The organism is Flavobacterium sp. (assembly GCF_027484205.1).
Taxonomy (GTDB): Bacteria; Bacteroidota; Bacteroidia; order Flavobacteriales; family Flavobacteriaceae; genus Flavobacterium.
Genome location: NZ_JAIXUB010000023.1, coordinates 57,672 through 115,342, shown reverse-complemented (window position 1 = coordinate 115,342; position 57,671 = coordinate 57,672). Strand labels below are relative to the sequence as shown.

General features: G+C 30.1%; 53 protein-coding genes and 1 pseudogene (1 of these 54 only partly in view). 27 read left to right on the top strand and 27 right to left on the bottom strand.

Annotated elements, in window-relative coordinates:
• Positions 1 to 21: the beginning of an EamA family transporter gene (locus Q0049_RS10730; RefSeq protein WP_298119564.1), read on the bottom strand. It extends 888 nt beyond the left edge of the window; only the first 21 of its 909 coding nucleotides appear in the window; it begins with the start codon at positions 19 to 21; its stop codon lies off the left edge, out of view.
• Positions 22 to 210: 189 nt separating this feature from the next.
• On the opposite strand from Q0049_RS10730, the gene Q0049_RS10725 reads away from it, so the two are divergent.
• A complete protein-coding gene (locus Q0049_RS10725) occupies positions 211 to 1,635 on the top strand; it encodes an L-serine ammonia-lyase (protein WP_298119562.1) in 1,425 nt (474 codons plus the stop codon).
• Between the two features lie 90 nt (positions 1,636 to 1,725).
• Here the strand turns inward: Q0049_RS10725 and Q0049_RS10720 are convergent, their stop codons facing one another.
• The 8 genes from Q0049_RS10720 to Q0049_RS10685 all read right to left on the bottom strand — a co-directional run bounded on the left by Q0049_RS10720 (position 1,726) and on the right by Q0049_RS10685 (position 10,279).
• On the bottom strand, positions 1,726 to 2,163 hold the full coding sequence (locus Q0049_RS10720) for a hypothetical protein (RefSeq protein ID WP_298119560.1): 438 nt from the start codon (positions 2,161 to 2,163) through the stop codon (positions 1,726 to 1,728).
• 129 nt (positions 2,164 to 2,292) lie between these two features.
• Positions 2,293 to 3,351: a DUF389 domain-containing protein gene (locus Q0049_RS10715; protein ID WP_298119558.1), complete on the bottom strand. Its 1,059-nt coding sequence runs from the start codon at positions 3,349 to 3,351 to the stop codon at positions 2,293 to 2,295.
• 33 nt (positions 3,352 to 3,384) lie between these two features.
• Complete coding sequence (locus Q0049_RS10710) at positions 3,385 to 4,446, bottom strand: porin (RefSeq protein ID WP_298119556.1); 1,062 nt, start codon at positions 4,444 to 4,446, stop codon at positions 3,385 to 3,387.
• Between the two features lie 70 nt (positions 4,447 to 4,516).
• A complete protein-coding gene (locus tag Q0049_RS10705; RefSeq protein WP_298119555.1) occupies positions 4,517 to 5,896 on the bottom strand; it encodes an outer membrane beta-barrel protein in 1,380 nt (459 codons plus the stop codon).
• Positions 5,897 to 5,903: 7 nt separating this feature from the next.
• Positions 5,904 to 7,847 carry a KUP/HAK/KT family potassium transporter gene (locus tag Q0049_RS10700; protein WP_298119553.1) on the bottom strand — a complete coding sequence of 648 codons (1,944 nt, stop codon included), beginning with the start codon at positions 7,845 to 7,847 and terminating at the stop codon, positions 5,904 to 5,906.
• A 117-nt stretch (positions 7,848 to 7,964) separates the two neighbouring features.
• Positions 7,965 to 8,651 (bottom strand): response regulator transcription factor, encoded by a 687-nt coding sequence (locus Q0049_RS10695; protein WP_298119551.1) that lies wholly within the window; start codon positions 8,649 to 8,651, stop codon positions 7,965 to 7,967.
• Entirely contained in the window at positions 8,644 to 9,753 is a 1,110-nt protein-coding gene (locus Q0049_RS10690; RefSeq protein ID WP_298119549.1) for an ATP-binding protein, read from the bottom strand. Before Q0049_RS10690 ends, Q0049_RS10695 begins: the two co-directional genes overlap by 8 nt.
• Before the next feature lie 76 nt (positions 9,754 to 9,829).
• Positions 9,830 to 10,279 (bottom strand): nuclear transport factor 2 family protein, encoded by a 450-nt coding sequence (locus Q0049_RS10685; protein WP_298119547.1) that lies wholly within the window; start codon positions 10,277 to 10,279, stop codon positions 9,830 to 9,832.
• 136 nt (positions 10,280 to 10,415) lie between these two features.
• Between Q0049_RS10685 and panB the strand changes: the two genes are divergently transcribed.
• The 7 genes from panB (at position 10,416) to Q0049_RS10650 (ending at position 21,357) form a co-directional block, all read left to right on the top strand.
• Positions 10,416 to 11,234: a 3-methyl-2-oxobutanoate hydroxymethyltransferase gene (gene panB / locus Q0049_RS10680; protein WP_298119546.1), complete on the top strand. Its 819-nt coding sequence runs from the start codon at positions 10,416 to 10,418 to the stop codon at positions 11,232 to 11,234.
• Positions 11,235 to 11,255: 21 nt separating this feature from the next.
• Positions 11,256 to 11,951 carry an RluA family pseudouridine synthase gene (locus Q0049_RS10675; RefSeq protein WP_298119544.1) on the top strand — a complete coding sequence of 232 codons (696 nt, stop codon included), beginning with the start codon at positions 11,256 to 11,258 and terminating at the stop codon, positions 11,949 to 11,951.
• Between the two features lie 79 nt (positions 11,952 to 12,030).
• The gene (locus Q0049_RS10670) at positions 12,031 to 13,446 is read left to right on the top strand and encodes a hypothetical protein (protein ID WP_298119542.1); all 1,416 of its coding nucleotides are present in this window, start codon (positions 12,031 to 12,033) and stop codon (positions 13,444 to 13,446) included.
• Between the two features lie 3 nt (positions 13,447 to 13,449).
• On the top strand, positions 13,450 to 14,778 hold the full coding sequence (locus Q0049_RS10665) for an aldehyde dehydrogenase (protein ID WP_298119541.1): 1,329 nt from the start codon (positions 13,450 to 13,452) through the stop codon (positions 14,776 to 14,778).
• 57 nt (positions 14,779 to 14,835) lie between these two features.
• Positions 14,836 to 18,876 carry a PAS domain S-box protein gene (locus Q0049_RS10660; RefSeq protein ID WP_298119539.1) on the top strand — a complete coding sequence of 1,347 codons (4,041 nt, stop codon included), beginning with the start codon at positions 14,836 to 14,838 and terminating at the stop codon, positions 18,874 to 18,876.
• Between the two features lie 41 nt (positions 18,877 to 18,917).
• The gene (locus tag Q0049_RS10655; RefSeq protein WP_298119538.1) at positions 18,918 to 19,787 is read left to right on the top strand and encodes a neutral zinc metallopeptidase; all 870 of its coding nucleotides are present in this window, start codon (positions 18,918 to 18,920) and stop codon (positions 19,785 to 19,787) included.
• Between the two features lie 244 nt (positions 19,788 to 20,031).
• On the top strand, positions 20,032 to 21,357 hold the full coding sequence (locus Q0049_RS10650; RefSeq protein WP_298119536.1) for a hydroxymethylglutaryl-CoA synthase: 1,326 nt from the start codon (positions 20,032 to 20,034) through the stop codon (positions 21,355 to 21,357).
• Between the two features lie 60 nt (positions 21,358 to 21,417).
• Here Q0049_RS10650 and Q0049_RS10645 read toward each other — a convergent pair whose 3' ends face one another.
• The gene (locus tag Q0049_RS10645; protein WP_298119534.1) at positions 21,418 to 22,953 is read right to left on the bottom strand and encodes a YifB family Mg chelatase-like AAA ATPase; all 1,536 of its coding nucleotides are present in this window, start codon (positions 22,951 to 22,953) and stop codon (positions 21,418 to 21,420) included.
• A 178-nt stretch (positions 22,954 to 23,131) separates the two neighbouring features.
• Between Q0049_RS10645 and Q0049_RS10640 the strand changes: the two genes are divergently transcribed.
• From Q0049_RS10640 to Q0049_RS10630, 3 genes are read left to right on the top strand one after another with little or no spacing between them, the layout of a single operon-like run.
• Positions 23,132 to 23,614: a hypothetical protein gene (locus tag Q0049_RS10640; protein WP_298119532.1), complete on the top strand. Its 483-nt coding sequence runs from the start codon at positions 23,132 to 23,134 to the stop codon at positions 23,612 to 23,614.
• Positions 23,604 to 23,804 (top strand): helix-turn-helix transcriptional regulator, encoded by a 201-nt coding sequence (locus Q0049_RS10635; RefSeq protein WP_298119531.1) that lies wholly within the window; start codon positions 23,604 to 23,606, stop codon positions 23,802 to 23,804. The genes Q0049_RS10640 and Q0049_RS10635 overlap by 11 nt, the downstream gene beginning before the upstream one ends.
• 51 nt (positions 23,805 to 23,855) lie before the next feature.
• Positions 23,856 to 25,043, top strand: coding sequence for a GAF domain-containing sensor histidine kinase (locus tag Q0049_RS10630; RefSeq protein ID WP_298119529.1), 1,188 nt, complete (start codon positions 23,856 to 23,858; stop codon positions 25,041 to 25,043).
• 37 nt (positions 25,044 to 25,080) lie between these two features.
• Here the strand turns inward: Q0049_RS10630 and Q0049_RS10625 are convergent, their stop codons facing one another.
• From Q0049_RS10625 to Q0049_RS10615, 3 genes are read right to left on the bottom strand one after another with little or no spacing between them, the layout of a single operon-like run.
• Positions 25,081 to 27,090, bottom strand: a complete 2,010-nt coding sequence (locus Q0049_RS10625; protein WP_298119527.1) for a cytochrome c biogenesis protein CcdA — start codon at positions 27,088 to 27,090, stop codon at positions 25,081 to 25,083.
• The gene (tilS, locus tag Q0049_RS10620; RefSeq protein WP_298119525.1) at positions 27,090 to 28,409 is read right to left on the bottom strand and encodes a tRNA lysidine(34) synthetase TilS; all 1,320 of its coding nucleotides are present in this window, start codon (positions 28,407 to 28,409) and stop codon (positions 27,090 to 27,092) included. Before tilS ends, Q0049_RS10625 begins: the two co-directional genes overlap by 1 nt.
• A 23-nt stretch (positions 28,410 to 28,432) precedes the next feature.
• Positions 28,433 to 29,725: an anthranilate synthase component I family protein gene (locus Q0049_RS10615; protein WP_298119523.1), complete on the bottom strand. Its 1,293-nt coding sequence runs from the start codon at positions 29,723 to 29,725 to the stop codon at positions 28,433 to 28,435.
• A gap of 338 nt (positions 29,726 to 30,063) precedes the next feature.
• On the opposite strand from Q0049_RS10615, the gene Q0049_RS10610 reads away from it, so the two are divergent.
• Positions 30,064 to 30,444 (top strand): DoxX family protein, encoded by a 381-nt coding sequence (locus tag Q0049_RS10610; RefSeq protein ID WP_298119521.1) that lies wholly within the window; start codon positions 30,064 to 30,066, stop codon positions 30,442 to 30,444.
• 388 nt (positions 30,445 to 30,832) lie between these two features.
• Here the strand turns inward: Q0049_RS10610 and Q0049_RS10605 are convergent.
• The 4 genes and pseudogenes from Q0049_RS10605 to Q0049_RS10590 all read right to left on the bottom strand — a co-directional run.
• Positions 30,833 to 31,447, bottom strand: a pseudogene (locus tag Q0049_RS10605) (superoxide dismutase); the annotation flags it as partial.
• 200 nt (positions 31,448 to 31,647) lie between these two features.
• Entirely contained in the window at positions 31,648 to 33,051 is a 1,404-nt protein-coding gene (gene lpdA, locus Q0049_RS10600) for a dihydrolipoyl dehydrogenase (RefSeq protein ID WP_298119520.1), read from the bottom strand.
• A 222-nt stretch (positions 33,052 to 33,273) separates the two neighbouring features.
• Positions 33,274 to 33,693 (bottom strand): META domain-containing protein, encoded by a 420-nt coding sequence (locus tag Q0049_RS10595; RefSeq protein WP_298119517.1) that lies wholly within the window; start codon positions 33,691 to 33,693, stop codon positions 33,274 to 33,276.
• A gap of 151 nt (positions 33,694 to 33,844) precedes the next feature.
• Positions 33,845 to 34,297: an Lrp/AsnC family transcriptional regulator gene (locus tag Q0049_RS10590; RefSeq protein WP_298119515.1), complete on the bottom strand. Its 453-nt coding sequence runs from the start codon at positions 34,295 to 34,297 to the stop codon at positions 33,845 to 33,847.
• Positions 34,298 to 34,522: 225 nt separating this feature from the next.
• On the opposite strand from Q0049_RS10590, the gene Q0049_RS10585 reads away from it, so the two are divergent.
• The 9 genes from Q0049_RS10585 to Q0049_RS10545 all read left to right on the top strand — a co-directional run bounded on the left by Q0049_RS10585 (position 34,523) and on the right by Q0049_RS10545 (position 42,316).
• Entirely contained in the window at positions 34,523 to 35,725 is a 1,203-nt protein-coding gene (locus Q0049_RS10585) for an aminotransferase class I/II-fold pyridoxal phosphate-dependent enzyme (protein WP_298119513.1), read from the top strand.
• Positions 35,726 to 35,947: 222 nt separating this feature from the next.
• Positions 35,948 to 37,132, top strand: coding sequence for a hypothetical protein (locus Q0049_RS10580; RefSeq protein WP_298119512.1), 1,185 nt, complete (start codon positions 35,948 to 35,950; stop codon positions 37,130 to 37,132).
• Between the two features lie 159 nt (positions 37,133 to 37,291).
• Positions 37,292 to 37,723 (top strand): hypothetical protein, encoded by a 432-nt coding sequence (locus Q0049_RS10575; RefSeq protein WP_298119510.1) that lies wholly within the window; start codon positions 37,292 to 37,294, stop codon positions 37,721 to 37,723.
• A gap of 304 nt (positions 37,724 to 38,027) precedes the next feature.
• The gene (locus Q0049_RS10570; RefSeq protein ID WP_298119508.1) at positions 38,028 to 38,540 is read left to right on the top strand and encodes a DinB family protein; all 513 of its coding nucleotides are present in this window, start codon (positions 38,028 to 38,030) and stop codon (positions 38,538 to 38,540) included.
• 47 nt (positions 38,541 to 38,587) lie between these two features.
• Positions 38,588 to 38,932 (top strand): YciI family protein, encoded by a 345-nt coding sequence (locus Q0049_RS10565; RefSeq protein ID WP_298119506.1) that lies wholly within the window; start codon positions 38,588 to 38,590, stop codon positions 38,930 to 38,932.
• 1 nt (position 38,933) lies between these two features.
• A complete protein-coding gene (locus Q0049_RS10560; protein WP_298119504.1) occupies positions 38,934 to 40,181 on the top strand; it encodes a sigma-70 family RNA polymerase sigma factor in 1,248 nt (415 codons plus the stop codon).
• 155 nt (positions 40,182 to 40,336) lie between these two features.
• Complete coding sequence (locus Q0049_RS10555) at positions 40,337 to 40,876, top strand: hypothetical protein (protein ID WP_298119502.1); 540 nt, start codon at positions 40,337 to 40,339, stop codon at positions 40,874 to 40,876.
• Between the two features lie 357 nt (positions 40,877 to 41,233).
• Positions 41,234 to 41,359 (top strand): hypothetical protein, encoded by a 126-nt coding sequence (locus Q0049_RS10550; protein ID WP_298119500.1) that lies wholly within the window; start codon positions 41,234 to 41,236, stop codon positions 41,357 to 41,359.
• 153 nt (positions 41,360 to 41,512) lie between these two features.
• Entirely contained in the window at positions 41,513 to 42,316 is an 804-nt protein-coding gene (locus Q0049_RS10545) for a hypothetical protein (protein ID WP_298119499.1), read from the top strand.
• 201 nt (positions 42,317 to 42,517) lie between these two features.
• On the opposite strand, the gene Q0049_RS10540 is transcribed toward Q0049_RS10545, so the two are convergent.
• Positions 42,518 to 42,748, bottom strand: coding sequence for a hypothetical protein (locus tag Q0049_RS10540; RefSeq protein ID WP_298119497.1), 231 nt, complete (start codon positions 42,746 to 42,748; stop codon positions 42,518 to 42,520).
• A gap of 198 nt (positions 42,749 to 42,946) precedes the next feature.
• On the opposite strand from Q0049_RS10540, the gene Q0049_RS10535 reads away from it, so the two are divergent.
• The 4 genes from Q0049_RS10535 (at position 42,947) to Q0049_RS10520 (ending at position 44,767) form a co-directional block, all read left to right on the top strand.
• Complete coding sequence (locus Q0049_RS10535; RefSeq protein ID WP_298119496.1) at positions 42,947 to 43,378, top strand: hypothetical protein; 432 nt, start codon at positions 42,947 to 42,949, stop codon at positions 43,376 to 43,378.
• Complete coding sequence (locus tag Q0049_RS10530; RefSeq protein WP_298119494.1) at positions 43,375 to 43,617, top strand: hypothetical protein; 243 nt, start codon at positions 43,375 to 43,377, stop codon at positions 43,615 to 43,617. Before Q0049_RS10535 ends, Q0049_RS10530 begins: the two co-directional genes overlap by 4 nt.
• Before the next feature lie 60 nt (positions 43,618 to 43,677).
• A complete protein-coding gene (locus tag Q0049_RS10525) occupies positions 43,678 to 44,217 on the top strand; it encodes a hypothetical protein (RefSeq protein ID WP_298119493.1) in 540 nt (179 codons plus the stop codon).
• A gap of 127 nt (positions 44,218 to 44,344) precedes the next feature.
• The gene (locus tag Q0049_RS10520) at positions 44,345 to 44,767 is read left to right on the top strand and encodes a DUF1801 domain-containing protein (RefSeq protein ID WP_298119491.1); all 423 of its coding nucleotides are present in this window, start codon (positions 44,345 to 44,347) and stop codon (positions 44,765 to 44,767) included.
• Positions 44,768 to 44,774: 7 nt separating this feature from the next.
• On the opposite strand, the gene Q0049_RS10515 is transcribed toward Q0049_RS10520, so the two are convergent.
• Positions 44,775 to 45,770: a hypothetical protein gene (locus Q0049_RS10515; RefSeq protein ID WP_298119490.1), complete on the bottom strand. Its 996-nt coding sequence runs from the start codon at positions 45,768 to 45,770 to the stop codon at positions 44,775 to 44,777.
• Positions 45,771 to 45,944: 174 nt separating this feature from the next.
• Positions 45,945 to 46,829, bottom strand: coding sequence for a hypothetical protein (locus Q0049_RS10510; protein ID WP_298119489.1), 885 nt, complete (start codon positions 46,827 to 46,829; stop codon positions 45,945 to 45,947).
• A 97-nt stretch (positions 46,830 to 46,926) separates the two neighbouring features.
• On the opposite strand from Q0049_RS10510, the gene Q0049_RS10505 reads away from it, so the two are divergent.
• Positions 46,927 to 47,967 carry a formimidoylglutamase gene (locus Q0049_RS10505; protein WP_298119488.1) on the top strand — a complete coding sequence of 347 codons (1,041 nt, stop codon included), beginning with the start codon at positions 46,927 to 46,929 and terminating at the stop codon, positions 47,965 to 47,967.
• 67 nt (positions 47,968 to 48,034) lie between these two features.
• The gene (locus Q0049_RS10500) at positions 48,035 to 49,282 is read left to right on the top strand and encodes a DEAD/DEAH box helicase (protein WP_298119487.1); all 1,248 of its coding nucleotides are present in this window, start codon (positions 48,035 to 48,037) and stop codon (positions 49,280 to 49,282) included.
• Here Q0049_RS10500 and Q0049_RS10495 read toward each other — a convergent pair.
• The 7 genes from Q0049_RS10495 to Q0049_RS10465 all read right to left on the bottom strand — a co-directional run bounded on the left by Q0049_RS10495 (position 49,279) and on the right by Q0049_RS10465 (position 57,637).
• Positions 49,279 to 51,486: a response regulator gene (locus Q0049_RS10495; RefSeq protein ID WP_298119485.1), complete on the bottom strand. Its 2,208-nt coding sequence runs from the start codon at positions 51,484 to 51,486 to the stop codon at positions 49,279 to 49,281. The genes Q0049_RS10500 and Q0049_RS10495 overlap by 4 nt on opposite strands.
• A gap of 94 nt (positions 51,487 to 51,580) precedes the next feature.
• Positions 51,581 to 53,275 carry an energy-dependent translational throttle protein EttA gene (gene ettA / locus Q0049_RS10490; protein WP_298119483.1) on the bottom strand — a complete coding sequence of 565 codons (1,695 nt, stop codon included), beginning with the start codon at positions 53,273 to 53,275 and terminating at the stop codon, positions 51,581 to 51,583.
• 37 nt (positions 53,276 to 53,312) lie between these two features.
• A complete protein-coding gene (locus Q0049_RS10485; protein ID WP_298119481.1) occupies positions 53,313 to 54,800 on the bottom strand; it encodes an aminotransferase class V-fold PLP-dependent enzyme in 1,488 nt (495 codons plus the stop codon).
• Between the two features lie 52 nt (positions 54,801 to 54,852).
• Complete coding sequence (locus Q0049_RS10480; RefSeq protein ID WP_298119478.1) at positions 54,853 to 55,497, bottom strand: response regulator transcription factor; 645 nt, start codon at positions 55,495 to 55,497, stop codon at positions 54,853 to 54,855.
• Positions 55,498 to 56,154 (bottom strand): sensor histidine kinase, encoded by a 657-nt coding sequence (locus Q0049_RS10475; protein ID WP_298119477.1) that lies wholly within the window; start codon positions 56,152 to 56,154, stop codon positions 55,498 to 55,500. It abuts the gene before it with no gap.
• Between the two features lie 95 nt (positions 56,155 to 56,249).
• Positions 56,250 to 56,900, bottom strand: coding sequence for a hypothetical protein (locus Q0049_RS10470; RefSeq protein WP_298119475.1), 651 nt, complete (start codon positions 56,898 to 56,900; stop codon positions 56,250 to 56,252).
• A gap of 11 nt (positions 56,901 to 56,911) precedes the next feature.
• Entirely contained in the window at positions 56,912 to 57,637 is a 726-nt protein-coding gene (locus tag Q0049_RS10465) for a hypothetical protein (RefSeq protein WP_298119473.1), read from the bottom strand.
• Positions 57,638 to 57,671 lie beyond the last annotated feature (34 nt).

Below are 57,671 nucleotides of genomic sequence, written 5' to 3'. Positions count from 1 at the left end.
AAAATACTTGTTGAATGGCATCCTATTTTTTTTATGCAAAAGAAATAAAAATGTAGTTACAAAATTCCTAATTATTTGTTATTAAATTAGATTTCTTCAATTCAAAACACGTTTAACATATAAAGTATCAAAAACAACTGTTCAAATTATATGATTTTTATCAAATTATCATTTTAAACCTTATATTTGCTTTACTTATAATTACATTTTATGGAAGAATGCATCTCGGTTTTTGATATGTTAAAAATTGGTGTTGGACCATCGAGTTCACATACACTTGGACCTTGGCGTGCTGCCGAACGATTTTTAGCTGAATTAAATCAAGAAAATTTATTAGATAAAACAACTCGTGTAAAAGTGGATTTGTTTGGTTCACTATCTTTAACTGGTATTGGACATGCAACTGACTTGGCTGTAATGCTTGGTTTGAGTGGCCAAGATCCTGAATACATTCCAGTTGAAAATATTGATAAAATCATAACTTCTATTAAAAATACACATCAAATTAACTTAGGAAATCAGCTTTTGATTCCTTTTGATTTTGAAAAAGACATAGTTTTCAATAAAAACTTTTTGCCATTTCATGCTAACGGAATGACATTTACAGCATTCACATCAGGTAAAGAATACACTTCTACCTTCTACTCTATTGGTGGCGGATTTGTGGTAAAAGAAGAACGTGTGAATGCTAAAAAGAAACACCAAATAAAATGTGCTTTTCCTTATCCAATACAAAATGCACAAGAATTATTAGAATATTGCACCACTCAAAATAGAAAAATATCAGAAGTTGTTTACGACAACGAAAAATCCATGCGCTCAGAAGAAGAAATTGATAAAGAATTAATGCGCATTTGGAATACTATGTTAGAATGCATGTACATTGGTTGTCATTCAGAAGGTATACTTCCTGGCGGATTGAATGTTCGCAGAAGAGCTTTTGATATGCATCAAGGTTTGATTGGTTTATCAAATTACAATAATCCACAAGAATGGTTAGAAACTATTAGAAAAACCGAAGTTAAATTCCGTCAAATTTTGAAATGGGTTTCGTGCTTTGCATTGGCAGTCAATGAAGTAAACGCAGCTTTGGGAAGAGTTGTAACCGCTCCAACAAATGGAAGTGCTGGCGTAATTCCTGCAGTTTTAATGTATTATCTGGTTATTGAAAATCACGAAGCTGGAGAAAAAGAAATCAAACAATTTTTGATGGTTGCTGGTGAAATTGGTAGTATTTTCAAAAAAGGTTCAACTATTTCGGCAGCAATGGGCGGTTGTCAAGCAGAAATTGGAGTTTCCAGTGCTATGGCTGCAGCAGCGTTGTGCGAAGTTATGGGTGGAACACCAGACCAAGTTCAAATGGCGGCCGAAATTGCAATGGAACATCATCTAGGTTTGACTTGTGATCCAATTGGTGGTTTGGTTCAAATTCCATGTATAGAAAGAAATACAATGGGTGCAATTAAAGCTATAAACGCAGCAGAATTAGCAATGGAAACAGACGCTAAAAACGCAAAAGTTCCTTTAGATAAAGTCATCAATACTATGTGGCAAACAGCTAAAGATATGAACTCTAAATATAAAGAAACTTCCGAAGGTGGCTTAGCCGTTGCCGTGAATGTTGCTGATTGTTAGACATAAAAAAGGAGATGATTTTTTAAAATATCATCTCCCATTCTAGTTTAATTTGTAAACAAAAATTTTTAAAGTTCACTAAAATACATCTTATTTGGTGTACACTTCAATGTTACCACTAGCATCTTTTAACTTTAATTCACTCAAAGTAAGATTAGCAATATCTTGAGTTGTAGTTACACCATCAACAACTTTTGTCAAATTGTTATGTGATCTAGAGTAAATTCCAATATCTGTAAACAAAGCACATGGATCAATTGTTGAATCATAATTTCCTTCTTCAACAGTATTATCTGATTTTAAATTCATAAAATCTTTATCACAACCTGATTGGTTTTGTGGTGCATCAATCAGAGTTTCAACACCAGAAACAGTAGTTCCAACTTTACTAATACTCCATTTTCCTGTTAAAGGTGCTAATGTTTCTCCATCATTGTCATCATCACTACATGAAACTGTTAAGAAACCAAAAATAGCAACCGACATAAACAACACAACACTTCCACTTTTTACATTAACTTTTCTCATAACATTTTTATATTTATTTGTTAATGACAAAGTTAGTTGCACGATGGACAAAGAATATTACATATTAAAATTTATTAATTGCATAAATACAACTTAAGTATTTTTCTAATAATCTTGAGTTAAATGAGCCTACTTATTTTTTATTTTATTAATCTCATTTCTCAACAGTTCGATTTCGGCGTTTAATTTATCGAACTCTGCTCTATTAGATCTTCCTGCTTCAATGGTTTGATAAATTTTAATTTTTGAATCTTTCAAGTCAGTTTTTTGAAGTTGCTTTTCAATAATTTTTTGAAGCGAATCATCATATTTTTCAACAGTTACATCTACTTCGATTAATTTATTTTTAAAATCAATTTTTGACTGTACAACATGATGCTTTGTATCAATTTCATTGGTTACAAATTGATTTGCTTTGGAAATAAATATATTCGTAATAGCAAAATTATAAGCTAAATACATTGCAGGAATTATTGCAAGAAAAATTAAAACTCCAAACCAAATATTTACATTCTTTACATTTTCTTTTGAATGAGGACTGAATTTTAAATACTTGACAATAATATAACTTCCAACACATATAAAAAGTGCGTTGATAAAGTAAGTATAAAGTCCGCCTACAAAGTATTCCCATTGCAAGGTTGCCAAACCAAAACTTGCCGTACACAATGGTGGAATACATGAAGTAGCAACCGCAACTCCAATTAAAACCTGCGTTCCGTTATGACGTGAAATAGCTATAAATCCTGCCATTCCACCAAGAAAAGCTAATAAAACATCAAAAATAGTTGGATGAGAAAATGACAATAATTCATCGGTTGCAATGGCATAAGGCGTAATTAAATAGTAAATTGTTGCAACGATTAAACTAATTAATACAATACGTAATGCGTTTTGAATACTTACTTTCAATAAATCCAAATCAGAAACTCCGAGAGAAAATCCTATTCCAAAAATTGGTCCCATTAAAGGTGAAATAATCATCGCACCAATAACGGCAGCTTTAGAATTAATATTCAAACCAATACAAGAAATGAATATTGCAAAGGCTAAAAGCCAGAGATTTTTTCCTTTAAAAACAACACCTTCTCTTACTTCTTTGTCAGTTTCTAATTCATCTTCTTGACTTCCTTTTAGGTCAAAAAGTGAACGAAAATAGCGTTTAATAATTTGAATTCTTGTTATCATGTGTTTCAGTAGAATGAAACGCTAAATTTAGCATTAAAACTCAAAACTCAAACTAGTTGTCAAAAAGAAATTTGAATTAACAAAATCAGAATCTTTTGGAAAAACATCATTTTTACTATCAAAGTAACGTGCTTCTGTTCTTAATTTTACTTTTGAATTAGGCAAATAATCAAAGTTTAATGAAAATCCAAGTGTTTTAAATTCATCATTTGAAGCAATAATTACATTTTTAGTATCTTGATAATATTCCGTTCTAAAAGCTGTTTGCCATTTTGGATTTATAGAATATTGTGCAATAAAAACTGGACTCAACCATGATGCAGATGAATTATTAGTTGAACTTAAATCTTGCAAACCATAATCAAAACCGGCAATAGTTCGCCATTTATCATTCCATTTTTTATCAAAACACAAATTACTAAAATAACGCATAGTGAAATCAATTCCATTGAACTCTTTTCCTACGAAAGTACTCCAATTTAAAGTAGAATTTGTTGATGATTTATAAACAACTTGAGTTCCAAATGATGGTGCAACATCTTTCTGAGGTTTATTGATTCGTTGCCAACCATTTGTCAATAATGCTGCAAAATTCCATTTGTCGGATGGTTTGTAATTGTATTTTACGCCTGTCATAAAATAAGGCGAATTTTCAGCTAAAATTGAGCGCGTTAAAGTCAAATTGGAAGCTGTTGTAGCCGATTCAAATCCGATATAACTTGGCAAAATACCAACTTCAATAGCATGTATTTTTGATTGATCCAAATACAATCCCACATAAGCTTCGTTTAAATATTTTATCTTTTCATTAGCATAATTATCATCAACATAAGTTCCTGATTGTAAAGACACTACTGCATACGCATTTTCATATTCAACCTTTGCACGAAGCAACCCAATATTGATATTGAACTCGTTATGACGATTGTAATTGTACATAAAAGGCAATTTTGCATCAGTTATTGACTGATTGAAATCATAAGAATAATAGGTTTCAATAAAACCTGAAAACGTTGTTTTGAGTTCACTCTTCTCTTGAGAAAAAAGACTAATTGTACTAAAAATAAAGACTAAAAGTGTATATTGTATTTTCATAAGTTAAAAAAAAGCAAATCTAATTATTTTTTAGAATAATCAAATTTGCTTTTTAAAATATGAAAAAAAACTACAATCTAAAATTAACTGCTAAAGTTAATCGATGTTCATTTTTTTGCAATTGTGCCATCCAAGGTGAACTTCCTATTGGTCCATTGACATAGCCACTTGGCGAAGTTGTTCCTGAGGATGAAGTAAAATAAGGAATATTAGAATTTCTATAACCATATTCTAATCTAAAAGTTACAAAATCACTAGGCATAATATCAAATGTTGTTGTAAATTGTAATAACTTCAGTTTTTCATCATTGGCAATTGCCGTTTCAAAGCCATTAGGAATAGTTCCTGAAACTGCTGGTGAAAATGCTAAATATGGAGAAGTATTCACACCATTTACAACTGATTGATTTGTTAAATAATCTCCACGTAAAGTCAAAGCTAATTTATTTTGTTTGAACCAAATTCTATTAGCAATAGATGTTCCATACATAAAATTTTCTGATGCTTTTACCACATCATTAGCATCGTTATTACTTTGAAAACCATAGTGAGAATTGATGCTTAATGCTGCTTGAGAAATTCCTTTTGAAGTTAGTTTCTTATAATATCTAGCTACAATACTATTGTCATGATGAAAACGGATACGATTTGATTGATTACCAAACTCATCTGGATTTTGGGTATCTTTTCCATAATAAAAATTAGCAACAAGCTGTAAATTTTCACTTGGTCGATAATAATTAGAATTTCCAACTCCTATTCCATCGCTTGAACTATTATAAGACTGCCAACCGTTTAAAAGCCATAATTCCGTTTTGAATTTCTTAGTTGGATAAAATTGCACGCGTGCTCCTGAAAAATAAAAAGGTGTAAAATCGCAAACCATACTTCTTTGGTAGCTCCAGTTTTCTTGAGTAATATAACTTTCTAATCCAATGTAACTCATGAAAATCCCCATCTCCACATTTAAGCCATGGGCAACATCAAAATGATAACCAGCAGAAGCCTCACGAATATATTTTAAATTATTAATACTTGTATTTCTACCGTGGTTTACCGATCCATCAACATCCTGAATAATCGATGCCATTTGACCATATTGCAACCATAAACGTCCAATGATATTCTTATAATTTGTTTCAACACCTATACTTGCTAAATTTAATGTAAACTCATTATGACGACCAATCGTTGACGATATAGTTTGCGTATTATCTGTAGGATTTGCAAAATTATAATTGTAATAGGTGTCTAAATAAGTTACTCCTGTTAAGATTGTTTGTCCTTCAGAATCTTTAAATGTTAATGGAAATTTTTTTTGACGATTTTGTCCATTAATCCAAGTTAAATCCATTCCATCAAATGGAATTTTTGTTGAAATTGTATCGGTTTGCGCCAATGTCAATGACATATTTAATAGTGCAAATCCAAAAATTATTTTTTTAATCATGATTGTTTTACTTATTTGTTTTACGATTTAATTCTAAATTAGAAACAGGCGAATACACCATTGGATATTCTTCAATTGATACATCGCTTTTGTCCAACCCAAAAGCTTTTTCATCGGATAATGATAATTTTTTCAACCAAAAATAAGATGTCAACATCCAACCTTCTTTGAAGGCAAACTCATTTTCTACAGAAATAAATTTTTCAATTATTACAAATTTAAAATCAGGTTCGTTGTTATATTTTGTTGAGCCATCGGGACGAATGTGCAAATTCAACTCTTTTCTTTCAACCAATTCTTGAACTATTTTTTTGAAATACAATTCTACTTTTGGCTGAATTCTGAAACCAACATTAAGCACTACTTTAATTACTTTATCATCTAACAATTCTTCCACTTCATAATTTAAAGTAAATGGTTCGTTGGTTCTATTGATATGTAAAAACCAATAAACGTCAGCTCTTTTTGGTTTTTTTGCAAAAATAGATTTGATAATTTTTTCTTCAATTTCATAGGTTTTATCAGCTTTAGATAAATAAATTAAATGCGTAGCATATTTTGGAATACTATCGTCCTCACTTAATTCGTTTAACAAAATAGTTTGCTCTTTTAGATTGGTGAATTTTAAAAATCTATTGTTAATTTTTCTAGAGTAATACCAAACATACATCACCATAAAAATGAATAATTCAAAAAACAGAAACATCCATCTTTCTTTTATCTTAACCACATTAGCAATAAAAAATGACACTTCAATTATTGAAAAAATCACAAGAACAATTGCAACCCAAGTCATTTTTACTTTTTTGATAAAAATTAAATAATAGGATAATAAAATTGTAGTCATTAACATTGCGACTGTTATAGAAAATCCATAAGCAGCTTCCATATTGGATGAATTTTTGAAATATAAAATCATCAATACACAACCTATCCAAAGAATGGTGTTTACTGATGGAATATAAATTTGTCCTTTCAAATTAGTTGGATTTTTCAAGGCAACTCTTGGCCAAAAGTTTAAAGAAATCGCTTCATTAATTAAGGTAAATGAACCACTTATCAATGCTTGAGAAGCTATTATAGTTGCCAAAGTTGCAATAATAATTCCTATAAGTAAAAACCATTGTGGCATGATAGCATAAAACGGATTTTGACCATTTAAAAATTCATTTCCTTGACTCATCAACCATGCACCTTGACCTAAATAATTAAATACCAATGCAATTTTTACAAATATCCAAGTGATACGAATATTTGTTTTGCCACAATGTCCTAAATCAGAGTATAAAGCTTCAGCTCCAGTTGTACAAAGAAAAACGGCTCCAAGTAACCAAAAACCTTTTGGATATTGAGTAAGTAATTCGTAACCATAAATAGGGTTTAATGCTTTCAATATTTCTACATGTTGTACAATTTGAGAAACACCTAAAACTAACAACATCGTAAACCAAACTACCATTATTGGTCCAAAAACGCTACCAACTTTTTGTGTTCCAAAGCGTTGAAATAGAAAAATTCCCGATAAAATTGCAATTACAATAGGAATCGTAGGCAAATTGGGTACAATAGCTTCCAAGCCTTCAACGGCTGATGCTACAGAAATTGGCGGTGTAATAATTCCGTCAGCTAATAAACAGGTTGCACCCAAAATTGTTGGAATTACCAATTTTCCTTTACCAAATCTTTTTACCAACGCATAAAGCGAAAAAACACCGCCTTCACCATGATTATCCGCTGAAAGTGTGAGCAAAATATATTTGAAAGTAGTTTGAAAAGTTAATGTCCAAAAGACACACGAAATTCCTCCATAAACTAACAATTCGTTTATTGGTCGATCACCAATTATAGCTTTCATTACATACAATGGCGAGGTTCCAATATCACCATAAATTATTCCTAAAGCCACTAATAATGTAGCTGCTGTTACTTTTTGTTTTACTGATATATTCATTGTTTTTTGTTTAAAAGTTTATGAGTTTAATTTTTTTTAAAATAGGCATAAGAAGTCTCTACTGCGATGTTTACACATGCAATTCATATTTTTTAATTTTAAATTTTTAGATTATAATTAACTGGTATTGAATCGATAACCAACACCAGACTCAGTAACAATATACTTTGGTCGGTTTGGATCTTCTTCTATTTTTTTTCGTAATTGCGCCACAAAAACGCGTAAATATTGAGTTTGCTCAGAATAACTTTGACCCCAAATTTCTTTAAGAATATATTGATGAGTTAAAACTCTACCATCATTTTTGAATAACAAAATTAGAAGTGCATATTCCGTTGCAGTAAGTTTTAAAATTTCATTATTAACTTTTACAATTCTTGAAGTCAAATCGATTGAAATGTTTCCGAATGAAGTAATTGGCTCAACATTTTGAATAGAATTTTTACGCAAAGCAGTTCGCATTCTGGCTAATAACTCTTGTGTTCTAAATGGTTTTGTCAAGTAATCATTTGCGCCATTATCTAAAGCTTTTACAATTTCTTCTTCAGCACTTTTTACCGATAAAATAATGATTGGATTTTGAAACCATTCTCTTAACTTGACCAAAATCATTTGTCCATCATCATCTGGCAAACCTAAATCTAACAGAATCAAATCGGGTTGATGACTTGCTGCCATCGTGATTCCTTCTTTTCCATTAACAGCAAAACTCACTTTATAATCGTTAGCTTCTAATGAAATTTCTAATAATTTTCTTATTTGAACTTCATCATCAATTACCAATATAGAAAATCCGTTATTCATTTTTTAAGGAATTAATTGATAAACATTCTGCATTAAAAATCAATTCAAAAGTTGCTCCTCCATTTTCATTGTTTTTTAAATTTATAGTTCCGTTTTGAGCTTCTACAAATCCTTTCACAATAGACAAACCCAATCCTGTTCCGCCTGTTTTAGAATTTTTGAATCGGTAAAATTTATCAAAAGCTCTATTAATTTCATCTGATGGAAAACCATATCCATCATCTGAAATAGTGATGATACATTTTTTTATCAAATCAATATGAGTATCAAAATCTACATCTACATCATATTTTGCAGTAATTTCAATTTTTGCACCTTTTGGTGTATGTTGTGAACCATTATAAACTAAATTATAAATTATTTGTTCCATCAAACCATAATCAAGTTTGAAAAGCGGTAAATTTTCGTCAATTAAATAGTTGATTTTATGATCTTTGGTTTCTTCAGAAAGTCGATTACACACATTGTAAATAATTTCTTTTATATCGCACCAGTCTAATTTTGGTTGCATGTAACCAGACTCTAAACGCGACATATTCAACAGATTCTCAACTTGATAATTTAATTTCATCGAAGCTATTTCTATTTCATTATGCAATTTTTGTTGCGTTTCAGTAGATAAATTTACATTTTTTTGTTGCAAGGTATCAATAGAACCAAGAATCGCAGCAATTGGAGTTCTCAATTCGTGTGAAAGTGAATCTAGTAAAGTATTATATAATTTTAAAGTATTAGCACGTGTTTCTTTGATATGAATTGCCTTTTGCATAATTCTGAACTTATTGGTCAAAACCGCATTGATTAAAGCAATTATGAAAAACATGATTAGTAAAAAAGCATCTTCAGCACTATCGATATGCAAAGTGTAGTAGGGATTTATAAATAAATAATCCAAAGCCAAAGCACTCAAAATAGCCGCTAATAAAACCGGCTTTATTTCAAGAAAAATAGCAAGAATGGAAACTACAACTAAAAGAAGGTAACCCACAATTCTATAATCTATTTTATCTCTTATCAATAAGCACAACAAAGAAACAATTCCAACAGATAAAAAACTGATTAGATAAGGATTAATCGAACTCTTTTTAAATAACTTGTCCATTGTTATTAATTTTTGACAAAGTTACGGCGATAGTTATAAGTAAAAAATAGTATTCTGAATAGAAAGTATAAAGATTTTATAAAGATTTCCTTCTTGTATCAATTACATAAATAATTTTCCATCTCGAAGCTTCGGAACCATTTTCTTTAAAAAGTGTGAAAGCATTTACGCCTGAGTGACTTAATTTTCCATCGATATAGAATTCATAAGGTGTCCAAGCATGAGCCATAGTTCCATCAACTTGAATAGAATAACTTAAAATTTTTTCTTCAAAATTAAAATTAGGTGGAATAGTAGCTATTGAATTATAGAATTCTTTAGTCGATTCATCAGATAATTTTGCACCTTTTGCATTTTCCATAATCGATTGCATCATAATTTTATCGGAACAAACTGATTTTAATTTGATAGTATCTTTTGCATGAAAACCCTCAAAAAAAGTTTCAATGACCTTTTGAATTTCTTGATTTTGTGCTTGAAATGAAGTGGTAAAAATCAAACAAATAATTAGAATTGATTTTTTCATAAAATAGTACTTTAAAAGTTGCTATAAATATTAGTATATTTTTCATTGTATTTATTACAAAACTAATCGATTTTATTACTTTTACAACCTCTTAATCTATGAAGTCTAAAAATCTAATCATCAAAGAAGTCCAAATATGTCAGTAGCTAAAAAAGATTACAAACGAATTACAACCAAATCATTAATTGAAATGAAAGCCAATGGCGAAAAAATTTCAATGCTAACGGCTTATGATTTTACAATGGCAAAAATCGTTGATACTGCTGGTGTTGATGTAATTCTTGTTGGAGATTCAGCTAGTAATGTTATGGCTGGACACGAAACTACTTTGCCAATTACTCTAGACCAAATGATTTATCATGCTTCTAGCGTAGTTCGAGCTATTGATCGTGCATTAGTTGTTGTAGATTTACCTTTTGGAAGTTATCAATCAGATCCAAAAGAAGCTTTGCGATCCTCTATTAGAATTATGAAGGAATCTGGTGGACATGCAGTAAAATTAGAAGGCGGAAGTGAAATTAAAGATTCAATTAAAAAGATTTTAAACGCTGGGATTCCTGTTATGGGACATTTAGGTTTAACACCTCAATCTATATATAAATTTGGTACTTACACCGTTCGTGCTAAAGAAGATGCTGAAGCAGAAAAACTTTTAGAAGATGCTAAATTATTAGAAAAATTAGGATGTTTTGCTTTGGTTTTAGAAAAAATACCTGCGCATTTAGCCGAAAAAGTAGCTAAAAGTATTTCCATTCCTGTAATTGGAATTGGTGCCGGAAGTGGTGTTGACGGTCAAGTTCTTGTAATTCATGATATGCTAGGAATGAACAATGAATTCAGTCCAAGATTCTTACGTCGTTATTTAGATTTATACGATCAAATGACAAAAGCTATTGGGAATTATGTTGCCGATGTAAAAAGTCAAGATTTTCCGAATGCTAATGAACAGTATTAGATAGCAGATTTCAGAAATTAGATGGCAGAAAAAATAGTATCTACAAAAGATAACCTACAAATTCTTCACGAAGACAATCATATTGTTGTGATTAACAAGCGTGTTGGCGATATTGTACAAGGTGATAAAACTGGAGATAAACCGTTGTCTGAAGTTGTTAAAGAATATATTAAAGAAAAGTACAACAAACCTGGCGAAGTTTTTTTAGGCGTTGTTCATCGATTGGATAGGCCAACAACCGGAATTGTAGTTTTTGCTAAAACAAGCAAAGCATTGGAACGTTTGAACAAAATGTTTAGCGAACGTGAAACCAACAAAACCTATTGGGCAGTTGTAAAAAACAAACCACCAAAAAACGAAGATAATTTAATTCATTTTCTGAAAAGAAACGAAAAAAACAATACTTCAAAAGCGCATTTAAAAGAAGTTCCTGAAAGCAAAAAAGCGTCTTTAGATTATAAAATCATAAAAGAATTAAATAACTATTTTGCTTTAGAAATCAATCTTCACACCGGTCGTCATCATCAAATTCGAGCGCAATTACAAGCCATTGGTTGCCCAATAAAAGGTGATTTAAAATATGGCTTTGACCGAAGCAATCCTGATGGAGGAATTCATCTTCATGCCCGAAAATTAGCATTCGTGCATCCCGTTTCTAAAGAAAAAATCGAAATAATTGCTCCTACTCCATCGGACGCTATTTGGAATTCCATTTAAAAAATGTATTTTTACATCACAATCATTTAGGGTTTTATCCGTTTGATTTGTTATTAAACCTATATCAAAAATCTATTTTATGAAAAAATCAATTTTAGTTACACTTTTATTAGCAGCAATTGGTGTTCATTCTCAAGAACACTTTGCAGGTTTAAGCACTTCAAGTCGTGTCGGAATTTTAAATGCTGGAATCAATCCTTCGGAATTGAACAATATGTCTAATCGATTTGAAGTCAATATTTTTGGCGGAAGTTTTAATGTTGCCAACAATAAAATTGGTTTTAGCGATTTAACATCTGATACTGATTTTGAAGAGTTAATTTTTACAGGAAGTGAGCCTGTTAACGCCCGTTTTGATATGGAATTGTATGGAATTGGTGTTGCTGTAAAACACAAAAAATGGGGTTTCGGATTTTATACAAAAGCTACGGGAAAACTTGACCTTGTTGATATTGATACGAAAATTGGAGAAGCAATTGCAAACTCAGGCATAAGCAGCATTTTAGCGCCAACTACAATCAATAATAATTATAATCAAAGAATAAACGGTACGACTTGGGGTGAAGTTGCTTTTTCTGCTTCAAGAAATATTATGGATTCTGAAAAACATAAATTTAATGTTGGTGCAACATTCAAATTATTATTTCCTGGTTCGTATGCTAACTTAGGTTTAGATAAATTTTCGGGAACAATTACTAATGTAGGAACAACTGCTTATTTGAGTGGTGTTTCAAACGCATCATTAAATATAGCATATTCTGGTGGTTTAGCTGATAGTTTTTCAAATTTTGATGATTATTCTAAATCCGTATTTGGTGGTATGAATGGATTTGCAACCGATTTAGGTTTTAATTACCAATGGAAAGACGATGTAAAAGACATTGATGAATCAGATGAAAAAGCTGTTAAAAAAATTAAAAATCAGTACAAAAACAAATACAAATTAAACGCTGGAATGTCTATTAGAAACATAGGTTCGATGACATTCAAAGACGATAATAATTATTCAACAGATTATGTATTGAATATTCCAAATGCAACCATAGCCAATCCTGGTTTAGATTTAAGCATATTTGAAAATGTAGAAAGTCTTGATGAAGTTGAAGCAATTTTAATAAGTGAAGGATATTTAAATAAAACACAAGCAGAGAAAAAAGATTTCAAAGTAAAACTTCCTACTACATTTACAGCTTATGCTGATTTAAAATTGGTTTCAAAACTGTTTGTTTCTGGTTTTATTCAACAAAAACTTACTGATGATTCAAATAATGATCAAATTACTGCACAAAACATTCTTACAATTACTCCACGATTCAACACAGGTTTCTTTGAAGTTTATGCACCATTAACAAACAGTGAAGTTTCAGGATTTAATGCAGGTGTAGGATTAAGACTTGGAGGTTTTTATTTAGGTTCAGGTTCAATTATAACTGCATTGGCAAACGATAGTAAACAAGCTGATATTTACACAGGATTTAGATGGGCTTTCTTATAAAACATGGAATTTAAAACAAATATTAGTTACAGAAAAGATAAACTGAAACAACTTCTAAAATTCATAATTAAGTATGAAAATGAAATTGTTACAGCACTTTTCAACGACTTTAAAAAACCCGAATTTGAAGCCGTTGCAACTGAAACAAGTTATGTTATTTCCGATTTAAAACATACTATAAAAAACATCAATAAATGGGCAAAACCTAAATGGGTTTTGCCTTCTTTATTAAATTTCCCATCGTCAGATTATATTTTAAGCGAACCATATGGAAAAGTTTTAATCATTTCTCCATGGAATTATCCATATCAGTTAGCACTTTGTCCTTTAATTGCAGCTGTTGCAGCAGGAAATCAAGTCGTAATAAAACCATCAGAACTAACTCCGAATACCTCTGAAATAATTTCAAAAATAGTTTCGGAAGTTTTTGATAAAGAACACGTTACAGTAATTGAAGGTGGAATTGAAGTTTCTGAAAAACTTTTAGCACAACGTTGGGATTACATATTCTTTACCGGAAGTGTAGCCGTTGGAAAAATTGTTGCTAAAGCTGCTTCACAATTTCTAACACCAGTTACTCTTGAACTTGGAGGAAAAAATCCATGTATTGTTGATGAAAATTGCAATTTAAAACTCACTGCCAAAAGAATCGTTTGGGGAAAATTTATCAACGCAGGACAAACTTGTATTGCACCAGATTATATATTGGTTAAAACCAAAATTAAGTCAAAATTAATTGATGCTTTAAAAGAAGAAATCGTTCTTGCTTATGGTGAAAATCCTGAAAAATCATTGGACTTTGCAAGAATTATAAATAATAAAAATTGGAAACGACAGGCTTCATTTTTAGAAAATGAAACTATTTTATATGGTGGAAAAATCATAGAAGCAGAAAACTACATTGCTCCTACTTTATTAAACGAACCAAAACTAGAGAGCTTAGTGATGCAAGATGAAATTTTTGGACCAATATTACCCATATTAAGTTATGAAAATGAATTTGAAATCGATACCATTATTTCCAACTATGAGAAACCTCTTGCCTTATATGTATTTTCAAACAATATAAAATGGGCAAAACAAATCATGAATAAACACTCTTTTGGTGGTGGATGTATTAACGATACAGTAATTCATTTTTCAAATAATCGTTTACCTTTTGGAGGTGTTGGTCATAGTGGCATTGGTGCATACCATGGGAAAATGAGTTTTGAAACCTTTTCACATAAAAAAGGGATTGTAAAAAAAGGAACATGGTTAGATTTACCTTTACGTTATGCTCCTTATAAAGAGAAGATAAAATCTCTTAAAAAAATATTGAATTGGCTTTAAATTTTGTAAAATATCGATAAAATTTGTATATTGCTTTACAAATCAATTCCTTGTTAGATGCCAAACACTATAAATTTGTTTTATTATTTAATAAATTTAAGTATACAAAAATGCTTATTTGCATTTAACTCTGCATTAACTATCAACTTATCTAAAGGATTCTTCTACAGCAATGGATGGATTTTAACAGCAATTGTGGTTTTGATTTTGTATTTAATCTATACTATTGCTGATAAAACAAATAAAATTCAACTGCATTTCAACAATAATTTTTCAGAATTTGAACCAAAAGAAGAACAGTACAATCTTTACTTACTTTTTTTAGGAATCATACTTCCATTAGTAGAACTCGTTTTTGAGGTTTTTAAAGTAAGAACAAATTCATTTTTTATACCCAATTTCATTTTTGGATTAGTATTGATATCAATCTATTTAATTAGTACAAAAACAAAAATAATTAAAAACTATCTCAATTATATCTTCACCTCATTATATTTATTATACTTCATAACTACTTATTTTAGAATACTTTTATTTCAATTTGACTTAGTTTCCTATGTCGAATTGATAATTGCTTTCTTTTTGTCCTATAATACTTTTAAAAGTGTTGTTCAGTATTGGGTTTTTTCAACTATAACACTTTTGTTCACTATTGGTATTTATAATCAAAACTACATTACTCCTAATTTGGTTGTAATTTTATTTTGTTCCTTTTTAGCAATTATAGCTATTCACATGGCAAGACATATTGCACTTGTAAACACAAAAAATAAATTTTTATTTGCAAACGAAATTGTAAATAAAGGAAACTCATTAACTATTGCAACAAATAAAAAAGGTGAAGTTTCTTATTGTAGCGATCAAATAACTAATTTTTTGGGATATGAACCTGATGAAGTTATGGGAATGAAATTTTGGGAATTAACTCAAGATTCTGAATTTATTGGAGAAGATTATCATAAAAACTATATTGATAACCGATTGTATGTAAGACGTTTAAAATGTAAAAATGGTGAATATAAATACATCCAATGGAAAGATAAAATGTTCAATGAAAATTTAATTATTGGAATTGGGCAAGATGTTACAGAGCAAATTCACATTCAAAATCAACATAGAAATTTAATTGAAAGTGCTAATGACATTATCTATGAAACTGATATTGACGGAAATTATACTTTTATAAACAAACATTCCGAAAATATAATGGGTTATACATTAGAAGAAATGTATTGCCGACATTTTACAGATTTTATTAGAAAAGACTACAAAGAAAAAGTAGTCGCATTTTATTCAAAACCATTAAAAGAAATAACAAGTTTTGAAACACTAATTTTTCCAATTATAAATAAAAATAATGAAACCATATGGTTATCACAAAACGTTTCTATTAAACGAAATGAGATAGGGAAAATAATAGGTTATACAGTAATTGCAAGAGATATTACGATTATAAAAAACATTGAAATTGAAGCTTCAAGGAGAGAAAAAAAAGTTAGAAAGTACAATGATGTCATCAAACAATTAACTATAAAAAGTTTTTCAGGTCAAGAAAATTTTGATGATTTTTTAAACTACTTGCTAAAAATTGTTGCTGAAAAAGTTGATATTAATCGCGTTAGTTTCTGGAATTATTATGATGATAAAATTGTTTGCGGAAAATTGTTTTTAGCAAATAAGAATTATTATGAAAAAGGATTTGTTCTTCATAAAAAAGATTTCCCAACATATTTTGAAGCTATTGAAACAGAAAACCAAATCATTGCAAGTGATGTCTATAAAAACAATGATACAAGCGAATTTTGGGCAGAATATTTTCCAAAAAACAGTATACTTTCAATGCTTGATTCACCAATATATTCTGGAGGAAAACTCATTGGTATTTTATGTTTTGAATCAACTACAAAAATTAAAAATTGGGATACAGAAGATATTAACTTTTCAAGAAGTATTTGCGATTTTATTGCCATTGCCATTGAAACAAATCACAGAATTGAAGCAGAAAGAAAACTAGAATACAAAAGCGAATTACTTTCTGCATTAGCAAATATTACAAACAGTTTTATTAGTAATAAAAATATATTTCACAACTGTAATGAAACTCTTGAAATCATTGGAAAAGCATCGAGAGTCGATCGTGTTTACTTCTTCACTAACGACTCAAAACAAAGAACGGTAAGTCAAAAGTATGAATGGGTTAACAAAAATATATCTCCACAAATAGATAATCAAGAATTACAAAACTTTTCATACGATAATTTTTTACAATTCATTGAACTGCTTCAACAAAACAAACATTTTAATTTTTTAGTAAAAGATTTAGAAGATTTAAAATTTAAAAAAACGCTCACAGAAGAAGATATATTATCGATTTTAGTAATTCCAATATTTATTAAAAAAGAGTTTTATGGCTTTATTGGTTTTGATGATTGTACAAATGAAAGAATTTGGACAGATGATGAAATTAATATTCTTCAAACATTGGCAAACAATATTTCATCAGCAATTGAACGTTATGAAAATGAAAACCTGATTTCTGAAACTGAAGAAAAATTTAGATTAATCGCTAATAATATTCCAGGCACAGTTTATTTATCAAAATTTGATGATCAATCAACTAAAGTTTATTTAAACGATGAAATTGAAAATTTAACAGGATATAGAAAAGAGTTTTTCTTAAACAATACGCTTTCGTTTTTAGATCTTATTCATCCTGAAGAAAAAAACAAAGTGATTTCTGAGCAAATTACTGACATCAAAAATGGCAAACAAATTCATTCAAAATACCGAATAAAAACAAAATCAGGAAATTATGTTTGGATTGAAGAATTTGCTGATGCCATTAAAAAAGATAACAAGATTGAATTTATTGGTGGAATCTATATTGATATAACAAAACAAAAAGAAGCCGAAGAAGCTATTATTGCAAAAGAATTTGCAGAAGCTGCTAACAAAGCTAAATCAGAATTTTTAGCCAATATGAGTCACGAAATACGAACTCCATTAAACGGAATTATTGGATTTACTGATTTATTGAAAAATACAAATTTAGAAGCCATTCAAAGAAATTATATGAACACCATCAATCAATCGGCAAAATCATTGATGGAAATTGTAAATGACATTCTTGATTTTTCAAAAATTGAATCTGGAAAACTTGAATTAGATATTAAAAAATATGATTTGAATGAAATACTGAATCAAGTTATTGAACTAATTAATTATGATTCTAATACAAAAAAAATTGAGTTAAGTCTAAATATTAGTAATCAAGTTCCTAAATACATTTGGGTTGATAGTGTTCGCTTAAAACAAATATTGATAAACTTATTAAGCAACGCTGTAAAATTTACTGAAAAAGGAAATGTTGTACTTTCAGTAAATATCAAAGAAGATACAGAAAATGATGAAAAAACAATTCGCTTTTCAGTAAAAGATACTGGAATTGGAATTCAAAAGGCATACCAACAAAAAATATTTGATTCTTTCTCACAAGGCGATACTTCAACCACAAGAAAATTTGGTGGTACAGGTTTAGGTTTAACTATTTCAAATCAACTGCTTGGTTTAATGAATAGTAAATTACAATTAGAGAGCGATTATGGAAAAGGAAGTGATTTCTTTTTTGACATAAAATTAAAAACATCAAACGATATTGAAAATAGTCAACAAGAAGCTAAAATTGAAGTTGTTGAAGAAAAAGAAAATATCAATTTTGGACATGAAAACTTTAAAATTTTACTTGTTGAAGACAATAAAATCAACATGCTTTTAGCTAAAACACTAATAAAACAAATCATTCCAAATGGAACGATATACGAAGCAGAAAATGGTCAAGAAGCAGTCGATAAATTTTCAATTCTAAAACCTGATTTAATTTTAATGGATGTTCAAATGCCTATTAAAAATGGCTATGAAGCTTCTATTGAAATTAGAAAAACAGAAATAGGAAAACATGTACCAATCATTGCTCTTACGGCTGGCACGGTTGTTGGTGAAAAGGAAAAATGTTTAGAAGCAGGCATGAACGATTATGCTTCAAAACCTATAATAAAAGAAAATTTAAAATCCATCATTATAAAATGGATTAAAGATTAATCAAAAAAACTATATTTGTTATTATTAAAAATTATTAAATTATGAAATGGAGAGGTAATCGTCAGAGTGACAACGTTGAAGACAGAAGAGGAATGTCTAGCGGTGGAAAAGTAGCACTTGGTGGTGGAGCATTAGGAATTATTATTCTTTTGCTTAATCTTTTTGGTGGAGAAAATGCTAAAATGCTTACTCCAATGTTAGAACAAATGAACCAAGGTCAACAAACTGAACAAACTGGTGAACAACGTCAATTAACAGCAGAAGAAAAAGAAATTGGTGATTTTGCTAAAACTGTTTTTGCTTACACAGAAGATACCTTTGGTCAAATATTTCAAGAAAATAATCTGCAATATGAACAACCTAAAATGGTTTTATTTTCTGATGCAGTAGAAACCGCTTGTGGAAGTGCAACTGCTGCTTCTGGTCCATTTTATTGTCCTGGCGACAAAAAAGTTTATATGGATTTACGATTTTTTGAAGAATTAAAAACTCGTTTTGGAGCTAAAGGTGGAGATTTTGCAATTGCTTATGTTATTGCTCACGAAGTAGGTCATCACATTCAAACCATAACTGGAACATCTAACAAAATGCGTCAAATGCAACAAGGTTTAAGCCAAGCAGAAGCAAATAAACTTTCAGTTTGTTTAGAACTTCAAGCAGATTTTTACGCAGGAGTTTGGGCACACTACAATCAAGAATATCTTGAAGAAGGTGACATTGATGAAGCTTTAAGTGCTGCACACGCTGTTGGTGATGATGCCATTCAAAGCAAAATGCAAGGACATGTACAACCAGATTCATTTACACATGGAACTTCAGAACAAAGAAAATACTGGTTCAAACTTGGTTATTCTACAGGAGATGTTGGACAAGGCGATACCTTTGCGAAATATGGTTACGATTTAAAATAAAAATAATAAATCATAAAAAACTAAGAGCAATTATAAAATTGCTCTTTTTTTATGAATTAAACCAAAGTTGGAAATTCTTTAATTGTTATGATTTTGTACAAAACATATCTAATAATTTTATAAAAGTTAAAAAAAATAGGCAAAAATTATCACTTTAATAATTCGTATTCTAAAGCCAAAAAATTAGATATTGTTCAATGGTTTTTATCAATTCAAATGGTAATTTTGTTCAAAATTTACCATCATGAAAGTCGGAATTGACAGCATTGCATTTGATTTACCAAAAATACATTTACCAATAAAAGTTCTTGCAGAAAACAGAAACATTGAACCCGAAAAACTTATAAAAGGTTTAGGATTATATAAGATGAGTTTCCCTGATGTCCATCAAGACGTTATAACTTTTGCTGCAAATGCTGTTTTCAAACTCATCCAACAAGAAAATTTAAATCCAAAAGAAATTGCCCGAATTTATGTAGGAACTGAAAGTGCTGTAGATTCATCAAAACCCATTGCAAGTTATGTAACAACTTTATTGGAACAACAATTTGGTGAAAGCACTTTTAACAATTGTGATACTTTAGACATGACTTTTGCATGCATTGGCGCTGTAGATGCTTTGCAAACTACTTTAGATTTTATCCGTTTAAATCCAACAAAAAAAGCTATCGTAGTGGCGACAGATAATGCCAAATATGATTTGAATTCTACTGGTGAATACACTCAAGGTGCTGGAGCAATTGCGATGTTAATTACTTCTAATCCAAGGGTTTTAGCATTTTCTCAAGAAGTTGGTGTTTCTTCTCAAGGAGTTTTTGATTTTTTCAAACCAAGACGTTATTTTTCTAAAGAAGAAATTTTAAATACAAATGAAAATCCTGAATGGCTTGGAATTTTAGAAAATGAAATTGCCATCTATAAAGAGCAACCTGTTTTTGATGGACAATATTCAAATCAATGTTACATCAATAGAACATCTGATGCTTATTTTCACTACAAAGAAATCACTAATCAAAGCGGAAAATTATACCAATCGTGGGAAAATATTTTGATGCACCTTCCCTATTGTTTTCAAGCAAGAAGAACATTTGTTGAAATTTTCGCTAAAGAAAATAATCTAACAGAAGATATAAAAACCATTTCTAAAACTCCTGAATATTTAGAATTTGTAAACCAAACCATTTTTCCTTCAGAAATTGCTTCGGGACAAGTTGGAAATATGTACACCGGTTCAATTTTCCTTGGAATGTTATCTACATTATGTTTTCATTTGCAACAAAATACAGATTTAATTTCTAAAAAATTTGGTTTTATTGCCTACGGAAGTGGTTCAAAATCAAAAGTCTTTGAAGCCGAAGTTCAAGAACATTGGAAATCCGTTATTGAAAAAACAGAATTATTTGAAACCTTAAATAATTCAACAGAAATCGATTTTGGAACTTACATTACACTTCATAAAAAGGAACGAAAACAATCTGTTTTACAACCTAAAAATGAGTTTGCATTGGATTATATAGAAAAAGAAAATCCTGTTTTAGTTGGTGCTCGATATTATAGATTTAATAAATAGTGGTTAGATATGAGTTTTAAGTTATTAGCGATAAGTAAAATCAATATCTAAAATCTAATATCATCCCAGCCATCCATCTCTGTCCAAACTTCTGTATTGAATTGCTTCTGCAATATGATTGGAAACAACAATTTCAGAATTTTCTAAATCGGCAATGGTTCTAGCAACTTTTAGTATTCTGTCAAAAGCTCTGGCAGAAAGATTCAGTCGTTCCATAGCAGTTTTTAATAATTGCAACGATGCTTCGTCTAAAGCACAATATTCTCTAATTTGCTTCGAACTCATCTGTGCATTGTAATGAATGTTATCAAATGATTCAAATCGTTTACTTTGTATTTCTCTTGCTGCAGTTACTCGTTTTCTAATTTCAATACTACTTTCTGATTTTCGAGTTTCAGTCAATTTATCAAAAGGAACTGGAGTAACTTCAATATGAATATCAATTCTATCTAAAAGTGGTCCAGAAATTTTACTCATATAACGTTGCATCTCCTGTGGTGAAGAACTTTGTGGTGCATCTGGATCGTTAAAATAGCCACTCGGACTCGGATTCATACTCGCAACTAACATAAAAGATGATGGGTAAGTAATGGTAAATTTAGCTCTCGAAATTGTCACTTCCCTATCTTCTAAAGGTTGACGCATCACTTCAAGAACTTCTCTTTTAAACTCTGGTAATTCATCTAAAAATAAAACACCATTATGCGATAATGAAATTTCTCCAGGTTGTGGATAACTTCCTCCTCCAACAAGAGAAACGCTTGACGCTGTGTGATGTGGCGCACGAAAAGGTCGTTGACTCATCAATCCTGATTCTTTAATTTTTCCTGCAACAGAATGAATTTTAGTAGTTTCTAAAGCTTCTTTCAAAGTCATTGGTGGCAAAATACTTGGTAATCGCTTGGCAAGCATTGTCTTACCTGAACCTGGTGGACCAATTAAAATAATATTATGTCCTCCAGCAGCAGCAATTTCCATACATCTTTTTATGGATTCTTGACCTTTGACATCGGAAAAATCAAACTCTGGAAAATCTAATTCTTTGTAAAATTCCTCTCTCGTATTAATAACTGTTGGTTCTAAAGTTCCTTTTCCTTCAAAGAAATTGATAATTTCGGTTACATTTTCAATGCCATAAACTTCTAATCCATCGACAACTGCTGCTTCTTTAGCATTTTGTTTCGGAAGGAAAAAACCTTTGAAACCTTCTTCTCGTGCTTGAATTGCTATAGATAAAGCACCTTTTATGGGTTGCAAACCTCCATCGAGCGATAATTCACCCATAATAATATACTTGTCAACATCATCAGCTTTTATCTGACCTGATGCCACAAGAATTCCAATAGCTAAAGTCAAATCATATGCTGATCCTTCTTTACGCAAATCGGCTGGAGCTAAATTTAAAGTGATTTTTTTTACTGGAATTTTATATCCATTATTGCTTAAAGCTGCGGCAATTCGATAATTGCTTTCTTTAATGGCGTTATCTGGTAAACCTACAAGATGGTAACCTACACCTTTATCAATATTTACTTCTACAGTGATTGTTGTAGCTTGAACGCCAAAGACAGCGCTTCCAAATACTTTTACTAACATGGCTTATACTTTTATTAAATGGCTTATACAGTTGCAAATATATAATAGTTTGAAATTAAAAAAACTAAAAATATTAAATTTTTATAGAAATGTAAATTATGGCATACATTTTGTAAAGTTTATTTTACTATTAGTACACTATGCTTTACAAAAGTATTAACTTTTAAAAATTAAAATCATGAAAACACACTTTTTATTTCCGAATTCATTCAAGAAAATTGGATGGTTCTTATTTGTTCCTACAATGGCTACAATTCTGTACATTTGGTTAATCGACAGTAGTCAATTAGAAAATCTTTTAGAGTTTAAAGTTTTTGCGTTGTATAAAACGAATATACTTGGAGCATCAGAATATCTAGTATTCATTAAAAATCATTTAATTGATGAACTTTTGACAATATTATTAATGATTAGCCTTCTATTTGTTGGTTTTTCTAAAACAAAATCAGAAGATGAAATGATTGAAAAGATTAGATATGAAAGTCTAGTTTGGGCAACTTATTTTAATCTTTTTTTACTTTTATTCAATACCATTTTCTTTTATGGATTATTTTATGGAAACTTCATCATATTGAATATTTTTTCACAGCTACTGTTCTTTATTATACGTTTTCATTACAAAATTTATCAATTAAATAAAGCTACTCACGATGACGAATAATTTAAAAGTTTTGCGAGCTATTAAGAATATTTCGCAAGAAGAATTAGCGAAACAAATTGAAGTTAGTCGCCAAACTATAAATGCAATGGAAAAAGGAAAGTATGTTCCTTCTACTGTTTTGGCATTAAAATTGGCTCGCTTTTTTGAAAAATCAGTAGAAGAAATTTTTACCTTAGAAACGACAGATTAATTGCAAATCCATTTGTTAAAATATTTCGTATATACTACAAACAAAAAAAACATGATTGACGAAAACGAAAGAATTGAAATTTTAAATCAATACCAACTATTGGACACAGAACCCGAGTCAGAATATGATAATATCACTTATATTGCCTCAACACTTTGTGACACTCCAATTTCTACAATTACACTTGTTGACAGATACCGACAATGGTTTAAATCTAAAATTGGTTTAACCAATAATGAAAGTTCTAGAGAAAGCTCTTTTTGCTCACTTGCTATTGAAAAATCTGCTGAAACTATTGTTATTGAAAAATTAATGGAAGATGAAGATTTTAAAAAAGTTGGCTTACTGAATGGATTGACTAATGAAGGATTTTATGCTGGTGTACCAATAAAAGACAATGAATCTGGTGCTGTTCTTGGAACACTTTGCGTTATTGATTATGTGAATAAAAAATTATCTGATAAGCAAATAAAATCATTGGAAATATTAGCAGAGCAAACCTCAAAATTATTCTCTTTACATAGAAAGTTCAAAAAATTGTCTGACAATAATGAATATTTACATTTAAAATATTCTGAGTTGGAAAAATTTGCAGGAGTAATTTCTCACGACATGAAATCTCCGTTAAATAATATAATTTCTCTTATTCGATTGATTAAAGAAAATACTGAAACTGCTTTAAAAGATGAAAATTTTGAATACCTAAATTTAATTGAAGAATGTTCACTTCAATTGAAAGATTACATTGATGGTATTTTAAATTATTATAAATTAGATAGTATTGATTTATCAATTAAAGACGAATTACTTATTTCAGAAACTGTTGAAGAAATAAAAAAAATGCTTTCAATAGATTCAAATGTAACTATTTCTTATGCGAGTGAATACAATAGTTTAAAAATGTCCAAATTTGCTTTAATACAATTACTAGTTAACTTAATTAGCAATGGAATTAAATATAATGACAAAGAAAATATTACTATTGGAATTGTTTTCAAACAATTAGAAAACAATTATTTAATTGAAATTTCAGATAATGGAATAGGTATAAAATCGGATGATTTTGACAAAATATACAAATCCTTTAAAAACTTAAACATTAAAGACCGCTATGGTAACTACGGAACTGGAATGGGTTTATCTAGTGTAAAGAAAATTGTAGATAAATTGAAAGGAACTATATCTATTTCATCAGATATAAATAAAGGAACGACTTTTAAAATAATACTTCCATCGTAACAAAAAGCCCATCTAAATATTTAGATGGGCTTTTAAATTATTTTTTGAAATTTACAATTCCTTGTTTTAACCAATTGGCATAAAAATCAATATCAGGATTATAACTTGTAGTTGGTGTAACTTTATTTAAATTATTTCCTTGATTATCAACTAAAACGTAAAGTGGTTGCGTATTTGTATTGTATTTTGTAATCATGAAATCGGTCCATTTATCACCTATCGTTTCTATTTCAGATCCCGTTGATTTTGATACAAATTGCTCTTCTTTTGGCAATGGACGTTTATCATCGGCATACAATGAAATTAATACAATTTCATTTTTTAGAATATTCAATACTTTTTCATCTGACCAAACGTTATTTTCCATTTTTCTACAATTCACACAAGCATGACCTGTAAAGTCTAGTAAAGCAGGTTTTTTAACTTCTTTGGCATAAGCCAAACCTTTATCATAGTCCGTAAAAACTATCAATCCATGTGGTCCAATTTCAGCACCATCAGGAAGTTTTTCTTCACTAGCAACAGATGAACCTCCTACTCCATTTGGACTTTCACTATAAGTTTGTGGTGGCGGAAATGCACTAATAAGTTTTAATGGAGCGCCCCAAAGTCCTGGAATCATATATACGGTAAATGATAGAACTGTAAGCGCCATAAACAATCTTCCAACAGAAATGTGGGTTAATGGCGAATCGTGTGGCAATGTAATTTTTCCCAATAAATAAATTCCCCAAGTTCCAAAAATAGCTATCCACAATGCTAAAAATGTTTCTCTTTCAAACCAATGCAATTGTAATACTAAATCGGCATTGGATAAAAATTTGAATGCTAAAGCCAATTCTAAAAATCCTAAAGATACTTTAACTGTATTCAACCATCCACCAGATTTTGGTAGCGAATTTAACCAACCTGGAAACATTGCGAAAAGCATAAAAGGTAATGCTAATGCAGATGAAAATCCTAACATTCCAACAACTGGTGCTATTCCACCTTTAGAAGCTGATTCTACTAAAAGTGTTCCTACAATTGGACCAGTACACGAAAAAGATACAATTGCTAATGCCAAGGCCATAAACAATATTCCTATAATTCCACCTCTATCTGCTTGTCGATCTACTTTATTTGCCCATGAATTAGGCAACATAATTTCAAAAGCTCCTAAAAATGATGAAGCAAAAACAACTAATAAAACGAAGAAAATGATATTGAACCAAACATTTGTTGAAAGCGCATTTAAGGCATCAGCACCAAAAATAGCAGTAACTGCAAGACCCAAAACAACATAGATTAATATAATTGAAATACCATAAATAATAGCATTCCTTTTTCCTTCGGCTTTTGTTTTACTTTGTTTGGTAAAAAAACTAACCGTCATCGGTATCATTGGAAAAACACAAGGCGTTAATAAAGCTGCAAATCCACCAAGAAATGCAAGGAAAAATATGGTCCATAAACCGCGTTCTTCCTCTTTTTTTGGTTCTTCTTTTTTAGTTTCAGGAGTAGCAACTGGAGTAGTTTTAACTTCTTCGGTAGTTGTAGAATCTACTTTTACTGAATCAACATTTGATACCGGTTTATCTAAGTTTTCTGCAACTTTAATTTCAGGAATTTCAAAAGTAAAATCTTTATTATCATTAATACAAGCTTCTTTACATACTTGGTACTCAAAGTTTAACTTGATATTCTTAACTTTAGGATTGGTTACTTTCACTTTTTGAGTAACAGTTACTTTTTTCTCAAAATAATATTCGTCAACTTCAAAAACGTCATTGAATGCTTTTTTATAGGGACTTTCTTTTGCTTTACCAACTAATTCATAGTTTCCTTTTTGGTCTTTAAAAGTAATTACAATAGGCAACGAACCACCATCTGGTGTGAATTGAGAATAGACATGCCAACCTTCTTCAATCGTTCCATTAATAACTAAATTAAATTCATTATCAGAAACTTTTTCAGTTTTTGTTGTCCATTTAACAGGATTTTTTACTTGAGCATTTACATTAGTTAAAACCAAAAAAGCTATAAGCGTGTAAAAGAAATTCTTCATTATAGAATCGTTATTTTTAATATTTTAGTTGTGTTTGTCGTTACTTTAAAACGTTCATCTTGTCGCATTCCTACAATCCATACAATTTGATTATCAGAACATAACAGCCATTTATTTAATTTATCAATTAAAGATAATTTTTCGTCCTTAAAATACTTACTCACTTTCTTTGTGCCTTGCATTCCAAACGGATGAAAAATATCTCCTTCTTGCCATTTTCGCAATTCAAGTGGAAACTTCAATTGATCTTCATCGACAAATATACTATTTGAATCTGAAATAGAAATGTCACCTACGTTACAAAAGGCAAATTTTAAGGGAATATTAACTTGGCTAGAATTCTTATCAATTTTAAAAATTTGATTCCTATTAGTCTCGTTCTTTGGAGATAAAATCAAATATGACCTATCTTTTAATAATAAAAAGTTCTCACAGAAAACTTGTTTACCTGATTGCGAATGCACTAAATCATAAATATCATCCCAAGCCGAGAAACCATAATCTTTGAGCCATTGGTACAAATAGGCATCATAATTAGGCAGTTTTAAAAGTTCCTTCAAATTAAATTTTAACTCATTTTCAGATTCTTCTACTACAATTTTGTAAACTAATTTGGATGCATCATCAACCATAGATTGCGATTGCTTCAAATTTTGAATAGTTTTTTCAAAAGAGGTTAACAAATTAGGATTTAATTCTTTTAAAATTGGAACTACATTATGGCGCAATTTGTTTCGTAAATATATATCTGAGGCATTACTCGAATCTTCACGCCATGAAATATTGTTTTCATTGGCAAAAGTTTCAATTTCATCTCTAGAAAAAACTAATAATGGACGAATTATTTTATCGTTTTGATTTGGAATTCCTATCAATCCATCTAAACCAGTTCCACGACTTAAATTGATTAAAAAAGTTTCTAAACTATCATCAAGATGATGTGCCGTAAGAATATAATCAAAGTTTTCTTTTTCTAACAATTCATAAAACCAATCATAACGCAATTTTCTGGCTGCTAATTGAATCGATAAATTATAATCTGAGGCAAACTTTTTAGTGTCAAATTTTATTGCAAAGCATCTCGATTGCGCTCGATGTGACAAAATACTAACCTGATTTATTACAAAATTTTCATCGGCATCGCTTTCTTCGCCACGAAGTTGGAAATTGCAATGCGCTACAGCAAAATTATAGTTTAATTGATGCAATAAATGAACCAAAACCATACTATCGATGCCACCACTAGTTGCTAAAAGAAGTCTTTTTTCTTTTAGATATGGGAAGTTTTTATTTAAGTGATTTTGGAATGTAGTAAGCATGTTCAAAAGTAAGTAAATTATTTTTATTGAAGTACTTCAAACATTGCTTTAGCTTTTAGTAAACACTCGTCATACTCACTTTCGGGAATGGATTTTGAAGTTATGGCACTTCCAACAGAAAATGAAAGATACTGATTTTTAAAATTATACAAAATACTTCTAATCACAACATTAAAATCAAAATCGCCATTTGGAGTAAAATAACCAACTGCTCCGCTATACAAACCTCGTTTGGTTTCTTCTAAATTTTCGATAATGTTCATTGCCGAAATTTTTGGCGCTCCAGTCATACTTCCCATTGGAAAAGTAGTTTGAATAATTTCTACCGGTGAAGTAGTATTTTCAACTTCTGAGACAATTGTAGAAATCATTTGATGTACTTGTTTGAAAGTATAAATTCCGCACAATTCTTCAACATTTACAGATGCTTTTGTTGCTGTTTTTGATAAATCATTTCGAACCAAATCGACTATCATAATATTTTCGGAGCGCTCTTTTGGATTGTTTTCCAATTCCGTTTTTGAAACTTCATCACTTTCAATATCAAACGAACGTTTAGCAGTTCCTTTTATAGGTTGGGAAATAACTTTCAATCCTTCTTTTTTCAAATAACGTTCAGGTGATGCACAAAGCAAGTAATCTGTATTGTTTTTGAAATATACTGCAAATGGTGGTTCCGAAATTATGTTTAGTTTTTTGTAGATTTCTAATGTGTCAATTACCGCATTTTCTGCATAAAATTCCATACAAAAATTAGCTTCATATATATCGCCGCGATGAATATGCTCGAGCATTTTCTCAACTTTAGAAAGATAGTTTTCTTTTGAAATTCGTTGGTTGATAATACAAGAAGTTGGAAGTTGGAAGCTGGAAGTTGAAGATAGAATTTCTTCAAAATCAGAATCAACCTCATCATCACACATATTTAAATAATGCATTTCCAATTGATTTTCTTTAACTAAAAAAAGCTTTTTAGGTTGGAAAAAAAATAGGTCAGGAAACTGCAAACCATCGTTGTTATTGGATTTTAAATCTTCAATGTCATTTTTTAAATCGTAAGATAAATATCCAAAAAGCCAATCGTTAGTTTGACTTTGATATTGATGTAAATCTATAAAAGCGTTCGTATAGTCGGTTTTGATGGACGTTAAAGCGTCAACGGCAAGAATAAAATCGTAATTAGCATACTTTCTACTAGAATTATAATTGGTATTACTGTCCAAAAAAACAACCTCTCTAAATTGTTGTGCCCAATGAAGTAGTTGATTTTTAAATTCAGAAATGTTGGAAAGCGATTGTTTGCGAATTGTTCTCACAGTGATTTTATAAAGACTTCAAAAATACAATAAAATTCATCGTTGTCCGATAAAACAAACAATTACCTTGTTAAGCCTTATAAATATTGAGGGAATTTAGATTCAACTTAATTTTTAATGTATTCTCGCAAAGGTACAAAGGCACAAAGAACTTGGATATAAACTGTGGCTTTGTGGCTTTGCGAGAAAATAAATAAAATAGTTTTTAGCAAAAACTATTTTAATCGGACATTAATGAATAAAATTATCTTTTTTGACAAAACGATGAATTGTTAAAGAATGTCATCCGAAAAAATATTTTATTATCTTTGAAATACTAACCAATAAATTTAATACTTATGAGAATTGCAATTATTATTGTGAGATTACTTCTTGGAGGCATGATGCTTTTTGCTTCTATATCTTATTTCTTTGATCTTGGTCCGGCTCAACCTACTCCAACAGGAGATTTAGCTACATTAATGGCAGGATTTATGGCTTCAAAATACATTTTCCCTGTCGCAAAAGCCATTGAATTGATTGCGGGTTTAACATTGATATCAGGTAAGTTTTTACGCATTGGTGTTATAATTTTATTACCTATTAGTATCAATATTTTCCTTATTCATGCTGTTGTAACCAAAACTGAAATACCAATTGCTGCTGCTATTTTGCTAGCCAATTTATTTCTAATTTATGCCAATTGGAACAGTTACAAACATTTATTTGAATGGAAATAAAACAAAATAAAAAAGCCCTGAATAAATCTTCAGGGCTTTTATTTTAATGTTCTTCGTTTGTACAAAGTCCGATGATTTCATGAAACACATCGTGTAATTTTGTTAAAGCTTCGGTTAGTTCTTTATCCGATTTTTTACTTTTAACTAATTTGTCTAACTTCTTACTATCAACAGCTAATTTTTGTACTGCAGCAACAACTTCTTTTTTATTAAACTCCGCAGGAATTGTTGATTTAGCTAACAAATTTGCTTTCTCAACCATTTCTTTTGATCGTGTTCGAATTGGTTCAAGATTACCTTCTTCACTAGGATGAAATGTTTGCGACATTACCTTGTGAAAATCTTTCAGTGCAGGCCAATCATCAAACTTACCTTTAGTAGCCGCTTTAAAATTATTACTTACTTCATTCCAATTGATTACATTCCAAATAGCCGATAAATAATCGGCACGTTTGTTTTGATATTTTAAATAATATGCGTGTTCCCAAACATCGATTCCTAAAATTGGAGTTCCTTTATTTTCGGCAACATCCATTAATGGATTGTCTTGATTAGGTGTTGATGAAATGGCTAACTTTTTATCTTTATCCACATACAACCAAGCCCAACCAGAACCAAATCGTGTTGCCGCAGCAGCATTCAATTTTTCTTTCAAAGCATCAATACTTCCAAAAGCATCATTAATAGCTTTCTCCAACTCAGGTGATGGTTTTGTATTTTTTTCAGGAGTCAAAATAGACCAAAACAATTCGTGATTGTAATGTCCGCCAGCATTATTTCTTATAGCTGGTGAAAATTTTGAAACATTTGCAAAAATTTCTTTGATTGACAATTTTTCAGCTTCCGTTCCTACTATTGCTGCATTTAGATTTTTCACATAAGCCGCATGATGCTTACTATAATGAATTTCCATAGTTTGAGCATCAACAAAAGGTTCCAAAGCATTATATGCATAAGGCAAAGGTTTTTGAGTAAACTGAGCCGATGCGGTTACTCCTATCATAAGAAATAATAAATGTAATTTTTTCATTGAATAAAGTATTTAAATATTAAATAGCGTTTGAATTATAAACAAAGGTACAAATTTGCTAACCTTAACAATTTTGATTTCTTAATTTTAACAAAGGAATTAACTTTTCAAAAAAAATCCCAAATCCTGAATTAAACAATTTGGGATTTGGGATTACTATTTTAAGTTTTTTATTAAACGTGTAATGCTCTATTATCAGTAGCAGCTAATGCAGCTTCTTTAATAGCTTCTGCAAATGTTGGATGTGCATGACTCATTCTTGAAACATCCTCGGCTGACGCTCTAAATTCCATAGCAGTTACCGCTTCTGCAATTAAATCGGCACAACGAGCACCAATCATGTGAACTCCAAGAACTTCATCAGTTTTAGCATCAGCTAAGATTTTTACAAAACCATCGGTATCGCCACCAGCACGAGCTCTTCCTAATGCTTTGAATGGAAAACTTCCTGCTTTATAAGTAACTCCATCAGCTTTTAATTGCTCTTCTGTTTTTCCAACAGCAGCAACTTCTGGCCAAGTATAAACAACTCCAGGAATTAAATTATAATCAATATGTGGTTTTTGACCCGCTAAAATTTCAGCAACCATTACACCTTCTTCTTCCGCTTTGTGTGCTAACATTGCACCACGAACCACATCACCTATAGCGTAAATATTAGAAACATTCGTTTGTAAATGATCATTTACTTCTATTTGTCCTCTTTCGGTTAACTTCACTCCTGCTTTGTCTGCATTTAATCCGTCAGTGTATGGACGACGACCTACAGAAACTAGAGAGTAATCGCCTTCTAAAGTGATGATTTCACCCTTAGCATTTTCAGCTTTAACGATTACTGTTTTTCCTTTTCTATCTACTGATTGGACTTTGTGAGACGTGTAGAATTTCATTCCTTGCTTCTTCAACACTTTAGTCAATTCTTTAGACAAACCTGCATCCATACCTGGAATAATTCTGTCCATGAATTCTACCACCGAAACTTCTGCACCAAGACGAAGATAAACTTGCCCTAATTCAATTCCAATAACGCCACCACCAATAATCACTAAATGTTTAGGAACTTCTGGCAATTTTAATGCTTCTGTTGAAGTGATGATTCTTTCTTTATCTAATTTTATAAAAGGCAAACTTGAAGGTTTAGATCCTGTTGCGATAATGATATTTTTTGCTTCCACTACTTCAGATGAACCATCAGCTTTGGTAACTTTTACATGTGTTGCATCTTCAAACGAACCAACACCTTCTAAAACCGTTACTTTGTTTTTATCCATTAAGAACTTAACACCTCCAGAAGTTTGGTCAACAACGGCTTGCTTGCGTTCAATCATTTTTTGAAGATTTACTTTAACTTCACCAGAAACTTCAATTCCATGATCGGCAAAATGTTGTAATTCTTCATAATGATGCGAAGAAGCTAAAAGTGCTTTTGAAGGAATACAACCTACATTTAAGCAAGTTCCTCCAAGTGTTGGATATTTTTCTACAATTGCGGTTTTGAAACCAAGTTGGGCACAACGAATTGCCGAAACATATCCGCCTGGACCAGAACCTATGATGACTACGTCAAATGAACTCATGATATCTATTTTTGTGTGTTTTATTAAAAGTTGCACAAATTTACGAATTAAATTGCAATGGCAATATCAAATTCAAAAATCAAGTTCAATTTTCAATCTCAATTTTAGACAATCTGTCATCCTGAGCGCAGTCGAAGGAACACTATCCAAATCAAAGTTAAAAAACACTTTTTCTTAAACACTATAATACACTTTACAAGATTACAATATACTAGGATACAATTAATCCCAATCTTGAGCAACAAATTCCATTTTTTCTCCTTTAGATGACGTTAAAGTTAATTTGTGTCCTTCTATTTTGTATGTTAAAATTGAAGTGATCTCATTGCAAAAATCAATTTCTAAATTAAAACCTTGGCAATACATTTTTGTAGAAATTCCTTGCGAAAAAGTTATCGTATTCTCAGAAATTTTATATCCAAACGACAAATTATTACAACCCATTTTAGCCAAAGCTCTTTTAGAATTATTTAAATTTAAAAAAGCATTTTTCTTAACTAAATCTTCTTTAGTATAGTTCTTAAAACTTACTAACATCCAAACTCGATTGATGTTTTGATTGTCTGCTTCTGATACGTTCTTTTTACAACTACATGATAATACAAAGATTGAAGCTAGAATTATAATTGATAGATTTTTCATGATTACAAATTTTTATTTTACAAATTTCATGAATTTTCACGAATTACGCATTGTTTTTTATCATCAGACGAAGGAGAAATTGCATAATTTGTAGACATGATCTGATTTATCCTTCGTCGAAATGACAAACTGAATTGAAAACACTAATGTTTTAAACTGTAAAAACCGTTGTATTCTTTACTTCACCTATCATAAATGTACTGTGTGTACTTCCAATATGTTGCAACGTAGTTAGCTTAGTAACCATAAACTCGCGATATTCTTCCATGTCTTTGACACAAATTTTCAGAATATAATCATAGTCACCACTTACGTGAAAACACTCCAAAACTTCGGTTAGTTGCACTACTTCACTTTCAAATTTTGTCAAAAAATCTTTAGAATGTTGGATGAGTTTTATATGACAAAAAACCACAAATCCTTTATTGATTTTGTTTCTGTTAAGCAAAGCAACATATTTATCAATGATACCTTCGCGCTCTAATTTTTTTATGCGTTCATACACCGCAGTAACCGATAAATTCAATTTTAAAGAAAGCTCTTTAGTCGTTTTCTTAGTATCATTCTGTAAAAGCTGAAGCAGTTTTTTGTCGGTTGCATCCATTTATATTAGAAGTTGGAAGTTTTTAAAAATCTAAAAACTTAAATTTATAATTTCAAATTTAGTTATTTTTTCTAAATAATACATATTAAGTAGTTTTAAAATCTAATTAACTTATTTACTATTGACTTTTAATCTACTAATAATGAATTTTGAAATCAGATTAACAAAATCGAATAGTTAGACTAACAACTAAAAACTCATAATTTACAACTCATAACTAAAACTATGAACAACTTCAATCCTGCAGATAAAATACAAGACTTACAATATTTTGGCGAATTTGGCGGAGTAAATCCATCTATTTCAGATAGTTCTACTTACACTTTTCTCTCAGCTAAAACAATGTTCGACACCTTTGAAGGCAATGCCGAAGGTTGTTATTTATATTCTCGACATTCATCTCCTATGAATCTATACTTAGGAAAAGCATTGGCTGCCATGGAAGGAACAGAAACTGCTAATGTTTCTGCATCAGGAATGGGTGCTATTACACCAGTTTTAATGCAACTTTGTAGTGCTGGCGACGAAATAGTTTCGAGCAGAACAATTTATGGCGGAACGTATGCTTTCATGAAAAATATGTTACCCAATTGGGGCATCAAAACTCATTTTGTTGACATTACAAAACTAGATGTTGTCGAAGCTGCCATCAATGAAAATACAAAAGTTTTGTATTGCGAAACGGTAAGTAACCCATTGTTAGAAGTTGCCGATATTGAAAGTTTGGCAAAAATTGCTAAAAAACACAACTTGAAATTGGTAGTTGACAATACCTTCTCGCCGCTTTCTGTTGCTCCAGGAAAGTTAGGTGCTGATGTCATCATTCATAGTTTGACAAAATTCATTAATGGAAGTAGTGATACAGTAGGTGGTGTTGTATGTGGTACACAATCGTTTATTGATGATTTAAAAAATGTAAATAATGGTGCCATGATGTTGTTTGGTGCAACAATGGACAGTTTTCGTTCGGCAAGTATTTTGAAGAATTTGAGAACGCTTCACATCCGAATGAAACAGCATAGTTATAACGCTATGTACTTAGCTACCAAATTTGAAAACGACGGATTGAAAGTAGTTTATCCAGGTTTGAAAAGTCATCCAAGTCATGAACTTTATAATGCTATGATCAATCAAGAATATGGTTTTGGTGGCATGATGACTATTGACGTAGGCACGTTAGACAAAGCCAACGAATTAATGGAATTGATGCAAAACAGAAACTTAGGTTATTTAGCGGTGAGTTTAGGATTTTACAAAACGTTATTCTCTGCTCCAGGAACTTCAACTTCTAGTGAAATACCATTAGACGAACAAAAAGAAATGGGGTTATCTGATGGATTGATTCGTATGTCTATAGGTTTAGATAACGACATTGAAAGAACCTATCAAATGATGAAATCTTGCATGACAGAATTGGGTATTTTGTAGGATTGTATAATACATATTGTGATTTATATTTTAATTAAATCCGTTAGAGTTTTACTTTGACGGATTTTTAATTTAAGACCTAACTTGTTGTAGTTTTTTTTTATATTTGAGAAAAATAAACCAATATGTTGTACTAGTTATAGCAATATTGGGTGGATATATATGATAACTTCATACATATACAATAGTTATTCACAATTATCGAGAACAATATATACAATTATGAATTTACAAACTGTCGAAGAAGCCGTAAATAAGTGTACTCTTTTCTTTAAAAAATTGAACTTGGAAATTTCTATTTCTGAGTTCGATGAAGATTTTGTACAAATAGACTTTCCTAGAGAATATGAAGAGATAATCTATACATCTGAAGATTTTTTAGAATATGTAGATGGTATTGAAGACATTAATTTTTCTTTAGAAAATGTTTATATTAAAAACATATCTCAACATCCAATTTTTGCAACAGATCAATTAGAATCATTACTTGACAAAATTCGATTTCACTTTGAAAATGAAGAATTTACACTCGAAGTAGTTAAATTTCCTTTTCTATTAGGAATCGCAAATGTAAAATACAGTTATTACAGTAAATATGCTCCATCCTGTACAACTTATTATGCATTGGAAATAAAGTATAAAGGAAATCAAAAGCTATCGCTCGAAGAAGAAAAAAAGATTATCAAAACTTTTATATTTGAATATTATCAAGCCACAAATATTCTTCTTGAAACTACTGAATTATTTGATTTTGATACTGAATTTTATGGTTTCGAAGAGGAAGAAGAGGAAAACGATGATAAATTAAAAGACATTTGCATTAACGAATTGATTGAATATAATGATTCTATCGAATCTTACTTAAAAGCCGCAGATACAAAAGATTCAGAAATAAAATTTCTTTGCTACTATAAAATAATAGAGTTCTTTTCCCCAAAAGTTGCCAAATTAAAAGCATATGAAATTATGTCTAGAAAATTGGAAACCATAAAATATAGAAATGTTGAAAATGATGATCTAAATAAGCTCTTCGAGATATCAGATTCATATAAAAAATCAAAGTCTGACAGTGAATTATGCAAAACGGTTTTGTCAATCAGTGTTGACATTATTGATATTTTTAATTTACTTCCTGTAAGTATAATTAAATTTATTTGTAAAAATACCAAGCTAAATCCTAAAGATATTAACTATGAGCTTAACCAAGAAAATATTGACAGTATATTCCAACAGTTAGGCAGAATTTTATACAGTACTAGAAATAAAATTGTCCACGCAAAATCAAATTATGTCTCAGATGGATTTGAATGTAAAAATGAAGATTTAAATGAATTAAATGAATTCTTATCTAAAGCAACATTTCAGATTTTAATTTGGAACAATAAACTACCAAAACATTCCAAATAATAACCGTGCATAACACTTGCTAAAACTTATGGTTAGTTTTTCGGTAAATTGTCCGTTTACTTTTCATAACTTCGCTTAGTCGGTTATGGAAAAAAAGATTTCCATAAGCCGCCACAAGCTCTAGCAAGGAAACGTTAGCAACAATATTAGAAAACTTCAATGACTCAACAAATATTATTTATAATTGTCATTTTAATTGGGGCATATTATGCAAGAAAATATGGAAAAAAAGCTCAATTAGATATTGAGAAACATAGCCAATTGAAAGATATATCGAAAACTCAAGATTTGCATGACTATTTGAAAACAAATGTTTTTTTTGATCTCAAAAACATGAATGACGGTTTTGATGCCAAATCTATATTTTATTTTTCTGAATCTGACTTTGAAATTATTATTAAAAGAATTGAAAAAATTGGTTTAGGGATTTATGGAATTGAACCTTGGTTGAATGGAGAAATGTTTGATGTCAAAAATTTTGAAGAATATGGAAGAACTTCTACTGATTCAAAATGGTATAAAAAAGCATTTGAAGAGTTTAAAAAGGAGAATCAAAATCTTTTATATTCCGCAACTTATCATTTTCCGTGACAAATAAATACTGCACCTAACAGACATTTGCATCAATGGCGTGGCTTGTGATTAATTTGGATTCCTGTTTGTTATCTTTTTCATTCAATCATGTTTTTTCTTTCTTTGTTTTCGGTACATTTGTTATTTACAGTCTTGAAGATAAGCAACATACCTAAAGCCAAAGAACGTTAGCTGTAATTTTAACCAAACATTCTGGAAACATCAACTGAAAAAAAATCTTTGAAATATTTGTCCAATTTTTATAATACCAATCGTCATAGGATTGTAACAAATATTTTAAATAATTTTAAAAAGTAAAAAAATGATTAAAGAAGCATTACTCGGTGAATTTCTGCACGAAGCCGAAAACACAAGAAAACTTTTATCTATTATTCCAAACAATGCTTTGGAATATCGTCCTCAACAGCATCTTTGGTCTATTGGACAATTAGCATCTCATATTTCAGAGCTTTACAACTGGTATGATGTTACATTCAACCAAGATGCCTTTGAATTGAGTACCTATACGTATGACAAAGGTGACATAACAAAAGTTTCTACTATTTTAGAAAAATTTGAAGCTAATGTAAAAGTTGCACAAGAAGCCATTAAGAAATCGGATGAATCTCAATATATGAATGTGTGGTCTATGACAATGAATAACGAAAAAACGGCTTTTCCATCAATGCCAAAAATTCAAGTTATCAGAAGCATCTTATACAATCATTTGTATCATCATAGAGGTGAACTTATCTCACATTTAAGAGCGACGGGAAATAAAGTACCTTCTTTGTACGGGCCAAATTTTGAAGAGTCGCAAAAAGTACAAGGATAAAAATAATTCCAGTAACAATTAATTTTAACAACTTAAAAAATAAAATAATGAAAGAATTTATGATGATTTTCAAAAGCGAAATCAACGAATCATTCGGACCTTCACCAGAACAAATGCAATCAAACATTCAACAATGGATGGATTGGTTTGGTGGCATTGCCGCACAAGGGAAAATTGTAAACGCAAATCGTTTGAGTTTTGAAGGAAGAACGTTGAAACCTAATAATGTAATTGCCGATGGTCCATACGCAGAAGTAAAAGAAATTATTGGTGGTTATGTAGTTGTAAAAGCTACTAACATTGATGAGGCCATGAAATTGGCAGAAGGTTGTCCTATTCTCATTCATGGAGGACATGTTGAAGTAAGAAGTATAATAGCAATGAACGGTTAATTTGAACGAGGCAACATTAATTCCACAACTTTTTAAAACAGAGTACAGAAAAATAATTTCTGTACTCTGTAAGTTGTTTGGTATTGTTCACATTGAAATTGCAGAGGACATTACAAACGATACTTTTTTATTGGCCTCTGAAACTTGGGGATTAAAAGGCATCCCCGAAAATCCAACGGCTTGGCTTTATACTGTTGCTAAAAACAAAACCAAAGACTACCTTAAACGTCATAAAACATTTTCTGAAAAAATAGTTGTTGATTTTAAATTGAATCAAAACCATAGTGAAGAAATAGAAGTTGATTTATCGCTTAAAAATATAACTGACAGCCAATTGCAAATGATTTTTACAATTTGCAATCCAATAATTCCAGCAGAAGCACAAATTGGTTTAGCATTAAGAATCCTTTGTGGTTTTGGAATTGACGAAATTGCAGAGGCATTTTTGACCAATAAAGAAACCATCAACAAACGATTATTTAGAGCCAAAGAAAAATTACGAACAGAAAACATCAAAATTGAATTACCCACTGAAAACAATATTAATAAAAGATTAGAAACTGTACTAACTACATTATACTTGCTTTTCAATGAAGGTTATCATTCAAGTACACAGAAAACTCATTTGCGAAAAGAACTGTGTTTAGAAGCAATGCGTTTAAATTATTTATTGATAGAAAATGAAACTACAAACAAACCCATAGTAAATGCTTTAATGGCGTTAATGTGCTTTCACTCTTCACGTTTTGAAGCAAGAACCAATCAAATAGGCGAACCAATTTTGTATGACCAACAAGATAAAAATTTGTGGAACGAAGAACTCATAGCAAAAGGAAATTTTTATTTAATACAAAGTGCCCAAGGTAATGAGTTAAGCAAATATCATTTAGAGGCTAACATTGCCTACTGGCATAGTAGCAAAATGGAAAATCCAAAAAAGTGGGACAATATTTTACAAGCTTATAACCAACTTTTGCTAATTGAATATTCACCAATAACAGCACTAAACAGAACTTATGCGTTGGCACAAGTAAAGGGTAAAGATACTGCAATCATTGAGGCAGAAAAATTAAATCTTGCAGACAATCATTTTTATTTTTCATTATTAGGAAATTTATACACAGACGTTGACAATACGAAAGCAATTAAAAATTTTGAAATGGCATTAAATTTGGCAATGACAAAAGCAGACAAATCAACAATCACTAAAAATTTGAACGACTTGAAAGGGAAAAAAAACGTCATCTAACAGCCATTTCACAAAATTGTTGGTTTAGGGATTTATCAAAAATAAAAAGGTCTTTAATTTAAAGTTTTGGTTATATTTGTAATGGTCAGTGAATGAAGTTCGCAACCTCGCCAAACGGCAAGACGTTAGTAATAATGTTAAGCTTCCGATAAAAAATGAAAAAACTAATTTTTATTCTATTTACTTACTTATTAATTACATCTTGCGCAACATCGCCTTCAACTTTAATTCCACAATCATTTACTGCAAATTCAAACAATGGAATGTTAGTTGGTACAATAGCAATAGAAAATAAAAAACCAATATTCAATCAGTATTTTTTTCACTATTTAGGAGAACTTGACAAGAGCATTTCTACTAACAGAATGATAACAATAAGACCTGAACAAATGACTTCTATGAAGTTTAAACCAGACTTTTTTGACGAGAACAAAGCGGTATATTATTTCTTAATTACTGAGGTTCAGGGCAAATATAAATTTACTACACTTAGACTACATGAAAACGGTGGATATATCCAATCGCAAGGAGAAATTCCAATGAATATAACATTTCATATTGAGAAAGGTAAAGTAAAATATCTTGGCGAAATTTATTTCAACTACGCTAACAATGCTGTAAGACTTTATAACAAAAAGGAAAGAGATATTCCTAAATTTAAAGAAAAATATCCAAACCTAATTATTGAACAATAACACTATTGCTAACTTCCGTTTGCATCAATTGCTAATCTTGCGCTTGCGTTTCTGTCTTAGTCGAAAGTACTGAGGTATTTTCAATTTTGTCTTTCAAATTAATTTAGAAGATTTGTTTTGGCTTGTGCTGACAGTAGCAACTGAATTCAAGCGCCATTACTTTGGCAGATAGCTTATTTAAAAAAATAGTACCTAAATCTACTAACATATTTAAAGAATAATTAGCTTAATATTAAATGGCGGAAACTTAATAATGAAAGACGGAAACTCAATAATGAAAGGCGGAAGCTTAATACTAAATGACGGAAACTCAATAGTGAAAAGCGGAAGCTTAATAGCGAAAGACGAAAGCTTAATATGAATTGCGGAAACTTAATAGTGAAAGACGGAAACTCAATTGTGAAAGGCAGAAGCTTAATATTAAATGACGGAAACTCAATAGTGAATGACGGAAGAAAAAACAAGACACAGAAGAAAAAGTAACAGGCAAAAAAATAATTAAGAAAGCTGATTTGCCAAAATCGGTTCCAAGAAATGAAGTGGCAAGGGATTTATCAAAAATCGAAAAGATCATAATTAAAAGTTTTGTATATATTTGTGAAGGCTTGGGCTTGGTTCATTCCAACTTCATAAAGCATGGGAAAGTTAATAGCAATTATTAAGAATAAAATGAAAAGATTAACAACAATATTGAGTTTGATAATACTTATTTCTTGTGAACAACGAGAAAATAAAACACACCTTAAGACAATTGAAAAAGTAGAAAGTGTTAAATCTGAAGCAAACCAAATTAAAATCACTTTTTACAAAGTCAACGGAAAAGGAATTTTACTAGGAGACAAAATAAAACTATTAGACGAAAACTTTAAAGAAATTAAGGACATTTCTTACTTAAACGAACATTTTGTAGAAGTAACGGAAGTAAGTGACAAATATCAGAAAATCAAACCAACGGACGACTATTGCGAAGAATTCAAATATGTCAAAATAAAGACAAAAGATTTTGAAGGCTATGTTGACGGTCGAAAAATTTATGAGCCAATTAAACACATTCAAAACAAAATAGTAAAAATTGATAATAACCAAGTTTCATTTATTGCAACAACTTATTTTGGTATTGGTGCTATGGACGATGAAGGTTTGACAGGTTGTCCTATTAACACACCAGTAGTTTTCTCAGATAAATCTATTAACTATGAAGGAATTGTAAAAATGGTCTTGAGCAAAAATTACGAAGACAATTACCCTTATTTTGAACTTAAAGATGATGCTGGAGCAAATGACGAAATTTTAAGCATTAACAAGCAAGCGGACAAATATTTGCTCAAAATAAAGCGGACATATCAAGAAGGCGGAGCAAACCTTTTAGTTGAAATTTACAAAGACAAAAGAGGAATATTTGTAGCAGAAGTTGTTGAGAATGAACGAACAGAGGAATAGAATAACTGCTTATAAATCAAATTTTACTCTATTACTCGGCATAGGTTTTTGATAAAATATTAGTCATTATATTTTTCCTTTTTCATCACGTTTTTCCTTTCAAAGTTTTGTTTACATTTGATAACAACAAACTTAAAACCTGCATAACCACAATAATATGTCTACAATTTAAATCTCATCAATAGTGATAACGTCAATTATTTATTTTTTACAAGCAGCAAATCCAAATGATGATGAATTTAATTTGTTTTTATTTACAATTCTTATCTTAGGAATAATCTTTATATGTATTAGTGTTTTACTTGCAATAGCAGTTGCAATTTTAATTTTATTATTCATTTTTGGATTAATTGCAATTGGAGCGCTATCAACATCTGTAATCATTGGTATCAATAAAAAATCTTTAACCTCTGGTTTTAGAACGTTTGCCATAGTTTTCTGCACATTTGCTTTTGGTGTAATGGGATGCGGTACCTTTTGGCTTACAAATAGAATTATACATTGGTGGAGCCAAACAAAATCAATATTTATTGGATTAACTATAGGAATAATAAGTGGCTTTTTAACTGGAATTCTAATAGCTTTTGTGATAAAAAAGTTTTCTAATTTTTTAAAACAAAAACTACAAAAATGATCGATATTAATACTGGTCATATTGTAGTGAATTTTGAAATCAAATTAGGTCCAGATATTGATTTTGAAGTTACTAATAGTTTTAACATCGATAAAAGTATTACTGACTTTAAAAATGGATACAAATGGATTCACTTTGAAAACCTTAAAGTAAATGAATTGTATCTCAATGTGAATGTATGCTTCCATAATGAAAAAACAAAAATGATTACATTCGTTGTTTCTGAAACTGAATTTAAAGCCAAAAGATGGGAAAATTGGAGTGAACAAGAAGAAATGGAAAAAATAGCAGTGTATGAAAATTGGTTAACTACTATAGTTGGAGTTAGAAGAGAATTCAATTGGGGAAAAATTTCTATTGATTATGATATTAAAGGAGGAAGAACTACAATTTCAATACTTTATAATAAACAAAAAAGTAAAAAATGAAAATTAGATTTCTTGTACTATTAATAATTCTTCTGCTTTTGACAATGTTATTTGGTTATACATTTTACATTCGCTTTCAGATGGATTACAATTCAGAAGGAACTTATTTTGATGAAAATACATTAGTTGTTTACAATCAACAAGCCTTGTTTGTTTATGGAATAATGACATTTATATTACTAACATTGACTGTATTAACCACTTGGAAATTGAAATCAATTATTAAAAAAAGCATTTAATCATATATAAAACTTTCTATCAAAAATATTGGTTAAGTTTTGTAGAAAAACATAAAAAGTATGAAAAATATAATTTTGCTTCTTATTGCAATAACGATTACTTCTTGTAAAAACGAAAATGAATCTAAAAACTCTGAAATCGTAAAAAACAAAACTTCACATACGCAAACCGAGAAAAATAAAAACGATACCATAGAAATATCTAAAAAGCATAAAATCAATAAAATTTCATGTGATTTAGATGGCGATGATTTAGAAGAAATTGTAGAAATTGTAACAAGCACTAAAAATGGAAAAAGCGGATTACGAATAGTATTCGGAAACGGAAAAAGAACCGATTATTTCGGAATGGGAAACGATATCTTAAAGCAAGGATTCAACGAAATTGATTGGGCAGGAATATTTGAAAAAGCACCAAAAAATAAAACATATTGGAATAATGTAAATGACGAAGGAGAAATCGTATCGGAAGAAGAAATAAAAGAATCTGATAAAATTAAACTTCAAAATGATGGCATATTTATCCACGCTGAAGAAAGTTGTGGTGGTGGAATAATTTATCTGAAAAATGGAAAATACGAATGGATTCAACAAGAATAAATTCTCAGATACAAAATGTTATTTAAAGAAATAAATCAATTTAAATTTTAAAATTTTATTCAGATTTTCTAAGGTTGCTATTGTTTCCAAAAAATTGATAAAACCAATAAACTTCATAAAAACTAATATGAACATTCAAGAACAAATCAAAAATTATATTGAAAGTCAAACTGCACAAAAAAGTAATGACTTACAACTGCTTCACAACGCTATACAAGAGATAAATCCTGAATGTAAATTGTGGTTTTTAGACGGTAAAAATGAAGATGGAAAAATAGTTTCTAATCCAAATGTTGGTTATGGTCTTCAAATGATTCACTATGCTGATGGAACAACTAAAGAATTCTATAAAGTTGGGATTAGTGCAAATACTACAGGAATTTCAGTCTATATTATTGGGATTGAGGATAAAACTTTTTTGGCAACTACTTACGGCAAAGAACTAGGAAAAGCCAATGTAACAGGTTATTGCATCAAATTTAAAAACTTGAAAGATATAAACTTTGAAGTTCTTACAGCAGCAATTAAATTTGGTTTAGAACGAGAATAATATAAGTTTATTTCAAAGTAAAACTTGATTTCCCAACCAATTCATCTTTATCGAAAATATTGACAAAATAAGTTCCAGGAAGAAAATCGGTTTGCAGGAATTCTTGAGTAATTGTTACATTTTCATTATTATAATCAAATGATTTTCTAAAACTGTAAGTCAGCGAACGTTCTTCAAAAAACTCCGTAACTTTTTTACCCAAAACATTATTCTTCCCGTTAATGACTTGAAAATAATACATCTTCTCACCTGCTTTCGCATTTGGATTTGCATCAAGCGTAAAAGTTATTTTTATAACATCGGTTTTGTTTGAAGAAGTAGTTTCAGCATAATTTCCAGCTGATTTAAAAACAAAAGCACCAGCTTTTACATTAGACATCGTTACCTTAGAATATCTTTTTTCAACATTTTTAACTACTTCTGGTTTTACAACAACTGGTTCCGATTTTGTAGTTGCGGCTTTTACAAAAACATCTTCCGTTTTTGGTGTTTCCACTTCTTTCTTAATTTCTGGTGTAAGAATTTCTTTTTTAGATGTAACCTGATTTCTAGGTATATTGATTTCTGTTGGAGTTTTTACTTCTTTTGTAGCTTTAACTGGAATGGCTTTTGTTGAAATTGCTTTGCTTTTTTTACCTTTTAAAACCACAATTTCATCTACCAAAATACGCATTTTAGATTCAAGATTTTTGTATTCTGTTTTATATTTTAAAAGTGCATTGGCATCGCCTTTCGTTTTTTCAAGTTCTGCAACAAGTTGATTTACTCTTTCTTTTTCTTCTTGCAATGCTTTGTAAGAGTTGGTTTTATCTGCAATTTTAGAATCATACATCGATTTTAACTCTTCAATTTCCTCCATTACTTTAGCATCATTACTTATGCTTGAAGGTTGCGAAGAATTTGAGTTATTTCCACCCATAATATATCCAATTGCTCCAGCAAGAAGCATCATCAGAACTCCAATAATTCCGATTAAAATGGGTATACTTTTTTTATTGGTCATCGTTTGTATATAATATCACAAAATAACATTAAAAATGGCATTGCTTGTCGTTAATAAACTCATGAGTTATAAACAAAAAAGGCATTTGCGAAACACAAATGCCTTTATATTGTAGTTGATGAAGTTTAATTTTTTATGATTGAAGCTAAAAATTGAAACGACTTCTTAAAAATATTATTTCAGCGTAAAGCTAGTTTTTGAAACCAATTCGTTTTTATCAAAAACATTAACAAAGTAAGTTCCTTTTTCAAAATCTTTTCCTTTCAAATTTTCTGTTACTTGAACGGTTTTGTTTTCATATTTTACAGAAGTTGTAAAACTATACGTCAATGATTTATCACCAAAAGTCTCTGTAGCTTTTTCGCCAAGAACGTTGTTTTTACTGTCAATTACTTGAACATAATAGGTTTTATCACCAGTTTTAGCAATACTGTTTTCAGCAATAGTGAAACTAACTTTTAAAACATCTGCTCGTCTTGCTTTATCTGTAGCAACTTCTTTTCCTGAACTTTTTAATTTGAAAGCTGCTGTTTTTAAATTTAAAACTGACAATTTAGAACCTTTTTCAACTGTTTTAGAAAGTTCTTCGTTTTGTCCTACAAGTGTTTTTGTATAATTTTGAGATTCTTCTAAAACTACTTTTGTACTGTCTAAATCAGTGGTAAGTTCTTGATTTTGTTTTTTCAAAACTTCAATTTCTTGCATCAAACTTTTCATTTTAGTTTGCAAACCTTCATATTGTTGTTTGTATTTTGCCATTGAAGCCGCATTTCCATTTGATTTCTTCAAATCTTCCATCAATCGCACAACCTTTTCTCTTTCTGCAATTAATTCGTCGCTCATTGATGTATTTTCGGCAATAGCTGCATCGTAAGTAGCTTTTAATTCCTCTAAATCAGTAAGTACATTTTCTTTCTCGGTTTTTTCCGATTTAATTTCAGTTTCAAGGTTTTCCGTTTTTGTAGTCAACTGAAATATGTAAAATAAACTTCCTGCTAAAAGTAACGAAAGTACTAATATTACTGCTTTTAGAGCTGAATTACTTTTTTGATTTTCCATAGTGTAGCTTTTTTATTGGACAAAATTAACAATATTATATGTGCTATAAACGTATCTTAACATAATTATATTATTTTTGAGCAAACATTTATTTTTTATGGACAATTTAATCCGTTTTTCGGTTTCTGATTTATCTAAAATTACGAATCACAGAAGTGGTGAAGTGAAGTATGGCGAAAAAATGGTCACCATTCCAAAAGAGCAAGATGTATTAGAATTTCTAAAAAAGTGTGAACAACAATTTGTCCTTTTTGGAATTCCCGAAGATATTGGTGTTCGAGCAAATTTTGGTCGTCCTGGAGCTGATTCTGCTTGGGAAAGTGCAATTAAAAGTATTGCTAATATTCAACACAACCGTTTTTGTAAAGGAAGTCAAATAGTCATTTTAGGACATTTAGATTGTTCTGAAGAAATGGAAGCTATCAAAGATTTAGATTTCAACAAAATTACTGACAGAAAGAAAATGAGCGAATTAGTTGTCAAAATTGATAAAGAAGTCGTTCATATTGTTTCACAAATTGTTAAAGCAGGAAAAACGCCTATTGTTATTGGTGGCGGACACAACAATGCTTACGGAAATATTAAAGGAACGGCTTTAGCCAAAGGAAAACCAATAAACGCAATCAACTTTGATGCACATTCTGATTTTAGAATTATGGAAGGAAGACACAGCGGAAATGGTTTTAAATATGCTTATGAAGAAGGTTTTTTAAAAAACTATTTCATCTTTGGATTGCACGAAAGTTATACCTCAAAAAGTGTTCTAAAAGAATTGAAAGATTTAGAAAATCGTGTTCGTTTTAATACCTACGACGAAGTAAATATTAGAAGAGAAAAAAACTTTCAAACCGAAATAGAATTGGCACACAGTTTTATAAAAAATGATTGCTATGGAATTGAAATTGATTTAGATGCTATTCCAAATATTGCAAGTTCTGCCATGACTTTAAGTGGTTTTTCTGTGGAAGAATTGCGTCGATTTATTTACTTTTTTGGAAAACATCAAAACGCCGCTTACTTACACATTTGCGAAGGTGCACCAAGTTTAGATAATGAAAAAAACAATCATTTAGTAGGTAAATTAATTGGCTATTTAGTTACCGATTTTATTAAAGGAAAAGTGGAAATTGATTCATAAAATTTCTATTGACTAAATATAACCTATCTTTGCAATCAATTTTAACAATGCAAGAGGCATTATATTTATGACATTCAACGATTTAAACTTATTAAAAAACATACAAACTGCATTAACCGAAGAAGGTTATGAAAATCCAACACCTATTCAACAGCAAGCCATTCCTATTATTATGGAAGGAACAGACTTGGTAGGTTGTGCTCAAACAGGAACAGGAAAAACAGCAGCATTTGCAATTCCAATTATCAACTCATTACACAGAATTGTAGGTTCATCTGCTAAAAGAAAACTAATTAGAACTCTTGTAGTTACGCCTACTCGTGAACTTGCTATTCAAATTGACGAAAGTTTTAATACTTACGGAAAATATACTAATATTCGCTCGATGGTAATTTTTGGTGGAGTTAGTCAAGTGCCACAAGTAGATCAATTGAAAAAAGGAATTGATATATTAATTGCAACACCAGGAAGATTATTAGATTTACACAAACAAGGATTTATTGATTTAGATCATTTACATCATTTAGTTCTAGACGAAGCGGATCAAATGCTTGATATGGGATTTATTAATGATGTAAAAAAGATTGTAAAACTTACGCCAGATAATCGTCAAACGCTTTTGTTTTCGGCTACAATGCCAATAGCAATTCGTGAACTTGCCGATACTTTTTTGACAAAACCAAAATATGTATCTGTTGATCCAGTTTCATCAACGGCTGAAAAAGTAAATCAGAAAGTTTATTTTGTTGGTAAAGAAGACAAACGTAAATTGTTGTATCACATTATCCGAAATGATAAAATCGAAAATGTTTTAGTTTTTACAAGAACAAAACATGGAGCAGATAACGTAGTTAAAGCTTTAAAGAAAAACAACGTAACAGCAGAAGCTATTCACGGAGACAAGTCACAAAATGCAAGACAACGTGTTTTAGATGCGTTTAAAAATAAAGAAATTTCAGTTTTGGTTGCTACTGATATTGCAGCTCGTGGAATTGATATCGAAAGTTTGCCATTTGTAATTAACTTCGATATTCCAAATATCTCCGAAACTTATGTTCACCGAATTGGAAGAACTGGTCGTGCAGGTAATACAGGTTTAGCAATTTCTTTTTGCGCGAAAGACGAACAAACATATTGGAAAGATATCGAAAAGTTGATTAAAATGAATATTAAAGTCATTAACGATCATCCTTATCCGTACACCAATGAAGTTCCAAATCCTGATGCAAAACCTGATTTAAGAAATAAAAATAAAGAAAAAACAAATTCGAGAAAATCGGATGCTTCTAAGAAGAATAAAAAACGTTGGTATTAATCAATGTTTTTTTTATTAATTAAATTAGTAATAATTTGAAATAACCTTGCTGATTCAAAAGGTTTTATAATGATATCATTCATTCCAGACGCTAGAGCTTCTTCAGTAATCTCTTGTTTATCAAATGCTGTTAAGGCAATAACTGGAATTGAATATCCTTTTTTTCTTATGAGCTTTGTAGTTTCAAATCCATTGATGATTGGCATATTAATATCCATCAAAATAACATCAAACTTTTCTTTTTCAAGTAAATCAATAGCGGCATAACCATCATCAAGAATAGTACACTTGAAATTATTAGTTTCTAGTATTTTCTTAGTTACAATTTGATTGATTTTATTGTCTTCCACTACAAGAATTCTATAGAAATTTGTAGGCGATAAATCAACAACTATATTATTAATAATTTCGTTTCGTTTTGCTTCATCTGATTCAAAACCAATAGTAAATGTAAATGTTGTTCCTTTTCGTTCTTCACTTTCAAGTTCAATTTTACTTCCAAAAAGTTCGATTAATTTTTTTACAATAGATAAACCTAAACCTGTTCCTTGATAATCGCCTTCTTTACGCTCAATTTGAACAAATTTTTCAAATATTTTTTCTTGATCTTCTTTGGCAATTCCTACACCATTATCTATAACTTGAAAATTGATAAATGACTTTGTTCCATCAATTCTATCAAGATTAGCAATAATTTTTACTTCACCATCTTTTGTGAATTTTAAAGCATTACTTACCAAATTCATAAAAACTTGAGACAAACGCAATTTATCTCCAATGACAAATTCTGGTATGGAAGCGTCAATCTTTGTGATTAATTTATTATTGTTTTTTACCGCAATAAATTCAAGCGAATCAACAATAGTTCTAATTTCATCAGAAATATTGAAAATCATGTTTTCAAGCGTAATTTTATTCTCCTCAATTTTATTTATTTGAAGTAAATCATTAACAAGAGAAAGTAAATATCTTGCAGAAAATTTTAATGAATTCAAATGCGGACTATTAGCTAACTCCTTATGCTCATCGAGAATAATGTTTGTAATTCCAACAACTCCATATAAAGGCGTTCGCAATTCGTGACTAATTGTAGAAACAAATTGTGTTTTTAATTGAGACGCAATTTCAGCTTTCTCTTTTGCAACTTTTAGCTCTTCATTTGCAACTTTCAACTCTTCGTTTGATTGGTCTCTGAACTTATTGTTTTTATATAAAGAATAAAGTAATAATAAAAGGATGAAAAATATAATAACAAAAAGCAAAACTATAAGTTTAGACTCTTTCAAATCTTTTAATTGCTCGTCTTTTTCGCCTTCAATTTTATTAATTTGACGTTCTAATTCTTCTAGTTCAATTTCACTTCCGGCAAGCTTAACTTTTTTTGTACGTTCCTCATTATAAACTTTTTCTTTAAGTTCCTTGTGAAGATTTAAGTAGTATAATGCCTTTTCAAAATCTTTATTTTTCTTGTAATGTGTTGAATAATCATTATATACATCACAAACATAGGAATCTAAAAGTTGATTTTTATTTTGGACACCTAATTCAATTGCTTGGTTAAAAAATAATTCGGCTTTGCCATTATCATTCAAATAACTAAAATAGGAACCATATAAAGTGCACATTGAAATTTTTGCTTCAAGTTGATCGCCATTTGTAATAAAATTTTTAACGCTATTTAAATAACCAACACCATTTTTGAAATCATTTGTTGCAAAATAAGCAGAGCAAATATTCAATCGAGTGTACATTATCTCGATTGAATCTTTAATTTTTTCAGAAAAATATAATGCTTTTTTATAATATTTAAGACTGGTTTTAAAATCGTTTTTTCTATAAGAATAAACATTACCAATATTATTATTTACCCAATCCTTAATGGAATCATTATTGGTTAAATTAGCATGTTTTAAAGCTTTATTGTAATAATTTAATCCTTTATCAACATCATAAAATTCTTCAAAATTTAAACCAATGATATTATATGCTTTTGCCATTAACGCATCATTTTTAAGATGATGAGCCTCATTTAAAGCAATTTTAGAAAGTTTTAAAGATTTGTCAACCTCTAAATTAAAGAAAGAGTTTCCTGCATCAGTCAACAGTTTTTCAATTTCTTTTTTAGAACGAACTTGCTCTTGAGAAAATGATAACTGTGAACCAAACAAGGCAACTAGAAGAACTCCTATTTTAAATAACTTCAATTTAATTGTATTATAAGTTTAAAGTTTGGGGCTTTAATTTTATAAAAATTACACAAAAAATCCCAAACTTAATTGGGATTTGATGCAAATATACTTAATTTCTTATTAACTTTTTATATTTCAATCGTTTTGGAGTTAAATCACCACCAAGACGCTTTTTCTTATTCTCTTCATATTCAGAGAAACCACCTTCAAAGTAATACACTTGAGATTCTCCTTCAAATGCTAGAATATGGGTACAAATTCTATCTAAAAACCATCTATCGTGAGAAATAACTACTGCACAACCAGCAAAATTTTCAAGACCTTCTTCTAAAGCTCGAAGTGTATTGATATCCAAATCATTTGTTGGCTCATCTAATAAAAGTACGTTCCCTTCTTCTTTTAAGGTCATGGCCAAATGCAATCTGTTTCGTTCTCCTCCAGAAAGTGCCGAAACTTTTTTATTCTGTTCGCTTCCACCAAAATTAAATCTTGATAAATAAGCACGAGAATTTACTTGTCTTCCGCCCATCATTATTAATTCTTGTCCATCGCAAAAGTTTTCCCAAATAGATTTATTTGGGTCAATATTAGAATGAGATTGGTCAACGTAGGCAATTTTTACTGTATCACCCATTGAAAAAGTTCCGCCATCAGGTGTTTCTTCACCCATAATCATTCTGAAAATTGTAGATTTTCCAGCACCATTTGGTCCAATGATTCCAACAATTCCTGCTTGTGGTAACGTAAAATTTAAATCATCGTATAATAATTTATCGCCAAATGCTTTAGCAACACCTTTAGCTTCAATAACATTGGTACCTAAACGCGGACCATTTGGAATATAAATTTCTAATTTTTCGTCTAATTCTTTTTGATCTTCATTTAACAATTTGTCATAGTTTTGAAGACGTGCCTTTTGTTTTGTTTGTCGTCCTTTTGCTCCTTGACGAACCCAATCCAACTCACGCTCAAGGGTTTTTCTACGTTTTGAAGCTGTTTTTTCTTCTTGCTCCATACGTTTCGATTTTTGATCTAACCAAGAAGAATAGTTTCCTTTCCATGGAATACCTTCACCTCTATCTAGTTCTAAAATCCATCCTGCAACGTTGTCTAAGAAATATCTATCGTGCGTTACCGCAATTACTGTTCCTGCATATTGTGCTAAATGTTGCTCTAACCAAAGTACAGATTCTGCATCCAAGTGATTCGTTGGCTCATCAAGCAACAAAACGTCTGGTTGTTGCAATAACAAACGACATAAAGCCACACGACGACGTTCTCCACCAGAAAGATGTTTGATTGGTGTATCGCCATCTGGAGTTCTTAAAGCATCCATTGCAATTTCAAGTTTGGTATCTAATTCCCAAGCTCCAGATGCATCAATTTTATCTTGCAATTCAGCTTGTCTGTCCATCAGTTTTTGCATTTTATCTGCATCTTCATAAACTTCTGGCAAACCAAACATATCGTTTATTTTATTGAATTCGTCTAAAACAGCAACCGTTTCTGCAACTCCTTCTTTTACAATTTCAATAACCGTTTTTGAATCATCTAGTTGTGGTTCTTGCTCTAAATAACCTACACTGTATCCTGGAGCAAAAACAATATCACCTTGATAATTTTTATCAACTCCTGCAATAATTTTTAATAATGAAGATTTTCCTGAACCATTTAAACCTAAAATACCAATTTTAGCTCCATAAAAGAAACTTAAATAAATATTTTTCAACACTTGTTTATCACTTCCTTGATACGATTTGCTCAATTTTTGCATTGAGAAAATCACTTTCTTATCGTCTGACATTTTTATATTATATTTTAGATATTAGATTTTTGTATTCTTAAATTTTAAACCAATTTTTAACTAGTTCTTTTTCAGAATTTAAAGCATTTTTATGATTAAATTCATTGTTTTTTCCGTTGTAAAGATAATCGTTTTCCCAAATTTTATGATTTTCGGCTAACGATTTTATGCTTTCACAAACATATTGTATTTCATCTGAAGTTGTTGTGGGATGAATTGACATTCTAATCCAACCTGGTTTTCTTATTAAATCGCCAGAGGTAATTTGGCAAACTAAATCGTTTGATGTTTCTTGATCCACATGAAGCAAATAATGTCCGTAAGTTCCTGCACAACTGCAACCTCCACGAGTTTGAATTCCGAATTTATCATTTAAAATTTTAACTCCTAGATTGTAATGTAAGTCGTCAATATAAAACGAAATTACGCCTAACCTATTTTGATGTTCGCTAGCAAGAATATTAATATTTTCGATCGTTCCTAGTTGTTCAAAAACATACTCAACAATTTCGTGCTCACGTTTTAATATATTTTGAACACCCATTTGTTCTTTTAGCTGAATAGCTAAAGCGGTTTTAATTACTTGAAGAAAACCTGGAGTTCCACCATCTTCTCTATCTTCAATATTGTCAATATATTTATGTTCGCCCCAAGGATTTGTCCATGAAACAGTTCCGCCACCAGGACAATCGGGCACATTATTTTTATATAAATTTTGATTAAAAATTAAAACTCCAGAAGTTCCTGGACCACCAAGAAATTTATGAGGTGAAAAGAAAATAGCATCTAGGTAACTTTCTTTATCTTCTGGATGCATATTGATATCAACGTAAGGTCCAGAACAGGCAAAATCGACAAAACAAACACCATTGTTTTGATGCATAATTTTAGCCACTTCATGATAAGGTGTTCTAATTCCTGTAACATTGGAACACGAAGTGATAGAAGCAATTTTGAAACTTCTGTCTTTATATTTTTCTAATAATTTTTTGAATTCGTTGATGCAAAAAAGTCCTTCATCATTGGCAGGAATAACCTCAACATCAGCAATAGTTTCTAACCATGACGTTTGATTAGAATGATGTTCCATGTGGGAAATAAAAACTATTGGTTTTAATTCCTTTGGTAGTTGGATATAATCTTTAAGATTTTCAGGTATTTTCAAACCAAGAATGCGCTGAAACTTGTTCACCACACCAGTCATACCAGTTCCTGTGTTGATTAAAACATCATTTTCATTAGCATTGACATGTTTTTTAATAATGTGTTTGGCTTCATGATAAGCCATTGTCATTGCTGTTCCTGATATGGTTGTTTCTGTATGAGTATTTGCTACAAACGGACCAAAATCGTTCATTAATTTTTCTTCAATTGGGCGATATAATCTTCCGCTTGCAGTCCAATCGGTATAGATAATTTTTTTCGTTCCGAATGGTGATTCAAATTCTTGGTCAATTCCGATAATATTATCGCGAAATTGCTTGAAGTAAATTTCTAATTCTGTTTTGGTTTCCGTTGTAATCATTTCCTCACTTTGATTTTGACTTCAAAGATAAGGAAAAATTGATTTTCAAAATCTAATTATCTAAACCATTTTTTAAAGCATAAACAGCTAAACCAACTCGTGTTTTGAGTTCTAATTTTTCAAATAAATTATCACGATAACTTTCAACTGTTCTTGGACTACAGCACATTTTATCGGCTATTTCTTTGTAAGTCATTTCGGTTACAGAAAACTTTAGAAATTCTTTTTCACGTTCTGTTAAATTTATTTTTGCTGTTTTCATGTCGTTTTCTTCTCCTATTGTTGCAAATACTTTTGATGCTGCCCACTCTGGATAATAATGTCCGTTTGTGATTAATGCATTCAAAGCTTTTTCTAAATCCATTGGATGTGTATTTTTTAGCAAATATCCTTTGGCTCCATTTTTCACCATCTGAATTACAGAATGATCATCATCTTGCATGCTTAACGCCATGACTTTTATAGAAGGATAGTTTTCCTTTAGCCATTTTGCAGTTTCAAATCCATCCATAATTGGCATGCTAATATCAAGTAAAATAATATCTGGTATTTTGCTGTTTAATTTGAATTTGGTCATCAAATCAGCACCATTTTCACATTCATAAATCACTTCAAAATTATTGAAATTGGCAATAATTCCTTTTAAAGCTTTGGCAATCAAAATATGATCATCAACAATAACTATTGACTTTTTCATTTATAAAGGTATTGAAATGGTTAATTGAGTTCCGCTAGAAGTCGAACTTTGAATGGAAGCTTTTCCTCCAATAATTTCTGTTCTTTTTTTCATGTTTAACAATCCTATTCCATTGCTTTTTTTATCAACATCAAATCCTTTTCCATCATCAGCAAGAATAAAACTTAAATGGTCATTGTTCCTCATCAAAATAATATTAATGTTTTTACATTTAGAATGTTTGATACTATTTTGCATAAATTCTTGACAAATTCGCAGTAAGACACTTTTTATTTGATAATTATAATTGGCTGCATCTTCATTGTTTTTGAAAGTGACCTTGCATTTTTTTAATTCATTTACTTTTTCACATTCGCTTTGAATCAATTCAACTAACGATAAAGAATCAATAGAATCATCAGTAAGCGATTTAGACAAAGCTCGCAACTCTGAAAGCGATTGATTGATAATTGCACTAATGTTTTCGATACTTTCCGTTATTTGAGGAGCTTTATTTTCATAAGCCAATTGTTGTGTATATAAACTTGCAAGAGTTAATTTTTGTCCAATATTATCATGAATTTCTCTACCAATGTGCTGCATCGTTTGATTTTGAATTTCTATCTGTGTAGATAAAAGTTCTTTTTGATGTTCTTCGTGTTGGTTATTTAAAAGCATAGTGTGTTCTTTCTTTTTAAGACGGTATTGAAGCACAAAGGCAATAATTGCGATGAAAAATGCAATAAAAAAAATAATGAATAGTACTATTGTTATTATGATTTGACTTTTCCCCATATAAATGATGCTGCAAATAATAAATACATTACACAATTGGACAACATAAAATATTTATAGTAACTATTCCAAATTTCAGGAAATTCAATAATGTTTCTATATAATCCAAAAAAAGGCATATTTCCAACATAAAATAAAATTACACCTATATTTATGTAAAACATTTTATCTTCTTTAAATTTTAAAATTGAATCACTTTTAATTTGTTTCATGAATTCTAATACAACTAAAATAAGAAGCAATAATGTTCCAAAAGTCTTACTTAAAGAATAAAATGTAAAACTTTTTAAGTTTGTTAAATTAAACTCTAAAACCATTGAAAATAAATAGGTTAATGTGAAAATATAAAATAATTTTTTGATTTTAAGAGATTTAAATGCAAACAACCAATATAAAAAAATGAATTCTAATGGGATTTGAATCAAAGAAGAAACTTTTTCAACATTAATTTTATATACTTCAGATAAAAAAGCTGTTACAATTTCATAAATAAATATATATGATATATAATAGACAAACCATTTCCAATAAGATTGTTTTACTGAATTAAATTTTAAAACACCAAAAAACAATGCAATAAACTCGCAAATATGTAATAAATCTAATAAAAATGGTGGTCTACTATACATAACTATACTAATTAAAATCCTGCACCAACAACTAAATCTGGTGGAGTCAACACTCCATGATTTCTAACATTCACAGTTGTTGAACCACTTGAAGTTACTTCAACAGCTCCAGCGCCAAGAGTTAGCATTTGATAACTATTACTGTTACTATATCTACCTTTAGGAGTCATGTTTACAAAACCATTATATGAGTTTACATCTAATGGATTGAAATCATATACATTGCCATCACGCTCTGAAATTGTTGGTACCATAACTAGAGTATGTTTTCCTTCATAAGCAGGATTAAAACTGAATGTCGTATCGGTTTGATATTGTGAAAAATCCTTCATTTTATCATTTTTAGGATATGCAGCATAGTAAATTCTAACGCCTAGTTTTCTGCCATTCAATGCTGAAAGATTTTCATTAGCACTATGTTCGATATGATAAAGAAACTTTTTTAATGTTTCTAGTTCAAACCAAATAGCACGAGCATCATTTGGAACAGGATTAGTAGTTGCAGTTTGAATATTATTTAGTTGTGCACCACTATAAGTTCCTACCATACTACTTACTAAATCTGAAGTTAATGTTGGTGGTGGAACTGTAGTATAATCCATGCAAATATCATTGCTTCGAGTTCCGCCTGGAACATCTACAATATCTTTGCCTTTACAATACCAACAGGTTAGAAAAGCAGTGATTAAAGCAGTTAACAAAATAAGTACTAAACATTTTAAAGTTTGTGATTTCATAATGGGTTGATTTTTAGTTAATAAATGTAAGAAT

What these genes read in the sequence shown, in the direction of transcription:
- Q0049_RS10520 (WP_298119491.1), top strand. Translation starts at nt 44,345, where the DNA reads ATGAACATTCAAGAACAAATCAAAAATTATATTGAAAGTCAAACTGCA.
- Q0049_RS10645 (WP_298119534.1), bottom strand. Translation starts at nt 22,953, where the DNA reads ATGTTAGTAAAAGTATTTGGAAGCGCTGTCTTTGGCGTTCAAGCTACA.
- Q0049_RS10650 (WP_298119536.1), top strand. Translation starts at nt 20,032, where the DNA reads ATGAAAGTCGGAATTGACAGCATTGCATTTGATTTACCAAAAATACAT.
- Q0049_RS10695 (WP_298119551.1), bottom strand. Translation starts at nt 8,651, where the DNA reads ATGAATAACGGATTTTCTATATTGGTAATTGATGATGAAGTTCAAATA.
- Q0049_RS10525 (WP_298119493.1), top strand. Translation starts at nt 43,678, where the DNA reads ATGAAAAATATAATTTTGCTTCTTATTGCAATAACGATTACTTCTTGT.
- Q0049_RS10675 (WP_298119544.1), top strand. Translation starts at nt 11,256, where the DNA reads ATGGCAGAAAAAATAGTATCTACAAAAGATAACCTACAAATTCTTCAC.
- Q0049_RS10685 (WP_298119547.1), bottom strand. Translation starts at nt 10,279, where the DNA reads ATGAAAAAATCAATTCTAATTATTTGTTTGATTTTTACCACTTCATTT.
- Q0049_RS10660 (WP_298119539.1), top strand. Translation starts at nt 14,836, where the DNA reads ATGCCAAACACTATAAATTTGTTTTATTATTTAATAAATTTAAGTATA.
- lpdA (WP_298119520.1), bottom strand. Translation starts at nt 33,051, where the DNA reads ATGAGTTCATTTGACGTAGTCATCATAGGTTCTGGTCCAGGCGGATAT.
- Q0049_RS10655 (WP_298119538.1), top strand. Translation starts at nt 18,918, where the DNA reads ATGAAATGGAGAGGTAATCGTCAGAGTGACAACGTTGAAGACAGAAGA.
- Q0049_RS10610 (WP_298119521.1), top strand. Translation starts at nt 30,064, where the DNA reads ATGAGAATTGCAATTATTATTGTGAGATTACTTCTTGGAGGCATGATG.
- Q0049_RS10575 (WP_298119510.1), top strand. Translation starts at nt 37,292, where the DNA reads ATGACTCAACAAATATTATTTATAATTGTCATTTTAATTGGGGCATAT.
- Q0049_RS10485 (WP_298119481.1), bottom strand. Translation starts at nt 54,800, where the DNA reads ATGATTACAACGGAAACCAAAACAGAATTAGAAATTTACTTCAAGCAA.
- Q0049_RS10710 (WP_298119556.1), bottom strand. Translation starts at nt 4,446, where the DNA reads ATGAAAATACAATATACACTTTTAGTCTTTATTTTTAGTACAATTAGT.
- Q0049_RS10640 (WP_298119532.1), top strand. Translation starts at nt 23,132, where the DNA reads ATGAAAACACACTTTTTATTTCCGAATTCATTCAAGAAAATTGGATGG.
- Q0049_RS10540 (WP_298119497.1), bottom strand. Translation starts at nt 42,748, where the DNA reads ATGGCAAACGTTCTAAAACCAGAGGTTAAAGATTTTTTATTGATACCA.
- Q0049_RS10720 (WP_298119560.1), bottom strand. Translation starts at nt 2,163, where the DNA reads ATGAGAAAAGTTAATGTAAAAAGTGGAAGTGTTGTGTTGTTTATGTCG.
- Q0049_RS10665 (WP_298119541.1), top strand. Translation starts at nt 13,450, where the DNA reads ATGGAATTTAAAACAAATATTAGTTACAGAAAAGATAAACTGAAACAA.
- Q0049_RS10480 (WP_298119478.1), bottom strand. Translation starts at nt 55,497, where the DNA reads ATGAAAAAGTCAATAGTTATTGTTGATGATCATATTTTGATTGCCAAA.
- Q0049_RS10630 (WP_298119529.1), top strand. Translation starts at nt 23,856, where the DNA reads ATGATTGACGAAAACGAAAGAATTGAAATTTTAAATCAATACCAACTA.
- Q0049_RS10470 (WP_298119475.1), bottom strand. Translation starts at nt 56,900, where the DNA reads ATGTATAGTAGACCACCATTTTTATTAGATTTATTACATATTTGCGAG.
- Q0049_RS10700 (WP_298119553.1), bottom strand. Translation starts at nt 7,847, where the DNA reads ATGAATATATCAGTAAAACAAAAAGTAACAGCAGCTACATTATTAGTG.
- Q0049_RS10570 (WP_298119508.1), top strand. Translation starts at nt 38,028, where the DNA reads ATGATTAAAGAAGCATTACTCGGTGAATTTCTGCACGAAGCCGAAAAC.
- Q0049_RS10580 (WP_298119512.1), top strand. Translation starts at nt 35,948, where the DNA reads ATGAATTTACAAACTGTCGAAGAAGCCGTAAATAAGTGTACTCTTTTC.
- Q0049_RS10515 (WP_298119490.1), bottom strand. Translation starts at nt 45,770, where the DNA reads ATGACCAATAAAAAAAGTATACCCATTTTAATCGGAATTATTGGAGTT.
- Q0049_RS10505 (WP_298119488.1), top strand. Translation starts at nt 46,927, where the DNA reads ATGGACAATTTAATCCGTTTTTCGGTTTCTGATTTATCTAAAATTACG.
- Q0049_RS10530 (WP_298119494.1), top strand. Translation starts at nt 43,375, where the DNA reads ATGAAAATTAGATTTCTTGTACTATTAATAATTCTTCTGCTTTTGACA.
- ettA (WP_298119483.1), bottom strand. Translation starts at nt 53,275, where the DNA reads ATGTCAGACGATAAGAAAGTGATTTTCTCAATGCAAAAATTGAGCAAA.
- Q0049_RS10670 (WP_298119542.1), top strand. Translation starts at nt 12,031, where the DNA reads ATGAAAAAATCAATTTTAGTTACACTTTTATTAGCAGCAATTGGTGTT.
- Q0049_RS10475 (WP_298119477.1), bottom strand. Translation starts at nt 56,154, where the DNA reads ATGCTTTTAAATAACCAACACGAAGAACATCAAAAAGAACTTTTATCT.
- Q0049_RS10535 (WP_298119496.1), top strand. Translation starts at nt 42,947, where the DNA reads ATGATCGATATTAATACTGGTCATATTGTAGTGAATTTTGAAATCAAA.
- Q0049_RS10545 (WP_298119499.1), top strand. Translation starts at nt 41,513, where the DNA reads ATGGGAAAGTTAATAGCAATTATTAAGAATAAAATGAAAAGATTAACA.
- Q0049_RS10595 (WP_298119517.1), bottom strand. Translation starts at nt 33,693, where the DNA reads ATGAAAAATCTATCAATTATAATTCTAGCTTCAATCTTTGTATTATCA.
- Q0049_RS10635 (WP_298119531.1), top strand. Translation starts at nt 23,604, where the DNA reads ATGACGAATAATTTAAAAGTTTTGCGAGCTATTAAGAATATTTCGCAA.
- Q0049_RS10715 (WP_298119558.1), bottom strand. Translation starts at nt 3,351, where the DNA reads ATGATAACAAGAATTCAAATTATTAAACGCTATTTTCGTTCACTTTTT.
- Q0049_RS10550 (WP_298119500.1), top strand. Translation starts at nt 41,234, where the DNA reads ATGAATTGCGGAAACTTAATAGTGAAAGACGGAAACTCAATTGTGAAA.
- Q0049_RS10465 (WP_298119473.1), bottom strand. Translation starts at nt 57,637, where the DNA reads ATGAAATCACAAACTTTAAAATGTTTAGTACTTATTTTGTTAACTGCT.
- Q0049_RS10690 (WP_298119549.1), bottom strand. Translation starts at nt 9,753, where the DNA reads ATGGACAAGTTATTTAAAAAGAGTTCGATTAATCCTTATCTAATCAGT.
- Q0049_RS10585 (WP_298119513.1), top strand. Translation starts at nt 34,523, where the DNA reads ATGAACAACTTCAATCCTGCAGATAAAATACAAGACTTACAATATTTT.
- Q0049_RS10705 (WP_298119555.1), bottom strand. Translation starts at nt 5,896, where the DNA reads ATGATTAAAAAAATAATTTTTGGATTTGCACTATTAAATATGTCATTG.
- panB (WP_298119546.1), top strand. Translation starts at nt 10,416, where the DNA reads ATGTCAGTAGCTAAAAAAGATTACAAACGAATTACAACCAAATCATTA.
- Q0049_RS10625 (WP_298119527.1), bottom strand. Translation starts at nt 27,090, where the DNA reads ATGAAGAATTTCTTTTACACGCTTATAGCTTTTTTGGTTTTAACTAAT.
- Q0049_RS10555 (WP_298119502.1), top strand. Translation starts at nt 40,337, where the DNA reads ATGAAAAAACTAATTTTTATTCTATTTACTTACTTATTAATTACATCT.
- Q0049_RS10725 (WP_298119562.1), top strand. Translation starts at nt 211, where the DNA reads ATGGAAGAATGCATCTCGGTTTTTGATATGTTAAAAATTGGTGTTGGA.
- Q0049_RS10590 (WP_298119515.1), bottom strand. Translation starts at nt 34,297, where the DNA reads ATGGATGCAACCGACAAAAAACTGCTTCAGCTTTTACAGAATGATACT.
- Q0049_RS10500 (WP_298119487.1), top strand. Translation starts at nt 48,035, where the DNA reads ATGACATTCAACGATTTAAACTTATTAAAAAACATACAAACTGCATTA.
- tilS (WP_298119525.1), bottom strand. Translation starts at nt 28,409, where the DNA reads ATGCTTACTACATTCCAAAATCACTTAAATAAAAACTTCCCATATCTA.
- Q0049_RS10565 (WP_298119506.1), top strand. Translation starts at nt 38,588, where the DNA reads ATGAAAGAATTTATGATGATTTTCAAAAGCGAAATCAACGAATCATTC.
- Q0049_RS10510 (WP_298119489.1), bottom strand. Translation starts at nt 46,829, where the DNA reads ATGGAAAATCAAAAAAGTAATTCAGCTCTAAAAGCAGTAATATTAGTA.